General features: G+C 34.0%; 42 protein-coding genes and 2 tRNA genes (2 of these 44 running past the window's edge). 38 read left to right on the forward strand and 6 right to left on the reverse strand.

Going from position 1 to position 57671, the window contains the following annotated elements; translation table 11 throughout:
- From BMY18_RS10420 to BMY18_RS21400, 13 genes are all read left to right on the forward strand, one after another.
- Positions 1 to 89, forward strand: the end of a protein-coding gene (locus BMY18_RS10420) for an undecaprenyl diphosphate synthase family protein (RefSeq protein ID WP_092453724.1). The gene continues 520 nt to the left of window position 1, outside the view; 89 of the gene's 609 nt are visible here — the last part of the coding sequence; its start codon lies beyond the left edge, outside the window; it ends in the stop codon at positions 87 to 89.
- 145 nt (positions 90 to 234) lie between these two features.
- Entirely contained in the window at positions 235 to 705 is a 471-nt protein-coding gene (locus tag BMY18_RS10425; RefSeq protein WP_092453726.1) for a methylglyoxal synthase, read from the forward strand.
- Entirely contained in the window at positions 702 to 1262 is a 561-nt protein-coding gene (locus BMY18_RS10430; protein WP_092453728.1) for a nitroreductase family protein, read from the forward strand. The genes BMY18_RS10425 and BMY18_RS10430 overlap by 4 nt, the downstream gene beginning before the upstream one ends.
- A gap of 202 nt (positions 1263 to 1464) precedes the next feature.
- Positions 1465 to 2409, forward strand: coding sequence for an AAA family ATPase (locus BMY18_RS10435; RefSeq protein ID WP_092453730.1), 945 nt, complete (start codon positions 1465 to 1467; stop codon positions 2407 to 2409).
- A 55-nt stretch (positions 2410 to 2464) separates the two neighbouring features.
- Positions 2465 to 3604, forward strand: a complete 1140-nt coding sequence (locus tag BMY18_RS10440) for a DUF58 domain-containing protein (protein ID WP_139197257.1) — start codon at positions 2465 to 2467, stop codon at positions 3602 to 3604.
- Between the two features lie 32 nt (positions 3605 to 3636).
- Positions 3637 to 6132, forward strand: coding sequence for a transglutaminase domain-containing protein (locus BMY18_RS10445; protein ID WP_139197259.1), 2496 nt, complete (start codon positions 3637 to 3639; stop codon positions 6130 to 6132).
- A gap of 96 nt (positions 6133 to 6228) precedes the next feature.
- Positions 6229 to 7818: an MBL fold metallo-hydrolase RNA specificity domain-containing protein gene (locus tag BMY18_RS10450; RefSeq protein ID WP_092453732.1), complete on the forward strand. Its 1590-nt coding sequence runs from the start codon at positions 6229 to 6231 to the stop codon at positions 7816 to 7818.
- A 21-nt stretch (positions 7819 to 7839) separates the two neighbouring features.
- Positions 7840 to 8739, forward strand: a complete 900-nt coding sequence (locus BMY18_RS10455; protein ID WP_092453734.1) for a diacylglycerol/lipid kinase family protein — start codon at positions 7840 to 7842, stop codon at positions 8737 to 8739.
- A gap of 360 nt (positions 8740 to 9099) precedes the next feature.
- Positions 9100 to 13638: a glutamate synthase large subunit gene (gltB, locus tag BMY18_RS10460; protein WP_092453736.1), complete on the forward strand. Its 4539-nt coding sequence runs from the start codon at positions 9100 to 9102 to the stop codon at positions 13636 to 13638.
- Positions 13639 to 13661: 23 nt separating this feature from the next.
- On the forward strand, positions 13662 to 15146 hold the full coding sequence (locus BMY18_RS10465; protein WP_092453738.1) for a glutamate synthase subunit beta: 1485 nt from the start codon (positions 13662 to 13664) through the stop codon (positions 15144 to 15146).
- Positions 15147 to 15320: 174 nt separating this feature from the next.
- Positions 15321 to 16478 carry a diguanylate cyclase gene (locus BMY18_RS10470; protein WP_092453740.1) on the forward strand — a complete coding sequence of 386 codons (1158 nt, stop codon included), beginning with the start codon at positions 15321 to 15323 and terminating at the stop codon, positions 16476 to 16478.
- A gap of 30 nt (positions 16479 to 16508) precedes the next feature.
- A complete protein-coding gene (locus tag BMY18_RS10475) occupies positions 16509 to 17696 on the forward strand; it encodes an AI-2E family transporter (protein WP_092453742.1) in 1188 nt (395 codons plus the stop codon).
- Between the two features lie 31 nt (positions 17697 to 17727).
- Complete coding sequence (locus tag BMY18_RS21400) at positions 17728 to 19395, forward strand: phospholipase D-like domain-containing protein (RefSeq protein WP_242941014.1); 1668 nt, start codon at positions 17728 to 17730, stop codon at positions 19393 to 19395.
- Between the two features lie 432 nt (positions 19396 to 19827).
- Here the strand turns inward: BMY18_RS21400 and BMY18_RS10485 are convergent.
- Positions 19828 to 19910 (reverse strand) — tRNA-Leu (locus BMY18_RS10485).
- 193 nt (positions 19911 to 20103) lie between these two features.
- Here BMY18_RS10485 and BMY18_RS10490 point away from each other — a divergent pair.
- Positions 20104 to 20188 (forward strand) — tRNA-Leu (locus tag BMY18_RS10490).
- A gap of 70 nt (positions 20189 to 20258) precedes the next feature.
- On the opposite strand, the gene BMY18_RS10495 is transcribed toward BMY18_RS10490, so the two are convergent.
- On the reverse strand, positions 20259 to 21623 hold the full coding sequence (locus BMY18_RS10495; protein WP_092453744.1) for a methyl-accepting chemotaxis protein: 1365 nt from the start codon (positions 21621 to 21623) through the stop codon (positions 20259 to 20261).
- Between the two features lie 224 nt (positions 21624 to 21847).
- On the opposite strand from BMY18_RS10495, the gene BMY18_RS10500 reads away from it, so the two are divergent.
- Complete coding sequence (locus tag BMY18_RS10500; protein WP_092453746.1) at positions 21848 to 23686, forward strand: glycoside hydrolase family 3 protein; 1839 nt, start codon at positions 21848 to 21850, stop codon at positions 23684 to 23686.
- Between the two features lie 139 nt (positions 23687 to 23825).
- Here BMY18_RS10500 and BMY18_RS10505 read toward each other — a convergent pair whose 3' ends face one another.
- Positions 23826 to 25082 (reverse strand): CYP152 family fatty-acid peroxygenase CypC, encoded by a 1257-nt coding sequence (locus BMY18_RS10505; RefSeq protein ID WP_092453748.1) that lies wholly within the window; start codon positions 25080 to 25082, stop codon positions 23826 to 23828.
- 254 nt (positions 25083 to 25336) lie between these two features.
- Between BMY18_RS10505 and BMY18_RS10510 the strand changes: the two genes are divergently transcribed.
- Positions 25337 to 25561: a hypothetical protein gene (locus BMY18_RS10510; RefSeq protein WP_092453750.1), complete on the forward strand. Its 225-nt coding sequence runs from the start codon at positions 25337 to 25339 to the stop codon at positions 25559 to 25561.
- Positions 25562 to 25646: 85 nt separating this feature from the next.
- Here the strand turns inward: BMY18_RS10510 and BMY18_RS10515 are convergent, their stop codons facing one another.
- Positions 25647 to 25835: a hypothetical protein gene (locus tag BMY18_RS10515; RefSeq protein ID WP_092453752.1), complete on the reverse strand. Its 189-nt coding sequence runs from the start codon at positions 25833 to 25835 to the stop codon at positions 25647 to 25649.
- 239 nt (positions 25836 to 26074) lie between these two features.
- On the opposite strand from BMY18_RS10515, the gene BMY18_RS10520 reads away from it, so the two are divergent.
- The 4 genes from BMY18_RS10520 (at position 26075) to asnB (ending at position 32184) form a co-directional block, all read left to right on the forward strand.
- Positions 26075 to 26974 (forward strand): leucine-rich repeat domain-containing protein, encoded by a 900-nt coding sequence (locus BMY18_RS10520; protein WP_092453754.1) that lies wholly within the window; start codon positions 26075 to 26077, stop codon positions 26972 to 26974.
- Positions 26975 to 27024: 50 nt separating this feature from the next.
- On the forward strand, positions 27025 to 28557 hold the full coding sequence (locus tag BMY18_RS10525; RefSeq protein WP_092453756.1) for a vWA domain-containing protein: 1533 nt from the start codon (positions 27025 to 27027) through the stop codon (positions 28555 to 28557).
- 150 nt (positions 28558 to 28707) lie between these two features.
- Complete coding sequence (locus tag BMY18_RS10530) at positions 28708 to 30234, forward strand: ATP-binding protein (RefSeq protein ID WP_092453758.1); 1527 nt, start codon at positions 28708 to 28710, stop codon at positions 30232 to 30234.
- A 96-nt stretch (positions 30235 to 30330) separates the two neighbouring features.
- Positions 30331 to 32184, forward strand: coding sequence for an asparagine synthase (glutamine-hydrolyzing) (gene asnB / locus BMY18_RS10535; protein ID WP_092453760.1), 1854 nt, complete (start codon positions 30331 to 30333; stop codon positions 32182 to 32184).
- 130 nt (positions 32185 to 32314) lie between these two features.
- Here asnB and BMY18_RS10540 read toward each other — a convergent pair whose 3' ends face one another.
- Positions 32315 to 32914 carry a dipicolinate synthase subunit B gene (locus BMY18_RS10540; protein ID WP_092453762.1) on the reverse strand — a complete coding sequence of 200 codons (600 nt, stop codon included), beginning with the start codon at positions 32912 to 32914 and terminating at the stop codon, positions 32315 to 32317.
- A gap of 36 nt (positions 32915 to 32950) precedes the next feature.
- Positions 32951 to 33835 (reverse strand): dipicolinate synthase subunit DpsA, encoded by an 885-nt coding sequence (dpsA, locus tag BMY18_RS10545; protein WP_092453764.1) that lies wholly within the window; start codon positions 33833 to 33835, stop codon positions 32951 to 32953.
- Positions 33836 to 33977: 142 nt separating this feature from the next.
- Between dpsA and BMY18_RS10550 the strand changes: the two genes are divergently transcribed.
- The 18 genes from BMY18_RS10550 to glyA form a co-directional block, all read left to right on the forward strand.
- A complete protein-coding gene (locus BMY18_RS10550) occupies positions 33978 to 34946 on the forward strand; it encodes an AEC family transporter (RefSeq protein ID WP_092453766.1) in 969 nt (322 codons plus the stop codon).
- 106 nt (positions 34947 to 35052) lie between these two features.
- A complete protein-coding gene (scfA, locus tag BMY18_RS10555; RefSeq protein WP_092453769.1) occupies positions 35053 to 35199 on the forward strand; it encodes a six-cysteine ranthipeptide SCIFF in 147 nt (48 codons plus the stop codon).
- A 66-nt stretch (positions 35200 to 35265) separates the two neighbouring features.
- Positions 35266 to 36624, forward strand: a complete 1359-nt coding sequence (gene scfB / locus BMY18_RS10560; RefSeq protein ID WP_092453771.1) for a thioether cross-link-forming SCIFF peptide maturase — start codon at positions 35266 to 35268, stop codon at positions 36622 to 36624.
- A 16-nt stretch (positions 36625 to 36640) separates the two neighbouring features.
- Positions 36641 to 38848 carry a protein translocase subunit SecD gene (gene secD, locus BMY18_RS10565; protein ID WP_092453773.1) on the forward strand — a complete coding sequence of 736 codons (2208 nt, stop codon included), beginning with the start codon at positions 36641 to 36643 and terminating at the stop codon, positions 38846 to 38848.
- Between the two features lie 94 nt (positions 38849 to 38942).
- Positions 38943 to 40661 carry a single-stranded-DNA-specific exonuclease RecJ gene (gene recJ, locus BMY18_RS10570; RefSeq protein ID WP_092453775.1) on the forward strand — a complete coding sequence of 573 codons (1719 nt, stop codon included), beginning with the start codon at positions 38943 to 38945 and terminating at the stop codon, positions 40659 to 40661.
- Between the two features lie 168 nt (positions 40662 to 40829).
- Positions 40830 to 41666, forward strand: coding sequence for a sugar phosphate isomerase/epimerase family protein (locus tag BMY18_RS10575; RefSeq protein WP_092453777.1), 837 nt, complete (start codon positions 40830 to 40832; stop codon positions 41664 to 41666).
- A 29-nt stretch (positions 41667 to 41695) separates the two neighbouring features.
- Complete coding sequence (locus BMY18_RS10580) at positions 41696 to 42220, forward strand: adenine phosphoribosyltransferase (RefSeq protein WP_092453779.1); 525 nt, start codon at positions 41696 to 41698, stop codon at positions 42218 to 42220.
- Between the two features lie 147 nt (positions 42221 to 42367).
- Positions 42368 to 44107: an ABC transporter ATP-binding protein gene (locus tag BMY18_RS10585; RefSeq protein WP_278281004.1), complete on the forward strand. Its 1740-nt coding sequence runs from the start codon at positions 42368 to 42370 to the stop codon at positions 44105 to 44107.
- Positions 44108 to 44168: 61 nt separating this feature from the next.
- Positions 44169 to 45998 (forward strand): ABC transporter ATP-binding protein, encoded by a 1830-nt coding sequence (locus tag BMY18_RS10590; RefSeq protein ID WP_242941016.1) that lies wholly within the window; start codon positions 44169 to 44171, stop codon positions 45996 to 45998.
- A gap of 9 nt (positions 45999 to 46007) precedes the next feature.
- On the forward strand, positions 46008 to 46247 hold the full coding sequence (locus BMY18_RS10595; RefSeq protein WP_092453783.1) for a hypothetical protein: 240 nt from the start codon (positions 46008 to 46010) through the stop codon (positions 46245 to 46247).
- 545 nt (positions 46248 to 46792) lie between these two features.
- Entirely contained in the window at positions 46793 to 49084 is a 2292-nt protein-coding gene (locus BMY18_RS10600; RefSeq protein WP_092453785.1) for a RelA/SpoT family protein, read from the forward strand.
- A gap of 26 nt (positions 49085 to 49110) precedes the next feature.
- Positions 49111 to 49749, forward strand: a complete 639-nt coding sequence (locus BMY18_RS10605; RefSeq protein ID WP_092453898.1) for an MBL fold metallo-hydrolase — start codon at positions 49111 to 49113, stop codon at positions 49747 to 49749.
- Positions 49750 to 49773: 24 nt separating this feature from the next.
- Positions 49774 to 51171, forward strand: coding sequence for a coproporphyrinogen dehydrogenase HemZ (hemZ, locus tag BMY18_RS10610; RefSeq protein ID WP_092453900.1), 1398 nt, complete (start codon positions 49774 to 49776; stop codon positions 51169 to 51171).
- Between the two features lie 33 nt (positions 51172 to 51204).
- Positions 51205 to 51891 carry an HD-GYP domain-containing protein gene (locus tag BMY18_RS10615; RefSeq protein ID WP_092453787.1) on the forward strand — a complete coding sequence of 229 codons (687 nt, stop codon included), beginning with the start codon at positions 51205 to 51207 and terminating at the stop codon, positions 51889 to 51891.
- Positions 51892 to 51896: 5 nt separating this feature from the next.
- Positions 51897 to 53156, forward strand: coding sequence for a histidine--tRNA ligase (gene hisS, locus BMY18_RS10620; protein ID WP_092453789.1), 1260 nt, complete (start codon positions 51897 to 51899; stop codon positions 53154 to 53156).
- A 23-nt stretch (positions 53157 to 53179) separates the two neighbouring features.
- Positions 53180 to 54964: an aspartate--tRNA ligase gene (gene aspS / locus BMY18_RS10625; RefSeq protein WP_092453792.1), complete on the forward strand. Its 1785-nt coding sequence runs from the start codon at positions 53180 to 53182 to the stop codon at positions 54962 to 54964.
- 71 nt (positions 54965 to 55035) lie between these two features.
- Positions 55036 to 57555, forward strand: a complete 2520-nt coding sequence (locus BMY18_RS10630; RefSeq protein ID WP_092453794.1) for a methyl-accepting chemotaxis protein — start codon at positions 55036 to 55038, stop codon at positions 57553 to 57555.
- 86 nt (positions 57556 to 57641) lie between these two features.
- A protein-coding gene (gene glyA / locus BMY18_RS10635) for a serine hydroxymethyltransferase (protein ID WP_092453796.1) crosses the window boundary here: on the forward strand, positions 57642 to 57671 show its 5' end (the start). The gene runs 1209 nt beyond the window's last position; 30 of the gene's 1239 nt are visible here — the first part of the coding sequence; the start codon lies at positions 57642 to 57644; its stop codon lies beyond the right edge, outside the window.

Here is a 57671-nt window from a genome sequence, read left to right on the forward strand (position 1 = left end):
TCAAAAATCTATGGCCAGATTTCAAGGAAGATCAATTTGATGATGCAATAGCTTGGTATCAAGAGCAGGATGTTACATTGGGCGGATGAAATAAGCTAGCAAATCAACATTACAAGGAATTAATAATGTGAAATATATACGCGATCCTTTGATAAGGAATTTCTTGATAAATATGGCATTTCGTTATATTATATACGTATGTGTTTTTAAGACAAAACGATTGGAGAAACAAATATGAAAAGCGACATAATTACATTTACAATTGGAGTACAAAAAAAAATAGCATTGATTGCACATGATGGAAAAAAACCAGAATTAATGCAATGGTGCGAGGATAATAAAGAGATATTGAAACAACATTCTTTATGTGGAACAGGAACAACAGCTAAGATGGTTACTGATAGAACAGGTCTTATTGTGAAAGGTTATAACAGTGGTCCACTTGGTGGAGATCAGCAGATTGGAGCTAAGATTGTTGAAGGAAGAGTTGATTTTGTGATTTTCTTTGCAGATCCATTGACCGCACAGCCACATGATCCAGATGTTAAGGCACTTCTTAGAATCGCTGAGGTTTATGATATTCCGATTGCAAATAATAAAGCAACAGCAGATTTTATGATCACATCAAAGTTAATGAATGAAGAATATGATCATGAAGTCATTAATTTCCAGAAGAATGTAGATGATAGAGCAAGCACATTATGATAAAAGAGCTTGTTCTAAAAAATAGATCGTATAGAAGGTTTTATGAAGATAAAAAAATCTCTATGGATACATTAAAAGAACTTGTAGAGATTGCTCATAATACACCTTCAGCTGCCAATAAGCAGCCACTTAGATATAAATTAGTGAATGATGAGACTGGTAATGATAAGGTGTTTGAATGCCTTGGCTGGGCGGGATATTTTAAAGATTGGGATGGTCCTTTAAAGGGTGAACGTCCAACAGGATATGTTATTATGATTACAAAATCAGGCGCGAATTCTTCATGGGATGAAGGCATCGCGGGACAAACAATGCTTTTAGCAGCAACGCAAATGGGTATGGGTGGCTGCTTTATTGGCAATGTGGATAGAGAAAAGTTAGCTAAGATAATTGAACTTCCACAAGATATGATAATCAAGTTGGTTATTGCGTTTGGATATCCTAAGGAAGAAGTTGTACTTGAAGAAATATTATCAGACGGGGATTATAAGTATTATAGAGATGAAAATCAAGTCCATCATGTTCCAAAGGTGAAGGTTGAGGATATAGTTATATAATTGTAACTATTCAGAAGGCAGTATTCCGCGAGGCGTTTTTGCTTGTTTTTAGCAAAAATCCGAGTTTTACAGCACCAAATTGCATCTTTATGGCAATTTGTGTGCATCGCGAAGCGTGTAATTGTTCAGGTACTGAACAGTTACATATAATTAATATATAAAGAGCACAAGAGATATTTAATTGACAAGGGGGAAGAAGAATATGGAGAATTTAGAAGGGTATTTATTAAAAGCAAATGGTATTTTCGATGAGGTTAAGAAAGTCGTATTAGGTAAAGATGAAATAATTAGTAAGGTCTTAATGGCAATTCTTGCCAAAGGTCATATTCTGATAGATGACATTCCTGGTGTTGGAAAAACAACAATGGCAATGGCATTTGCAGAAGCAATGGGATTGAAGGAGAATAGAATACAGTTTACTCCTGACGTTTTACCAGCTGATGTGACCGGATTTTCCATGTATAACAGAGAAATGAATAAATTTGAATATAAGCCAGGTATCGTTATGTGTAACCTACTTTTAGGTGATGAAATTAATAGAACATCACCAAAGACGCAGTCTGCACTATTGCAGGTTATGGAAGAGGGAAGTGTTACTGTAGATGGAATTACTAGAAGTGTGCCTAAGCCATTTACAGTAATAGCAACACAAAATCCAACAGGTTCCGTAGGAACGCAAAAACTTCCAGAATCGCAACTGGATCGATTTATGATTAAAATAACGATAGGGTACCCTGAATTGTCAGATGAAGTGGCAATTATGAAGGGTAAACAGTTTACTTCTATTAAAACAATCCAAAAAGCAATTACTGAGAGTGAGTTAATTGAAATACAAGAGATAGTAAGAAATATATTTGTTGATGATTCAATTTACGAGTACATAGCAAAGATCGCTGAAAGCACAAGAGATAATCCTGATTTGCAGCTTGGAATGAGCCCACGCGGAAGTATATATCTTGTTTCCATGGCAAAGGCCAATGCATTTTTGAGTGGTCGCAATTATGTCCTATCTTCAGATATTCATAACGTGATATTTGATACAATTGAACATCGAATCTTATTAAATAGTCATGCAAAATTGAACAATATTACGGAAAAAAGAGTGATTATTAATATATTAAATACGATACCAGTGCCAAAAGTGTAGTGATTATGACATACAAGGGGTTTATACGCACAAAAAAGAGCAGAAATGGGGAAATATGCTGAAAAGAAAAATACTTTACTTAGTCGCACTGGTATGTGTGCTTTCGGTTAATATCTTGTATATAGAGTATACGCCATTTATTCTATTAATAATTATGATTTTGTTTCCAATAGTGATAAGAGTATTTCTTAAAATACAAACTAACCATTTGGAAATCCAAATATCGATTCAAGATAAAATTGTTAGCCAAGGAGATACAGTAGTAATCAAGACTAAAATACACAATACCTTCATTTTTCCAACTCCCAATATAGTATTGAAATTTAGAGTTAGGTATTTGAATTATGATGTGGATAATGTTCATACAATTAATTCTAGTGTGCGTGGAAATCGCGTTTTCGAACTTAACACAAACTTAATTATGAATTATTGTGGAACCGTATATCTTTATGTTGAACAAGTAAGACTATTTGATTATTTATCGTTGTTTAAAGTAAAGGGTAGATGTTTTTATAATTCTTCAATAGTAGTAATGCCTAAGTTATATAAACCAACACATGATAATGAGAGGGCTTATAATGCTTATGTATCAGAAGTTGATGAATATTCACAAGATAAGTCGGGTGATGATCCATCTGAGATATTTGATTTGAGAGAGTATGCCGATGGGGATAATCTAAACAGAATCCATTGGAAGTTAAGCAGTAGAGGTGAGAGTTTAATCGTAAAGGAATATAGTTGTCCAATTGCAAAAACAGAATTGATTTTAGTTGAACTATTAGCAACTTCATCAAAGGCAGGCAAAAAAAATATAGATTATATATACCAAACTGTATATGCATTAGGGAATTATTTTTGGCATAATGAAATCTCCTTTAAATTGGCGTATTATGATATATCTTCTTGTAATCTCAAATGTATAACGATTGATAGTTTTGAGAAGCTACAATCAGCGGTTATAAATATAATTGAAATGAAAGTTTATAAAGAACCGTATGCATGGAACAATTTTTGGATAAGTGAAATTTCAGAAGATGCAAGGATACATTATATTATGAGTAAAGCTTACGAAAACTTAGAATATATGGATGCAAAAGTTGGGAAAAATGGTGGTTGTATAGGAGAAAACAATATTATCTTAGCAGATGAAAATAATATCCAGGAGATTGTAGATCTATTTTATTTGAAAGTATAAGACGTATTTTGGTATAATACAGGGGGGTCGTAATGAAAAATAAAGCTGATATTGGCAAAGGGGTCACTTTCATTGATGTTAATGTGAGGCAAGTTAATCCAGAAAAAACTTCACAATATCTATGTAATTTTCTTCCTTTATATTTTGGGACGTTGGGAACTATTTCTATTTTGGTATCAAGCTTTAGTTTTGAAATTAACATTGGTTTACTTATTATCATGTCTTTTTTTATATGTTTAATTCCGTATATTACACTTTACGTTATAAAGAAGAGATTTTTTGCATATTTAATTGTAAGCGGATTATTCTGCTTATTTCTGGCGATCTTTTGCAGGCAGATTATTGTAAGTGGAGCTATTTCAATTAATACAATTATTAAGGGAATTAGCATTCCATACAAATTGTATATCCCAATGTTAGATATTCCAAAATTTAGTGGAATAGGATATGTTGATATGCAATTATTTATATATTTTCTGACATTTATAATATCTATGGTTACTGGTCATGTTGTGTTTGTTAGACATAGTCTAATTCTTGCTATGATTTTACCTGTCTCAATTACTTCATTTTGTATTTCTTTTGATGTGATACCGTCCGCTATGTCATTAGTACTTGTTATGGCATATTTAATGTCGGTACTTTCTATGAATACAAAGCCCAAATTAGAACTTAATCCATCGGTGCCAGCAATTGTTTGTGGAATGTTATTTGGGGTTTCCATTGTGATATTTATATTGATACCAAGTTTTAATTATCATAGATTTGCTCCTTTTGATACCGTGCGTGTCTGGGTTATGAATACATTTGATCCACTTAGTATTGACAATTTGAAAAATACAGATACGACACATGGTGGAATTAATGGCGGGCAGCTTGGAGCATTTGATAATATAGTTTATACAAATAGCAGTATGTTTACATTACGTGCAGCATCGAATGGCGGAAATTTGTATTATAGAAGCTTTTATGGTGCGTCCTATAGTGATAATAGTTGGGGAGATTTACCAATTCGTTATGAGCAAAAGTATACCGCCTTGGTTGGAAATTCCAAACCAAATTTAATCGATGGAAATATTGAAACCACAACATTATTAAATATTTTGGATTCAGATGAACAACTTCAACAATCAGTAGAAGATAATAAGTTTAACTATGATACAGATGTTCAAAAACAAGAATATGAAATTAATTATATAAATGCAGACATGAAATATTGGTATATACCATATGCAAGTTCAAAATTAACAGACTATAAAAGCTCATTGGATGGATATCCAGTCAATAATAATAAAGGAAGTTACTATGGATATAGTTATAACGTAGGAAATCTTAATTACGGTAAAATTAAAGGATTAGTGGATACGTATAAAGGTACGAATACATCTATGAAAGCTTATGTAAAATGGGAAGCACAATATAGACAATATGTATATGATGCATATACTTATCTGCCAGAGGATAGTTTAGAGGATATAAAGGCAGAGGGAAAGAAGCATTTGGTAACAACAGAGACTGAAAAGCAAATTTATATCAACCAAGTCATAGAAAATTTAGCAACCAATTATAAGTATTCACTTAATCCTGGTAAAGTTCCAGATGGAAAAGATTTTGTGGAATATTTTTTAAATGAAAGTAAAGAAGGGTATTGTACATACTTTGCGACAGCGGCAACATTAATGTTTAGGGCAGCAGGAATTCCAGCTAGATATGTTGAAGGCTATACTGTTTTTGATAGTGATATCAAAAGTGGTGTAAAAACTTCTAGCTATTATTTTAAAACAATTAATGGTCAGCCCATTAAAACCGAATATTCTGAATATACTACAACCGTAAAAGATAGTAATGCACATGCATGGGTAGAAGTATACGAAGATGGATACGGATGGGTTCCGATTGAGGTGACGCCAGGAATGTCCGTAGCCGATCAAATCAACCGAAACAGTTTGTTAAATGAATACACCCAAAGTTCAACGAGTGCGCCTACAAACGAATCATCCGTTGCAGATACATCTGCTGAAAGCTTGGATGATTTAAATGATTCCACAACTGTTTCAACGGAAAACGGTATGAATTCAGAAGACAAAGATAGTTGGATTGTGATATTGGTGGCAACAATGATTTTAGTTATAGCCGGGACGATAATAATTTGGTATCTAATGTACAGAAAGGCTAGAAAATTACTTTTTGAGCTACTGACAATGAAAACTGAGAATAGCGCCAATTCACAAATCCTAAATGTTTACAAATATTTTGAAAGATTATGCAGATTTTTAGGGGTTTCAAAATCAGAATCAATGAATTATGAAGACTATGCAAAATATCTAAACGAAAAGTTGAAGTACTTTTCAGAATGCGACATTGATGCTATAATAAATACAGTGTTAATGGTAAGGTTTAGCAATAGTAAGGCGTTAGAAGAGGAAGCATTATGCGTGACAGTAGGAACATTTAAATTGCGAGAAATGGTATATGCCAACTTAAGTAAAATAGATAAAATTAAGTTTAGATATTTCTACAAACTATAGCACATAATATTACTAGTGAGGTGTTACAGATTTTTGTTAATTTACAAAATTTAATCTTATATTTCATAAAATACGAAAACTTCGGAGGAATTAATTATGAAAATTACATTTTTGGGAGCAGATCATGAAGTTACAGGAAGTTGCCATTATTTGAATGTGTGCGGTAAGAATGTTTTGATTGATTGTGGCATGGAACAGGGAGAAGGCAAAATTGAAAACCAGGAAATACCAGTTAATGCGGCAGAGATAGATTATGTACTTTTGACACATGCACATATTGATCATTCTGGATTATTACCACTATTGTATGTCCAAGGATTTAGGGGAAAGATATATACAACTTATCCTACCGTCGATTTATGTAATATTCTATTAAAAGACAGTGCCCACATTCAGATGTTTGAAGCGGAGTGGAGAAATAGAAAAGCAAAACGTTCAAATCAAAAGGAATTTGTACCATTATATGATATGAAAGCAGCAGAGGAGGTATTAGCCCTTTTTGTAGGATGTAATTATGAGGATAAAATACAACTTTCAGAAGGTCTTGAAGTAAGATTTACTGATGTCGGACATTTACTTGGATCTGCAAGCATAGAAGTATGGGCAAAAGAAGAAAATACACAGAAGAAGATTGTATTTTCAGGTGATATAGGAAATGTTAATAAACCATTAATTAAGAATCCAAAATTCATAAAAGAAGCAGATTATGTTATTATGGAATCTACTTATGGCGATAGAAGTCATGGAGGATCCCCTGATTATGTTGCAGAACTTGTAAAGATATTTAAAAGAACCTTTGAAAGAGGTGGAAATGTTGTGATTCCATCATTTGCAGTAGGACGTACACAAGAATTGCTCTACTTTATCAGAAAGATAAAGCAAGATAAGCTACTGAATGATTTTGATGTATATGTGGATAGCCCTCTAGCAATTGAAGCAACAAGTATATACAGTAAGAATTATGCAAATTGCTTTGATGAAGAGGCTATGGAACTTATAAATAAGGGAATTAATCCAATTTCTTTTCTTGGACTCAAGCTTTCAGTAGACAGCAGTGAATCTAAAGCGATTAATTTTGATAATTCTCCAAAGGTTATCATATCTGCATCTGGTATGTGTGATGCAGGTCGTATCAAACATCATTTAAAACATAATTTATGGAGACCAGAATGTACTGTTCTTTTTGTGGGATATCAGGCAAATGGTTCACTCGGTCGAAGATTAGTCGAAGGTGCGAAAGAAGTAAAATTATTTGGAGAACCTATTCAGGTTAAGGCTGAAATAGCAGAATTACATGGATTTAGCGGGCATGCAGATAAAGAGGGGCTGCTTCATTGGATTAATGCATTTGAAAAGAAACCGAAAAAGGTTTTTGTAGTGCATGGTGAAGATACTGTCTGCGAACAATTCACTGCTTGTCTCAAAGAGGAGTATGGTTTTGACGCGATTGCGCCATTTACTGGAGCCTGTTACGACTTAGCGACTGGTGAATGTATTGATGAGGGTAATAAAGAACAAAAAAATGCGAGCAGCTTAGAAAAGAAAAGTCAAGGAATGTTTGAAAGACTTGTTGCGGCCGGAAAAAGATTACTTGTTGTCATTAATCATAATGAGGGTGACGTTAACAAAGATATGGAAAAATTTGCAGACCAGATTAATTCTTTAAGTGATAAATGGGATAGATAATATTGAGTATGGAGGATCAGGATGAAAAAAATGCTATTTGTGATTAATCCAAATTCGGGAAAAGCTCAAATAAAAAATGTTTTACTATCTATAATTCAGACATTTTCGAGTGCAGGATATGAAGTAACAGTTTACCCAACAAAATCCACATTGGATGGCTTTAATCATGTGAAAGAAGCCGAGGGGATTTATGATTTAATTGTATGTAGTGGTGGAGATGGAACTTTTAATGAAACGATAGCAGCAGTTATGGGCTTTTCAAGTGAAAAGCCTCCTATCGGTTACATTCCAAGTGGTACGACGAATGATTTTGCAGTGAGTTTGTCAATACCAAAGGATATGAAAAAAGCAGCAGAACATATCGTGGTTGGAATACCAAGAAAATGTGATGTAGGAGTATTTAATGGACGTTCATTTAATTACATAGCAGCATTTGGTGCATTTACAGATGTTGCATATCAAACATCACAGAGTATGAAGAATATGCTTGGCCATCAAGCATATATACTCGAAGCAGTGAAAAGACTTGCATTTCTGAAATCTTATAAAATGAAGGTTACATATGAAGATGGTATCATCACAGATGAATTTATGTATGGAATGATTAGTAATACAAAGTCTGTAGGTGGGATGAAAGGATTGGTCGGAAAATCAGTTAAGCTAAATGATGGATTGTTTGAAGTTACTTTAATAAAACAACCCAAAAATGCATTGGAGTTTCAGCAGCTTCTATCAGGTTTTATAACTCAGTCAATAATCGATAAGGATATGGTTTATTCTTTTAAAACATCAACACTTCTAATAGAGTCAGAAGTAGCAATAACTTGGACTCTGGATGGAGAGTTTGGTGGTGAAAATGATAGAGTTGAATTTAACGTGGCGAAAGATGGCATTGAATTAATTCTAAAAAAACATGATTAAGGATAGTCTAGATTTATAATATATCTTAAATAAATAAAGTGGATAAGTGAATAAAATCATTTATCTACTTTATTTTTTTGGAAAGCAATCGTTAATTTAGAAACAATTTGTTATAATATTAAGAATAGGGCATACTAAACAGAAAATAATAAAGAAATATTGATAAGTAAAATATTAAAAAAACCCCGAAAAGTGACACAATTTAGAAACAATAACGTAAATTAATATTTAATTTACCAAATATATCAAAATAAATGTATTATCTGACAATTGTAAAAAAAAATATATTTACAAGCTTTTAAAAATAAGGTATATTATTAAAAGCGTTAATCTAAATTTTCGATGAGGAGATAATCTATTATGAAAAATGAAAATACACAATTAGGCCTTTATGATTCTAGGTTTGAACATGACAACTGCGGTATTGGTGCTATTGTAAGTATAAAAGGTATCAAGACACATCAGACAGTTTCTGATGCACTAAAAATTGTTGAGAACTTAGAACATAGGGCAGGAAAAGATGCAGAAGGAAAAACTGGCGATGGTGTTGGTATTATGTTACAGATATCACATAAGTTTTTCAAAAAAGCAGTGAAACCTTTAGATATTAATATAGGTGAAGAAAGAGACTATGGCGTGGGTATGTTCTTTTTTCCACAAGATGAACTACAAAGAAACCAAGCTAAGAAGATGTTTGAAATTATCGTGGCAAAGGAAGGCTTGAAATTCCTTGGTTGGAGAGAAGTTCCTACGGATACTACTATTTTAGGTAATAAAGCCATTGACTGTATGCCAACGATTATGCAGGCATTTATTAAGAGACCCAAAAATGTAGAGCAGGGTTTGTCATTTGATAGAAGATTATATGTAGCAAGAAGAGTGTTTGAGCAAACAAGTGATAATACTTATGTAGTATCTCTTTCAAGCAGAACAATCGTATATAAAGGTATGTTTCTTGTTGGGCAGCTAAGGTCATTCTTTGAAGATTTAAGAAGTGAAGATTATGAATCAGCAATTGCAACGGTCCATTCAAGATTTAGTACAAATACAAATCCAAGTTGGGAACGTGCACATCCAAATAGAATTATTGTTCATAATGGTGAAATCAATACCATTAGAGGCAATGCAGATAGAATGATTGCACGTGAAGAGACAATGACATCAAAATATCTAAAAAGTGAAATGCACAAATTGATTCCTGTAGTGAATCCAACCGGATCTGACTCTGCTAGACTTGATAATACATTGGAATTTTTAGTGATGAATGGAATGCCACTTCCTCTTGCAGTTATGATTACAATTCCAGAACCTTGGTCAGGTAACAAGAGTATGGAACTAGAAAGAAAAGATTTCTATCAATATTATTCAACAATGATGGAGCCATGGGATGGTCCAGCTTCAATCCTATTTTCAGATGGAGATATTATGGGAGCAGTTCTTGATAGAAATGGTCTTCGTCCTTCTCGTTACTATGTAACGAATGATGATTATCTGATTCTTTCATCAGAAGTTGGCGTACTTAAAATTGATCCATCAAGAATCAAAACAAAAGAAAGATTAAGACCAGGAAAAATGCTTCTTGTAGATACAGTTAAGGGAAAACTTATCGATGATGAAGAATTGAAAGGTTATTATTCAACAAGACAACCTTACGGTGAATGGTTAGACAGCAATCTTGTTCATTTACATGATTTATCTATTCCAAACAAAAAGGTGGATGAATATACAAAGGAAGAAAGAGCGCGTATTCAAAAATCATTTGGCTATACGTATGAAGATCTAACAACTTCAATTCTTCCAATGGCGCGTAATGGTGCTGAAAGTATCGGAGCAATGGGTATTGATACTCCAATCGCAGTACTTTCTAATAGACATCAACCATTATTTAATTACTTTAAACAGTTGTTTGCACAGGTTACAAATCCACCAATTGATGCAATTCGTGAAGAAGTTATTACATCCACAACGGTATTTATTGGACAGGCAGGAAACTTATTAGAGGAAAAAGCAGAAAACTGCAAGATGCTTAGAATTAACAATCCTATCCTTACAAGCACAGATTTGCTCAAAATCAAGACTATGAAAGTAGAAGGATTCAAAGTAGCAGTTATCCCAATTACTTATTATAAGAACACATCACTTGCAAAAGCAATTGACCATTTATATATAGAAGCAGACAGAGCACATCATGAAGGTGCTAATATCCTTATTCTATCAGACAAAGGAATTGATGAAAACCGTGTTGCTATTCCTTCACTCCTCGCGGTTTCAGCTATGCAGCAGCATTTGGTAAAGACAAAGAAGAGAACCAACGTATCAGTTATACTTGAAAGTGGTGAACCAAGAGAAGTACATCATTTTGCAGCATTGCTTGGATTTGGAGCAAGTGCTATTAATCCATATCTTGCGCAAGAAAGCATAAAAGAGTTGATTGATCTTAAAATGCTTGATAAAGATTACTATGCAGCAGTAAACGACTATAATTCAGCAGTCATTCACGGAATTGTTAAGATTGCATCTAAGATGGGAATATCTACAATTCAGTCATATCAAGGTTCTAAGATATTTGAAGCAATTGGACTCAATCAAGCTTTGATAGATGATTACTTCACAGAGACGGTAAGTCGTATTGGTGGAATTGGCATAGAAGATATTCAAAATGACGTTGAAACACTTCACTCTAAGGCATTTGACCCATTGGGACTCTCAACAGATTTAACACTTGACAGTTCAGGTAGTCATAAGTTTAGAAGTGGTAAAGAGGAACATATGTATAATCCACAAACAATACATTTGTTACAGTTAGCTGCTCGAACAGGAAATTATGAGACATTTAAGGAATATACTTCATTAATTAATAAAGAAACACAAGCAGAAAACCTTAGAGGTATGATTGAGTTCAAATATCCAAAGCAGGGTATTTCAATAGATGAGGTTGAAAGCGTTGAGTCAATCGTAAAGAGATTTAAGACTGGAGCTATGTCATATGGCTCAATTTCACAAGAAGCGCATGAAACGTTAGCAATTGCCATGAATATGATTGGCGGTAAGTCTAATAGTGGTGAAGGTGGCGAAAGCTTAGAACGTCTTAAAATAGGACCTGATGGTTTAGACAAATGCTCAGCAATTAAGCAAGTTGCTTCAGGACGTTTTGGTGTTACATCAAAGTATCTTGTAAGTGCAAAAGAGATTCAAATCAAGATGGCACAAGGTGCAAAACCAGGCGAAGGTGGACATCTTCCAGGTAAGAAGGTATATCCATGGGTTGCGAAGACTAGACATTCAACTCCAGGTGTAAGCCTTATTTCTCCACCACCTCATCATGATATTTACTCGATTGAGGATTTAGCTCAGCTTATCTACGATTTGAAGAATGCAAATAAGAAAGCAAGAATTTCAGTTAAGCTTGTTTCAGAAGCTGGCGTAGGAACTGTAGCTGCTGGTGTTGCAAAAGCAGGTGCTCAGGTTATTCTTGTATCAGGTTATGACGGCGGTACTGGAGCGGCTCCAATAAGCTCTATCCAAAATGCTGGACTTCCTTGGGAACTTGGACTCGCAGAAACACATCAGACACTGATTATGAATGGTCTTCGTAATAAAGTTATTATTGAAACAGATGGTAAGCTGATGAGTGGTCGTGATGTTGCAATCGCAGCGATGCTTGGCGCAGAAGAATATGGATTTGCTACAGCTCCACTAGTATCACTTGGTTGTGTAATGATGAGAGTTTGTAATTTGGATACATGTCCAGTTGGTATTGCTACACAAAATCCAGAACTTAGAAAGAAATTTGCTGGTAAACCAGAATATGTTGTTAACTTTATGAAATTTATTGCAGAAGAGTTAAGAGAATATATGGCGAAACTTGGATTCCATACTTTGGATGATATGGTTGGCAGAACAGATTTACTTACTGAAAAGAAAAATATTACGAATGGACATGCTTCAAGCCTTGATATTTCAAGAATTATTAATAATCCATTTGTAAAAGAGAGCGGTAAGATTGAATACAACCATAAAAATGTATATAATTTTGAACTTGAAAAAACGGTTGATGAGAAAATACTTCTTAAAAAATTCAAAGCTGCACTTGAGAACAAACAAAAGAGAAGTATTGAAGTAGATGTAACAAATACTGACCGTACTTTAGGAACTAACTTTGGTGCCGAAATCACTAGAATGTATGGTGATGATTTGGATGAAGATACATTTACAGTAAAATGTAACGGTAGTGGTGGACAGAGTTTTGGCGCATTTATTCCAAAGGGTCTTACACTTGAACTTGTAGGCGATAGCAATGATTACTTTGGTAAAGGGTTGTCAGGCGGTAAGCTAATTGTATATCCACCAAGAGGGATTTTGTTTAAAGAAGATGAAAATATTATAATTGGTAATGTCGCATTGTATGGCGCTACTAGTGGTAAAGCATTTATCAATGGTGTTGCTGGAGAGCGTTTCTGTGTACGTAACTCTGGAGCTACAGCTGTTGTAGAAGGTGTCGGCGATCACGGATGTGAATATATGACTGGTGGACGCGTTGTAATTTTAGGTAACACTGGTAAGAACTTTGCAGCAGGTATGAGCGGTGGTATTGCATATGTACTTGATGAAGATTCTAATCTTTACAAGAAGCTAAACAAAGAACTCGTTTCATTTGAAGCAGTTACAGATAAGTATGATGTATTAGAACTCAAACAAATTATTACAGAGCATGTTGCTTATACAAATTCAAAGAAGAGTAAGATAATACTCGATAACTTTGCAGAATATTTACCGAAGTTCAAGAAAATAGTACCTCATGATTACAAACGAATGATGATGACAATTGTTCAGATGGAAGAAAAAGGACTAAGTAGCGAACAAGCACAAATCGAGGCATTCTACGCTGTAACGAAATAAAAAAGACCGAAGGGAGATACCAAATGGGAAAACCAACTGGATTTTTAGAATATCAACGCGAGACTAGCGTAGAAATCAAACCAAAAGAAAGAATTAAAAATTATAAAGAATTCCATACTCCTCTTTCAGAAGAGAAACAGATGCTTCAAAGTGCACGTTGTATGGATTGTGGGGTACCTTTTTGCCAAGCAGGTATGACGATTAAGGGAATGACATCTGGTTGCCCAGTTAACAATCTGATTCCTGAGTGGAATGATTTAGTATACACAGGGAATTGGCAAGAGGCGTATAACCGTCTGAATAAAACAATTAACTTTCCTGAATTTACAAGTCGTGTATGTCCAGCTCTTTGTGAAGCCGCATGTACTTGTGGATTAAATGGTGAGCCAGTATGTGCAAAAGAGAATGAGAAGTCAATTATTGAACGGGCATATAAAAATGGATGGGCAGCAGCAAAACCTCCTAAAGTTAGAACAGGCAAAAAAGTAGCTGTTATTGGTTCAGGTCCATCAGGACTAGCTGTTGCAGATCAATTGAATAAACGAGGACATTATGTAACTGTTTTTGAAAGATCAGACAGAGTGGGTGGACTCCTTAGATATGGAATTCCGAATATGAAGTTAGAAAAACATATCATCGATAGAAAAATAGATGTAATGAAACAAGAAGGCATTGAATTTGTTACAGATGCGAACATTGGTGGAGATATAAAAGCGAAAAAGGTAATGGACGAATATGATAGTGTTGTTCTTGCTTGTGGCGCTTCGAACCCTAGAGATGTTAGTGCTTTAGGAAGAGATGCTAAGGGTATTTACTTTGCAGTAGACTTTTTAAAAGCTACTACTAAGAGTTTACTTGATTCAGATCTTCAAGATGGTACTTTCATATCAGCAAAAGGGAAGAATGTTTTGGTTATCGGTGGAGGTGATACAGGAAATGACTGTGTTGGTACTTCAATAAGACATGGCTGCAAGTCAGTTGTTCAATTAGAAATGATGCCAAAAGCCCCTGATGCTCGTTTGGATAGTAACCCATGGCCACAATGGCCAAAAATTTCAAAAACAGATTATGGTCAAGAAGAAGCAATCTGTGTATTTGGCGAAGATCCTAGAGTATATGTAACTACCGTTAAAGAATTTATTAAAGATAAGAATGGCAATGTCTGCAAAGCAAAACTTGTGAAACTCGAATTTAAAAAAGACGAGAAGTCAGGCAGAATGATAATGGCAGAAGTTGCTGGAAGTGAATATGATGTAGAAGCAGATCTTGTACTCATTGCAGCGGGATTTTTAGGAACTGAAAAATATGTTGCTGATGCATTTGGCGTAGAACTGAACGAAAGAACGAACGTGAAAACTCAACCAGATCAATACAGCACAAATGTAAAAAAAGTATTTACAGCAGGAGATATGCATAGAGGTCAATCATTGGTTGTTTGGGCAATCAGAGAAGGCCGAGATGCTGCTAAGGAAGTTGATAAATATTTGATGGGATACACAAATCTTTAATAAAATGAATGATTGAATGAAAAGAAATTCTATTCCTTTCGTAGGGGGTAGAATTTCTTTATTCAATTGGTTAATTGCTCTTATTATTATAAATCTTTACTGCTTGTATTTTAATGAATAATAATGTAGAATTAATAATAATATTGCGTTAAGATTTTGCACTGTGGGGGTGCAATGTGGGGAAAAACGATGGGAGTTAGTTCGCATAAAGAAGAGGCGTTTAATAATGGTATTGATGAAATCAATGTTACAAGAGCATTGATTTCATCAGTTTTATTTAGCGTTGCAATTCCATTTATTGTTTTGATGAGCCACTTGTTTAAAGTGTTTGATTTGTTTGCGTGGGTTACATTACTTACTAGTGTATTGGCGGAATTATTTCAAATGGCATGTGTACTTATGCTGTATTTGTTATTGAAAAACAAGCAAATGGATAGGTACAAAACTGCATATGTTATGTATTATGGTACAACAATTGCAGCTATAATGTGTGCTGCTTCTATGGATATGAACTATCACGGTAGCGAAGTTTTATATATAGCAGCATGTGCATATTTTATATTTGTACCTATATTTGATGAAAAAATAAGAACTTTCTTTATTGTTGGTCAGACTATATTAATGGTTTCTTTGATATTAGTGTTGAATTTAAAGTTAAGATATCTATTTGATATTACAATTGTGCAACTGGGAACAGTATTTGTTTCAAAATATCAGTATAATCTCACGAAGAGAATAGAAGAAACTTCTAAAAATTTAAAAAGGAAAACACTATACTCAGAACAAGATGCATTGACTGGTTTAACCAACAGACGTGGATTGAAAAAGAAGGCAGAACTAATATGGTCATATTGCCAACGCAAGAAGGTTCCAGTTGGTATAATCGCTTTGGATATCGACTTTTTTAAAAAATATAACGACAAATTTGGGCATCTTGAAGGGGATAAGTGCCTTAAAGTTATTGCAGATACACTGAAAGAATCTGCTAAAAGAAGTTCTGATATTGTAACAAGAACAGGTGGCGAAGAATTCTTGGTTTTTGTTCAAGATATCACGCCAAAAGAGATTTTGTCGCTTGCACTTAGAATCAGAACAAATATTGAGAAGCAGTCTATTATACATGCGTATTGTGGGATTTCAAAATATGTTACAGTGAGTATGGGGATTTCCACAACGATACCAAAGTTTAATTATGAATTTAATGATTTATATGATGAAGCAGATAGAGCACTGTATCAAGCTAAGAAAAATGGACGTAATTGTGTTGTCTTTGATGGCAATTTATATGGAAGAATAAAGGATGGAATGCCACAGATAATTGGAATGGAATGATTTTATATAAATATAAGGGAGGATCTAGGAATGAAAATGTCAAAAAATGATAGTAAGAATATTATCGTACTTGCATCTATAGTTATAGGAATATATTGGATATCTCAGAATTTACAGTATGCTGGAACGTTTGTAGGTTGGCTTATGAATGTCATTTCCCCATTGTTGATTGCAGGAATAATTGCATTTATAATTAATATTCCTATGACTAGATTTGAAAAAATTATTTCTAAACTATCTGGTAATAATAAGAAGATCGGAATATACAATCGAGGGATTTCATTAATATTATCTTTTTTTTCTATAATAGCACTTATTTCATTAATGCTAAGTATTGTAATACCAGAGGTATTAAATACATTCGCTCTTTTAGCGAGTGCTATACCGATAGGCTTTCAAAACGGAATTGATTGGGCAACACAATACAGTGATTTGTATCCGCAAGCAAAGACCTGGCTTGAACAACTTAACCCTGATTGGGTGAATATTGCACAACAAGTTTTCGATTATTCAAAAAGTGGTTTGTTTGGAGTCTTTGGAACAACATTTTCATTTATAACAACATTGGCTAACATTACATTTACATTTATAATATCAATTATGATATCAATTTATATGTTGCTGAGTAAAGAAAAATTATTCAGTCAAACAAAAAGATTTATGGTTGCTTATTTCCCAGAAAAAATTAATAATAATATTTTACATATCGTGAATGTTGCGGACGAAGCATTTTCGAATTTTATCATTGGTAAGTGTATTGATGCAATTGTTGTGGGGCTAATGTGTACTGGAGGTATGCTATTACTTCATATTCCTTATGCAGTGATGATTGGAGCAATAGTTGGCGTTACTGCACTCGTTCCTATTGTTGGTGGATATATCGGCTTGATTATTGGAGCATTTTTAATCTTGATGGTAAGTCCGGTTCAAGCATTAAAATTTATAATATATCTGTTGATTATGCAGACGTTTGAGGGAAATGTTATTTATCCCAAAATCATTGGAAATACAGTTGGATTGCCGCCTATGTGGATTTTGATTTCTGTTACGTTGGGTGGGACATTACTAGGAATTCCTGGAATGCTTATTGGTGTGCCATTTGTTTCGACGATATACACTATTCTCGGTGAACATATCGATTATAGATTGAATAATAAGATAACTGTTGAACCAAATATTACGGAAATTATATTAAATAAGAAAAATATGAAAAGTTAGCGAGCATTTAGCAGAGCAGATTGGAATTAATATGAAAAAACGCAAAGGATTATTGAAAATGATATTTGGCAGAACGACAATTGTAGTTCTGTTATTATTAATACAGATTGTTATATTATTTGTTACTTTTAATTGGTTAGCAGATTATACGGTATTTATATATGGAGCGTTTACATTGCTTAGCGGAGCGGTTCTCATTTATATTATAAATGATGACCAAAATGCTAGCTTTAAAATGGCTTGGATTATTCCGGTTTTAGTTATCCCAGTTTTCGGTACATTGTTATACTTGTTTATGAAATTTCAGTTTGGTACAAAATTCATAAAAAGAAGTATGGATGATACGGGTAAGATAATTAAGCCACTTCTTATACAAAATCCGGACGTCCTGAATTCGCTACAGGAAATCAATCCAAATGAAGCAGGGTTAGTTAGATATTTGAATAATTCTGCGGGTTATTCAATATATGCGAATTCTAGTGTCAAGTATTTTCCTTTAGGGGAAGATAAATTCAAAGAAATGCTAATTCAGTTAGAAGCTGCGAAAAAATTTATTTTCTTGGAATATTTTATAGTTGCAAAAGGATATATGTGGAATTCCATTTTGGAGATTTTAAAGCGGAAAGTAAACGAGGGCGTAGAAGTTAGGTTTATGTATGATGGAACTTGCAGTCTTTTCTTGTTACCTTATAATTATCCCAAGGAACTGATAAAATTTGGGATACAATGTAAGATGTTTTCTCCGATAAAACCAATATTATCTACCCATCAAACGAACAGAGATCATAGAAAAATACTTGTGATTGATGGACATGTCGCTTTTACAGGCGGAATTAATCTTGCAGATGAGTATATTAATTTAGAAGTGCGATTTGGACATTGGAAGGATACTGCAATAATGGTATCAGGTGATGCCGTAAAGAGCTTTACATTAATGTTTTTACAAATGTGGAATATAAAGGAACAAGTTCCAGAAATCTATGAAAATTATATCTGTGAGAACGTTCAAGTGATGAAAGATAATGAGGATTTAGTAGATAATGTTATCTTAACAGATAATGTTATCTTAGCAGATAATGTTATGCCAACAGATAATAATAATAATATGTCAGCAGATAATGTTAAGTCAGCAGATAATGGTATGTCAGCAGGTGGATATGTTATGCCTTTTGGTGATAGCCCATTTGATGGAGAGAATATTGGAAAAAATGTTTATATTGATATCATTAATAGAGCGAAGAACTATGTTCATATTATGACCCCATATCTAATCCTGGATGACGAAATGATTGCCGCACTTATTTATGCAGCGCAAAGAGATGTTGAGACCATTATTATTACGCCACATATTCCTGATAAAGTATATACTTATCTGTTGGCTAGAACTTATTATAGAGAATTGCTTGAAAAAGGCGTTAAGATATATGAATATACGCCAGGGTTCATTCACGCAAAAGTATTTACAAGTGATGATGAAAAAGCGGTAGTGGGAACGATAAATTTAGATTTTCGAAGTTTGTATCTTCATTTTGAATGTGCAGCTTATATTTACAGAAATCCCGAAATATTTAAAATCGAAGAAGATTTTCAAAATACGCGTTTACAAAGTCATGAAATGACACTAGAGGATTGTAGAAAATTCCCAGTTGTTAAGAAATTCTTGGGGCAGGTACTAAGGTTGTTTGCACCACTTATGTAGAGGGGAGGGGGTGTTGGCGAATATGAATTTCTAATTATCTATTTTGCCTTGCCTTTCCTTCAAGCAGCATGTTCTTTACAAGCCTCAGAGATGATAAAAAGACTCGCTTGCGCTCATTTTTTATCTGAGTCTTGACATAACATGGGCGCTGCTTTCAGCCGGTCTGTGGAAAATGGATAATTAGAAATTCATATTCGCTAGTTACACGTTGATAGCGGGGCGTTAAAAACAAAAGACAAAGAAATAAAAAGAAAAAAGACAAAAAGGCAAAAGACAAAAAAGCGAAGAGTAAAGGGCAAAGTGTAAGATTACAAATTTACAGAATTGCATGAATTAAAAAAAGGATGTTGTAGCACTTGATTTTAAGTGGGCTACAACATCCTTTTTGTTTTAAGATTAGAAATTTGCTGATTATAATATATACTTTATGAGTGCGGAAAACGGGACTTGAACCCGCACGTGGAAACCCACACAAGAATCTGAATCTTGCTCGTCTGCCATTCCGACATTTCCGCAGTAACAATAGTTATTCTACCTTGTTCAAGGGGGTATGTCAATTGAAAAATTTGATATAAAGGAGAAATAACCCAAAAGGAATATGAATGGAATACAAAAGAAATAGTTTGTGAGAAAAACACAACTTTAGGATTGACATATTTGGTATATTTGTGTTAGTATATCAAAGTGCTGTTGATACAGTACAAGTGCGCAGTCGTGGCGGAATTGGCATACGCGCTAGACTAAGGATCTAGTGAGCATTGCGCTCGTGCGGGTTCAAGTCCCGCCGACTGCACTTTTGGGCAAAAAGAGGTTTAGAACCGTTGATTTTACAACAGTTCTAAACCTCTTTTTATTATTACCTACTATTTTGCATTTTTTAATCCATCTAATAGTATTGCCATATTAGCATTTAATTGTTTTATATCATTTTCTATATTACTTCGGTCTTTGTTATTAACATCTCTTATTATTTTTTTAGAATAGAAATGTACATTCTTATGTGGCTCATACAATTTTATCATTGGGGAGTTGGAATTAGAACTTTTTAAATGTTCTAATAACTTTCCAAGCGTACATTCTGTATACTCATTAATACTTTTTTCTTCGATTTTTATAAATCCACATACTACATTATATACTTTCCATTTCCATAATAAATGTTCTGAAATCATACCTATAAACATATCATTACCATGAAAATCCTTAAACAAAGGTCTTCCGATATTTCGGCTATCTTCAGCTAATTCACTAAAATCATAGATTCCATGGCCCGTCTGCATACATGAATCATATAAGCTAGAGGTCTGATTATTGATTTCCGCTAATCTTGCGGAGATTTCTTGTGTTGTAGCAGTCTGTTCTTCAATATTGGCAGAAATACCGTCAAATGAATCACCGATGCTTTTTAATGCTACTTCCATCTTACTCATTGAGCTAGTTGCCTCGTCAATTGAGTTTTTTCCTTCAGAAAATATTTTCACAGCGCCTATAATGACATCTTCGGATATACCTATTTCATCTCTTAATTTTTTGACCATTTTTCTGATGTAATTTGCTGATTCCTTTGTGTTTTCTGCAAGCTTCTTGATTTCATCAGCAACAACTGCGAATCCTTTTCCTTTTTCACCAGCTCTTGCTGCTTCAATGCTGGCGTTAAGTGACAATAAATTAGTCTGTTCAGCAACATCGTTAATTATATTTACGATATTTTCAATTTCTTTTGTTTCTTCAACAACGGTATGCATTTTATTCTGCACAACAGTAATCTGATCAAACGATTTATATATGTAGTCAAATGACTTGTTAATTGTCTGTAATGATTCAGTAGACATAGAAATTGTATTGTTAGTGGTTACCAATGAATCCTGTACATAAATGGCAACTTCTTCAATTGCATGGCTCATTTGCTCACTGCTGGATGAAACATCTTGAACAGAGTTTCTTTGAGTGTCAATATTATCGACCATTTCTTTTATGTAATCCATCTGGGTAACATATTCAATCATTTCTGAATTTTTTAAAAACAAAGCTTTTACCTGATTGGTTTTTACTTTGATCAATCGATTAATAGCCTCTTCAAGTTCATTGCTTGCTTCTAGATAACCGTTGTCCCCCTTTTCTTGGTTATAAACATCACTAATGGTACATAACGTATTTAATCTCTCAATTAAGTTCTTCTGATAATTTTCGTTCTTGATTATTTCGAGCTTTTTCGTTTGGTTAAACATGAATTTCTCCTTTTTAAAATATAATTGTATAATAAATATTATACTAATTTATTATACAGTTAGTCATGACAAATATTTTCCATATTTAACAAAAATTAACATTTTTTTAATATCAATGTACTTAAAAGTATTGAATTATGATAAAATGAGATTAGTTTTTTGAATTGTTAGCGATTTAACAAAGTTAGGAGATTTATCAATACACGAAAAATGGGGGCTTTAAAATGAAACGAAGAGTAATTGCATTATTATTTGCGGTAATCCTAGTGGTTACCGGTTGCAACAGTACGGCTGTATCAAAAGATGGCGAGAGTAAGTCATCTACAGGAAACACAGGTAGCAATGAAACGGTAGAGGCCATAATGGCTAGACTTACCATTGAACAAAAAGCTGCACAGATGGTGCAGGGAGCAGTTTATAATATAACTGAAAGTTCCATGAATACAAATGATTATGGCAGTATGCTTTCCACTTTTGGAAGCTCATTTCTAAATGCACCAAGTTGGAAGACTTTAATTCTGAAATATCAGAAAAGTGCAGTGACATCAACAGCCGGAATTCCTTATATTTATGGAAATGATGCGGTTCATGGAGTAAATACCGCTAAGGGTACCGTGATTTTTCCTCATAATATCGGAATAGGTGCGGCGAATGATGTAGAGCTTTCCTATCAGATGGGGATTGCAGTTGCAAATGAAGCAAAACTTACAGGAATGCTTTGGAGCTTTTCACCTTGCTTAGCAGCGGCTCAAGATCCGAGATGGGGACGTACTTATGAAAGCTATTCTTCCCAGAATGACATCGTTGCAAAATTGGGAAGTAGCTTTGCAAAAGGAATGATAGATGGAGGAGTGCTACCTTGTGCGAAGCATTTTCTAGGAGATGGTAATGTATTGTTTGGAACAGGTGAAACGCTGGATGGAGAAAAAAGGTTAATTGACCGGGGGGATGCGCAACTTTTAGATGAAGAAATCAAGAGTTTGCTGACAGTATACAAATCAATGGTAGACACCGGCGTAAAGACCGTGATGATTAGCCACAGCAGTTTAAATGGTACGAAGATGCATGAAAATGCCAAATATATAAATGCATTAAAGAATGATTTGGGGTTTGACGGTTTTGTTGTCAGTGATTGGGATTCTATTCACAACATTCCTGGAGCCAATCTAAAGGCTCAGACAGTTACTGCAATTAATGCGGGAATTGATATGCTTATGGAGGATGTTGATTTTGAACAATGCCGTAAGTATATTGTAGAGAGTGTTAAGGAAGGTACTATTTCTATAGATCGTGTAAATGATGCCGTTACACGTATCCTTAATGTTAAGAAGGAAATGGGAATCCTAGATGATCCAATGATGGAGAATGTTAAAGCGGATGTTGAAACCACAGGATCACAGAAATATCGTGATTTAGCAAGAACGCTTGTAGAAGAAAGCCTTGTTTTGCTGAAAAATGATAATAAGGTATTACCTATTAAAAAAGGCACTAAAATATTTGTAACCGGTCCTGCAGCCAATGATGTTGGCGTTCAATGTGGGGGCTGGACATTGACTTGGAGTGGCAGTTCCGATGCTGATAACAGTGGGAAAAAATGGGTTTCGGAAGGTAAAACAATTCTGGATGGTTTGAATGCACTTGCTACTACATATGAATTAACCATTATCACGGACGTGAACAAAGCAAAGGATGCTGACATGACACTTCTGTGCCTTGGAGAAAAGACTTATGCCGAATGGAATGGAGATAGCGCTGATATCAGTATTACCGGAAAGCTTGGGCTGGCAGGTAATGCCGAAGCAATTAAGTTGGCGAAAGATTTACAACATCCTACAGTAGCCTGTATCGTAGCAGGTAGAAATGTAATAATGGAGGAATACATGAATCAGTGGGATGGTATCGTTATGTGCTACCTTCCCGGAAGTGAGGGAGATGGTGTGTCGAATGTACTGACTGGTAAAAGCAGCTTTAAGGGTACATTACCAATGCCATATTACTCAAAAGTAGAAGACATTAGAACCGATAAGGTACTGTTTCCAGTTGGATATGGCCTTAAGTATTAATTAAAGATAGCATAATGCAGATTAGTTAGGTAACATAAAAATAGATAAAATAACTTAGGTAACTAAGTTGTTTTATCTATTTTAAGGTACCTCTATTGTTGAACGCATTAATTAAACTCAATGTAAGACGAGTGTCAGATTAATTAATCTGCATTACCCTTTTTATAATAAATCTACTTTTAGGAAGGGTTGGAATACGACATAAAGGATAATTGAAGTTTTGCTTAGGAACTTTATAGGATAAATTTTTTGCAAGAAAGTCGAAGCTTTCCTTCATAATTTCAATGGTTAGTAATTCACCGGGACATCGATGACCATTCGCATAATCGCCACCGCCTTGTGGAATAAAAGAAAAACGGTTGTCGTTCCAATTAATGAACCGCTCCGGAATGAATTCATTAGGATTTGACCATGATTTTTCACTATGATTTGTTCCATAAACATCTAATAAAACAAGAGTACCTTTATCGAGAAAATAATTTTTCCAAATAAAGCTTTTTCTTACTTTGGCCCCTACAAATGGTGTAAATGGGTAGAATCTCCGAACTTCCTGTACAAATAGTTGCCTATAATCATTAGTGTTTGATCTTAAATTCAAACGACAGGCAGGGTTTTTGTGTATTGCTAAGGCGCCAAATGTAATATACGTAGCGATTGCTACGATAGGTCTTATAATATTAAGTAATTCAACAGCAGCAATCTGCGTACTTAAGATCCTATTATTTCCATCACGATGCCATGCTATGGTATATGCGGCTGTGCATTTTTGTGGTGATATTTTTTGAGAACGTATTTTAGTGATAATGTCTGCAATCCATTTTTCTGAGTTTTTACGTGCACATTTACCTTCCCAATACCGTAAGCCTACTCCACCAAATCCATCAATCATTTTACCTAAGTCACGAGCTCTCTGAGTTACTTCAGTGCTTTTTAAAGGTACGCCAGCCCATCTACAGGCTACCTGACACATGATTATTTGTGCTTCATCAAACAAAACAATATCTTTATTATTCCATTTCTTCGTATTTATTTCCCATTGTTCGCGAGTGTACTGAATTAGTGTTTTTAAGTTTTCGTAATTTATAATTGACATAAATATTTCTTTACGCTCTTTATGAGCGCGTCCATCTAGCCCCTGTACTCCATTTTTTCCAAACAATGTCTTTTGAATTCTTTTGGGCGCGACATTTTTTCTTGTAAAGTGGGCATCATCATAAAATGCTTTGGCAGCTTCTTCTCCGCTCATACAAATCACTTTTTGCCCTAATAAGCGGGTTTTAAATATATCTGTTTGATACCTTTTACATCTGTTTTGTATAAATGGGTAACCTTCAAATAATAATAACAAACTATTATCTATAGTCTTATCACATGGAATTTTTTTGATTTCATTCATAATATTTCTCTCCATTTCTACGCATTTTCATGCATAACTACACATTTTCGTACTTTTCGCTATGATGTTACACTTGATAGTGTTGTTATTATGTGTAGGTACATAAATATAATACTTGTATAATGTTAAAATATCTTTCCGAACATTTATGAGCGAAACCTTGCAAAGTTGAGAATATTGGTATAAAAAAATGTCTGTTGCAGATAATATAATTACATTAATTTTTAGTATATAAAAAAGAGAGGAACAGACCTATGAAGAGTATAAGAATTAATATCGAAGGGTTACAAGAAATAGAAACGCAAGATAAAGTAAGAGATCAATTAGAAAGTGTAATAGGAGTGCAGAATGTTGGAATGAGTGCAGGTCAGACCTATGTAGATGTGGATTATGACGAGCAAACATCCGATATAGAACTTAATAATCATTTGCAAAATAATGGGTACAAGATAACGGATAGAATAATAGAAATAAGATAAAGGGTATTTCAGTTACTAAATTTAAACAAAAATAAAGCAATGCCACCATATACTATTTTATTTGTATTGGTAACATTGCTTTATTTTATTTTACATTTGTATTGTTTTCATTAGGCTCATCTGAAGAAACCACATTTGTTGCATTTGAAGACTTTGATTTATTGGTTTTAGGAATATTTTCATCAATTGTTTTGAAGTGGTATTCCTTCGCTAAATTAATTGATTTATCAGTGTGAATGTCATCAATAGACATTCCAAATAGATTTTCATCCATATTATCAACCTCCTTTTCTTGAGTGATTTTAGTATTTATTAAAAAAGTAAATGTTATACATTCTGTTAAAAAAACGTGAAGGAAATTTGTTCCATTTCAAGGAGTGGTACTATTTCTATTTTACAAAATACATAGAATACCTTATAGTGTTGTTGTGGGATGACGTAGAAAACCATGATTACTTTAAATTAAACGAATAAGTTACATTATAAGAATATTGGGGCTAGGTAAAAGACATTATGAAAAATGATATTACTGGTAAATTACATTTGAAATATAAATTAGAGGCAAAATCCTCAAGTGTTACAATAACCGAGTATCTTGGGAATTTTTTATCCTATAAAATCCCAGAGGTTTTAGAGGGGAAAACAGTTACAAAGATTGAAAAATATGCATTTCACGAACATCGTGAATTAGAGGAAGTTATGATACCGAAAGGCGTTGTAGAAATAGGAGAACATTCTTTTTATAATTGTAGAAATCTTCATAAAGTTATAATGCCTGATAGCATACGTTTCTTTGGTGATGGTGCATTTAAAAATTGTGAGAAGCTACATACGATTGAAATCAATAACATTCATAATCAAATGTTTTCACTGAAAGGTATTCTTGCGGAATTGAATCAAGAAGTAATCGTAACAATGCATTATGATGACGCAGATGCAGTACTAGTATTTCCATACTATATGCATAGCTTCGAGGAAAATACACCTGCAAGAATTGTGACTCAGGTGACGGTTGGTTCTGGAGTCCATTATAGAGAGTGTGTTTATCGAGAGGATGCATTATATAATGAGTATGACAAGATATTTAGTGCGGAGAAGAGTATTGATGTTACAGAATCTGCATACAAAATTGCGCTATATAGACTAGCATATCCATACAGCCTATCTGAAAAAATGCGTCAGGAATATTATGCATATATCTACGAAAATAGAATGAAACTTGCAGACAATTTGTTGAGAAAAGAATATAATGATATGTTGCAGAAATTACTAGAACTTGATGTGCTAAATCGCGATGATATGGAAACAGTTATCGAAATGGCTAGAAATTATGGACTAATGCAAGGACTCAGTATATTATTACAATATCATAATGAAAAATATGGAATCAAGAAGAAAACATTTGAATTCTAAAGAAACGGTGAATTCTAAAGAAAACATTTGAATTCTAAAGGGGTAGGCTTATGGACCAAAAAGAAATATCACATAAAAGAGAAGCTGATGCTTGGACAGTGCTTGGCGAAAAAATATTAACGGCGGCGAAAACAGAGTTATTTATGTCTATGCGTTATTTGTATTTGGCATTAAATAGCTTGGAATTTGTACGTAATCAGAAAACCTTTTTTGTTGGATGCGATGGGGAAAATATATATTATAATCCACTGCTGCTTTCTGAAAAGTACAAGTATAATCCAACGCTTATCAATCGAGCATATCTTCATATGGTGCTTCATTGTATATTTAGGCATATTTATGCGGCTAATAAAATTTCCACAGAGCAACTATGGGATATATCGTGTGATATAGCAATTGAGTATTTGATTGATAATATGGAATATTCAAGCGTTAGGCAGCTAATTCCAGATGTCAGAGAAAATGTTTATATGAGATTAGCGAAGGAATATCCGGTAGTGAGTGCGGAAAATGTATATAGATATCTAGAGAAACAAGATGATAAGACATTGTTGAAACTGTCAGTTGCTTTCCTGGTAGATGACCACAGCTTTTGGTATAGCAAGAAAAAGCAAAAGACAGAAGACAAAAATCAAGATAACAAGGACAACAAAGATAATAACGACAACAAAGATAATAACGACAACAAAGATAATAACGACAACAAAGATAATAAAGACAATCAAGATAACAAGGACGACAAAGATAATAATAACAACAAAGATAATAGTAACAAAGATAACAACGGCAATAAGAACAACGAAGACAACAAAGACAACAAAGACGACAAGGACAACAAAGATAGCAGTAATAATAATAGTAAGCAAAACGATGATAAATGGAAAGATATTAGTGAGAAAATGCAGACGGAACTTTCTACTTTTCAAAGTAGTATCGGGGATGAACATCATTACTTGTCAAAATATTTGACGCTTAGCAATTCAGAAAAAATGTCTTACAAAGAATTCTTGAAAAAATTTGCAGTTAGTAAAGAAACAATGCAGGTGGATATGGATGCCTTTGATTATGGATTCTATAATTTTGGAATGCAAATGTACAAAAATATGCCTCTGATTGAAGAATTAGAGTATAAGGAAGAACAAAGAATTGAAGATTTTGTGATTGTTCTTGATACTTCGGGGTCATGTTCGGGACAATTGATTAAAAAGTTCCTAGAGGAAACTTACGCAATTTTGTTAGAGCAGGAAAGCTTTTTTAATAAAATCAATCTTCATATCATTCAATGTGATAATGAGATTCAGTCGGATATATGTATTCATAGCCGTAAGGAATTAGATGAGTATAAAGCTAATTTCGAAGTAAAAGGATTTGGTGGAACTGATTTTAGACCGGCATTTGAATATGTTAATTTACTGATTGAAAAAAAGCAATTTAATAGACTAAATGGAATGCTCTATTTCACAGATGGCAATGGAATATATCCAACAAAAAAACCACCATATCAAGTTGCATTTATATTTGTTGAAACAAAAGGTGAGCTAAAGCAAGTGCCACCATGGGCAATAAAACTTGAGATTACGTAATGCGAAACAATGATTAGATGAGATATTAGATGAGATATTAGATGAGATATTAGATGAGATATTAAATGAGATATTAAATGAGATATCATATGAAATATTAAATGGAAAAAGGCTGAAAGAAACAGTTCAGCCAACGAAATGGAGAAAAAAATGGACATAAAACGAGCAAAAGATGAGATTGTAAATACCGTGAAAGCATATCACATGACTGATGAGACAGGTCATTTTTTAATACCGACAGTAAGACAACGTCCTGTACTTTTGATAGGGCCACCAGGAATTGGTAAAACTGCTATTATGGAACAGGTGGCAAGAGAATGTGAAATCGGTTTGGTTTCCTATACCATGACTCATCATACAAGACAGAGCGCATTGGGATTGCCATTTATTGAAAAGAAACAATATGGTGGTAAAACATTTTCAATAACAGAATATACAATGAGTGAGATAATTGCAGCAGTTCACGAAAGAATTGAAAAGACTGGATGTCAATATGGAATTTTGTTTATTGATGAAATCAACTGTGTATCGGAAACACTTGCACCCGTAATGTTACAGTTTCTTCAGTGCAAAACATTTGGTAATGCGAAGGTTCCTGATGGTTGGGTGATTGTGGCGGCTGGTAACCCTCCTGAATATAATCGTTCTGTAAGAGAATTTGATGTGGTTACACTAGACCGGGTTAAGTTGATAAATGTTGAAGCAGACTATAGTGTATGGAAAAAATATGCATATCAGCAAAATATTCATGGTGCAATTCTATCCTATCTTGAGGCAAAACAGGAGAATTTCTATCATATTGAAACAACAGTAGATGGCAAGAGATTCGTTACTGCTAGGGGCTGGGAAGATCTGTCTGAACTTATATATGTATATGAAAAATTGAACTTTAAAGTGGATTCATTAGTAGTGGGACAATACTTACAAGATAGAAAGATAGCGGTAGATTTTGCAAATTATTTGGAATTGTATTATAAATATGAGGAAAACTATAAAATGGAGGATATCCTGAATGGTAAAGTGGATGAAAAACTTATAAATAGAATTCAAAATGCAGCCTTTGATGAGAAAATCAGCGTGGTTGGGCTCATGCTCAGTAGGCTTAATCTAGAATTTATGAAAGTGAATAAGTACGATTCACTGGTTACTGAAATCTTTGAAACATTAAAAACATTTCATAACAAAGTTCAACTAGGCGGTGAATTTGTTCCATTTACGATATTAAGACAGTTAATTGAGGAAAAAAGTAAGCTATATGAGTTAAGCAAAGAAAACGCTATGTTTGAAAAAGATCAGGAAATCAGCACATACAAAGCATTGGAAGCACTTAATTCGTTTGCTTTAAAACTTGCCGAAAGTGGGGAAACGAATGGCGAGAAGGCGTTTGAAATAGTAAGAAAAGAATTCATGAAGATGAAAGAAATTCGCGAAAACAGGATAAAAACTGCTTCTTATTTACTTGAAAATGCGTTCGACTTTATGGAGACAACATTTGGTGAAAGTTCAGAAATGGTGCTATTTGTAACGGAGTTGTCAGCTGGGTTTTATAGTTTGCGATTTATACAAGACAATGGATGCGACAGGTTCTACAAGTATAATATAGATCTTAGTAATAAGAGTAGCAGAAATACTCTGATTAATGAAATAAACATGATTGATAATGACATAGAAAGCTGATTTTAGTTAGCAAAAAAGATTGTATAAAAATAAGTAATTAATTCACAAAAAAAGGCAACTCTCCATATACTATATGAAAATGGAGGTGTTGCTTTTTTGTGTGGTATAGCTGGATTTTGTGATTTTACAAGTAAAGTAAGTAATCGATATGAGCAGGCAAAGATAATTGCTGGGAAAATGGGAAATACACTTGCACATAGAGGGCCAAATGATTCTGGAACATATATTGGTGAACATGTGGCATTTGCGCATACAAGACTTGCAGTTATTGATCTAATTGGCGGAGCGCAACCAATGGTAATAACGCAGGGAGAAAGAATATATACAGTTGTATATAACGGAGAATTATATAATACATCGGATATAAAACAAGATTTGTTAGTGAAGGGTTATCATTTTACTACACAGTCGGATACAGAAGTGTTGCTTACTGCTTATATAGAGTACGGCGAAAAATGTGTGGACCATTTTAATGGAATATTTGCATTTGCAATATGGGATAGTTATCTGAGAAAGTGTTTCTTATGCAGAGATAGATTTGGCGTAAAACCATTATTTTATTCGGTTAAAGATAATGTAATTGTTTTTGCATCCGAAATAAAGGCATTGTTTCAATATCCGGGCATTCGCCCAATCGTGAATCAGTATGGTTTATGTGAACTGTTTGGTCTAGGACCTGCTCGTTCGCCTGGGTGTGGGGTGTATGAGGGCATTAATGAGGTTATGCCAGGGTTTGCGGCTACAATTGATTACAGTGGTATGCGCTTATATCCATATTGGACGCTAAAAGGAGAAGACCATGAGGAATCATATGAAGAAAGTGTAGAAAAGACAAGGGAACTGTTGATTGATTCAATCAGTAGACAGCTCGTTAGCGATGTTCCTATATGCACATTGCTTTCCGGTGGTGTGGACTCAAGTGTTGTATCTGCAATTGCTGCAAATGTTTTAAGAGAGCAAGGTAAGACATTAGATACGTATTCTTTTGACTATTATGATAATAGCAAATATTTTAAGGCATCTAAGTTTCAACCTTCCGAGGATCGACCATATGTAGACATAATGCAGAAAACAATCGGTTCAAATCATACTTATCTTGAATGTGGTAGCCAGGAACTTTATGATTATCTATTCCATGCTGTTAGAGCAAAAGACTTGCCAGGAATGGCTGATGTTGATTCCTCAATGCTATATTTTTGCAGAAAAGTCAAAGATAAACATACAGTATGTTTATCCGGCGAGTGCGCGGATGAAATATTTGGTGGATATCCTTGGTTTAGAGATGAGGATGCTATGAAAACAAATGCATTTCCGTGGTCAAAAGATCTCTCGGTAAGAAAAAATATTATGTCAAAAGATCTGTTAAGTAAAATTCCATTGGATGAATATGTAAAGAGCCAATATGAAAAGACCATTGCTAGAACACCGTGTCTATTAGGAGAAGATGGTAATGAGAAGAGACGAAGAGAGATTAGTTATCTTAATATTACTTGGTTTATGACGACCTTATTAGACCGAAAAGACAGAACAACAATGGCTAGCGGTTTGGAAGTAAGGGTACCATTTGCAGACCATAGGCTGGTGCAATATGTGTATAATGTACCGTGGAAATACAAATATCACAATGATGTAGTGAAAAGTCTATTAAGAGATTCTATGAAGGGATTAATTCCGGATGAAGTATTATATAGGAAAAAGAGTCCATATCCAAAAACCTATGATCCAGCATACGAAAACCTGCTGAAAGTGGAATTAAATAAAATTATAGATGAGGGAAATTCACCACTTTTAGAATTAATAGACTTAAAGTCAGTAAGACAATTAATAAGTTTAAGTTCGGATTATGGAAAACCTTGGTTTGGTCAGTTAATGGCAACACCGCAGATGTATGCTTATCTGATAGAAATTGATTATTGGATAAAGCATTACGGCGTGCAAATAAAATTGTAGGTTTATAATAAATTCATAATTTCAAAAAAGCTACCTTGGCAAATGTTTGTCAAAGTAGCTTTTGATTTTTGTTATTATAAGCTATTAGTTGAGTCATCGAAAACGACAACTGCATAGTACTAAGTTCGAATCAATTAGTATTCAATAGGACACCTTGAATTACAGGTTGTAGTTGCTTGCCTTGTAATGCATTTAATAAAGTCGGAATGATAAGCTCAGGATTAGAGATCATAGAGTTTGGTTTTCCAACGCAATTATCTTGGCCAAAAGGTACAAAATATATATGCTTTGTATTAGCAAGAAGCCCAATGTTTTTTAAATTCATACTTAAAGAATCATTACTCGATAAGTGTATAACGAGAGGTCGATTGTTGCGAAGATGAGATTTTGCTGCCATTAAAACTGGGGTATCTGTGATTCCATTCGCTAATTTTGCTAACGTATTTCCGGTACATGGCGATATTAATAGAATATCAAACATTTTTTTTGGACCAATAGGCTCAGCATTTACGATTGTGGTTATCGGTTTTTTGCCAGTGATTTTTTCGGCTCGTTCAAGATGGGTCTTGGCATCGCCAAAGCGCGAATCAATGGTAGAAGAGTTATTTGAAAAAATCGTGGTTACATTGGCTTCCTCTGCAACAAGGTTTTCAAGTGCTTTAAAGATTTTTTCATAAGTACAAAAAGAGCCTGTCATTGCGACTCCAACATTAATACCTGATAAGAGCATATTCTACTCACTTCTTTCTTACTTAAATTAGATAGGTTAGTTCTTTAAAAAAATATCAGTGCGCTCGTAAATGATTCGTTCGACTCTTTCATAAATGAAACGAGCTGATGCAAGCGGCGCTATTTTGCCAGGGATACCGAGGCATAGTTTTGCATTTATACCAGCGGATTGAACGTATTCATAGTCAAGTCCGCCAGGAAAAGCGGCAATATCAATAATTGTTGTGTCCTTGTTTACCAATCTTAATGTATTTTCTTTTAGTATTAGAGTCGGAATTGTATTAAAAATAAAATCACTTTCTTGCACTCTTTTATCAAGCTGATCTTCATAACAATAAGAATATCCATAAGAAGAAGCAACTGCAGCTTGAATTTCACGTCGTATTAAAATGCATATATTTCCATTCAGATTAGACAAGCGATTGGCAAGAACACTTCCGCATCGTCCGTAACCCAGAACTAGACATTTGCTATTGTGAATGTTAACAGGACTTGACTTAATTGCTTCCATGATTGCACCTTCAGCAGTAGCAATCGCATTATTAATTGCAAATGATTCATTCTCTAAAAGGTCATAATGAGTGATTTTTTTATTACAACAATATTCTTTCAGTGCAATTGGAAATTTACCACCTATCACAATGTGATGTGCCTGTAGACCATTTATAAAATTCTTGATTGTAAGATCTTCTTTACTTTCAAGATTAATAATATGTTCTTGATCATTAGAAAATGGGATAGGACATATTAAAACAGTACTTTCTTCCATTATCTTATTAAGGCTATTTGTAATGATGGCTGTGTCATTCATAGAGGAATTTCCGTAACATAAAGTCGGAAGTCCTTTGCTTAACAATATATCTGCTAAATATTTTAGGCGCATATCGCCGCCGATGATAGCAATGCTTTTTTTCTTTGTCATATGCAAACTCCTTATTTAGTAATATAGATTTATTTTATGCATGAGGGACAAAAAAGTTCGATGGCACTTGAAAAAGCTGAAATATATGCTACAATCACAATTGTTTACTTGCGTACAGAAAAATCGGAAGGGTTAGGATACAATGGACAGTTTTGTTTATAGTGTGAATGCTACAGTGCCAATATTTCTTGTTATGATTCTAGGCGGTGTAATTAAGAAGTTAAATATAATAGATGATAATTTCGTTAATAAGGCAAATAAATATGTGTTTATAGTGGCGCTGCCCGCTATGCTTTTTAAAGATATAGCACAATCTAATGTAAAAAAAGATTTTGATATTAGCTTTGTATTGTTTTGTATGATCGTAACAACTATATGTTTTGTTGCAATCTGGTTATTGTCGGAATTGTTTATGAAAGATGACACAATGAAAGGAAGCTTTATTCAAGGTTCATTTCGAAGCAGCGCGGCCATTCTTGGATTGGCATTTGTACAAAATATGTATTCTAATACAGGAATGGCGCCGCTAATGATAGTAGCAGCTGTTCCACTTTATAATATATATTCAGTAATTGTCTTGACTTTTAAAGCGAAAAAACGCAATGAAGATGGAAGTCTGATTGAAGTGAGCAACGCAGAAAACATTAAGAAAGCTTGCATCAATATCATTAAAAATCCCATAATAATAGCTATTTTTTTTGGATTATGGTTTTCTGTATTAAATATTAAGTTCCCAGTAATTATAGATAAGACAATCACAAGCGTCGCTTCCACTGCGACCCCAATTGCTTTAATTGTAATTGGAGCAGGATTTGAAGGGCGAAAAGCAATTAAAAAAATAAAACCAACGATTATTGGTTCGGTCATTAAATTGATTTTGCAAGCAGGAATATTCTTGCCGATTGCAATATGGATGGGATTTAGAAATCAAGAATTGGTATCAATATTAATCATGCTTGCATCGCCATCAACAGTAAGCTGCTATATAATGGCGAAGAGTATGAATAATGATGAGGTCCTCGCCTCTAGCATTATTGTTTTAACAACATTGTTCTCATCGGTAACACTAACAGTATGGATATTTGTTCTTCGTATGGGTGGATTTATTTAAATAAAATAGATCTAGATTCATAACGAATATAAAGCAAAAAAATGCTTTAAATAATATCCACTTTATGATATAATAATCAAAGTTTATAAACTTAGGAGGTATCATTGTGAAACATATTAAGACTATTAGTGATCGCGTTTTGAAAGATACAATGAAAAAGGGCGGATGTGGCGAATGTCAGACTTCATGTCAGTCAGCATGCAAAACATCTTGCACAGTAGGAAATCAGAGCTGCGAGAACAAAAATAATTAAGAAATTTGGAGAGTGTTTAAAGCATTAAAGGACACTCTCTTATTCATTGAAAGGTAACTTAATATAATGGTACATCAGTACAAAAACAACGGATTTAACATAATACTTGATGTCAACAGTGGAGCTGTTCACGTGGTTGACGATATAGTATATGATATTGTGCCTCTATTTGAAACTTTGAGTTTAGAGGAGATAAAAGAAAAGTTTGAAGAAAAACATTCTGAAAAAGATATTTATGAAGCCTATGAAGAGATCAAAGAATTAAAAGAAGCAGGCAGACTTTTTACAGAAGATATTTATGAAGAGTATATTGATAGTTTTAAGGACAGACCTACAGTCGTTAAGGCACTTTGTTTACATATTGCGCATGATTGTAACTTAGCTTGTCGTTACTGCTTTGCAGAAGAAGGCGAGTATCATGGCAGAAGAGCTTTGATGAGTTTTGAAGTTGGGAAGAAAGCATTAGATTTCTTAGTTCACAATTCGGGTTCAAGAACGAATTTGGAAGTAGATTTTTTTGGTGGAGAGCCTACTATGAACTGGGAAGTTGTAAAACAACTTACAGAGTATGGTAGAAGTCTTGAAAAAGACAATAACAAGAAATTTAGATTTACATTGACTACGAACGGAATTCTTTTAAATGATGAAATCCTTGAATTCGCAAATAAGGAAATGTCTAACATTGTACTTAGTATAGATGGCAGAAAAGAAATTAATGACCGTATGCGTCCTACTAGAAACGGTAATGGAAGTAGTTATGATATTATTATGCCAAAGTTCAAAAAGGTAGCTGAAAGCCGTAATCAGAATAATTACTATGTTAGAGGAACTTTTACACATAATAATTTAGACTTTTCTAAGGACGTACTTCATTTTGCAGACAATGGTTTTGAACAGATTTCAGTGGAACCTGTTGTTGCACAACCAGAAGAAGCATACGCGATTAGAGAAGAAGATTTAAATCAGATTTTTGGTGAATATGATAAATTATCAGCAGAAATTGTAAAACGAAAAAAAGCTGGGAATGGCTTCAATTTCTTTCATTTTATGATCGATTTAAATGGCGGACCTTGCGTTGCGAAGAGACTTTCGGGTTGTGGTTCAGGATGTGAATATTTAGCAGTTACTCCTTGGGGTGATTATTATCCATGTCATCAGTTTGTTGGTAAGGATGAATTCATTATGGGTAATGTCGATGAAGGAATTACAAGACTTGATATTCGGGACAAGTTCAAGGCGAGCAATGTATATTCAAAAGAAAAATGTAAAGTGTGTTTTGCAAAATTTTTCTGTAGTGGTGGGTGTGCAGCAAATTCTTATAATTATCAAGGTGATATCAATGATGCCTACGATATTGGTTGTGAAATGCAAAGAAAAAGGGTTGAATGTGCAATTATGATTAAGGCAGCAATGGCACAAGACTAATTGGAGGAGTAGAAAAATGAACTACAAATTAAAGAAGAAGGTTATTTATTCACTTGTTATACTTGCAATGTTATTTGGATTTAGTTATATTGCATATTTTGGAATTGCGAATAATAATGGAAGTAATGGTAGTGCTTCTGACATTAAACTTGGCTTGGATTTAGCTGGTGGTGTTAGTATTACATATGAAACAGTAGATCCTAATCCTAGTGCTCAGAATCTAACAGATACAATCTATAAGCTTCAGCAAAGAGTTGGAACTTATAGTAATGAATCAGAAGTATACAAAGAAGGCGGAAATAGAATAGCTGTTGAAATTCCTGATGTGACAGATGCGAATACTATTTTGGAACAGTTAGGAACTCCAGGGTCTCTTGAATTTTTAGATGATGCAGGATATAAGGCTTTTAATGCAAAAACAGCATATACACCATTACTTACTGGTTCAGATGTAAAAACTGCTTCAGCATATACAGATTCTGCTGCAACTACTGGCTCTAAGTATGGAGTAAATCTTGAATTTAATGATGAGGGTGCAAAAAAGTTCGAATCGGCGACTGCTGCAAATATAGGTAAAGCAATATATATTGTTTATGATGGTGCTACTGTAAGTCAACCTATAGTTGAAACAACAATTAGTGGTGGTAGTGCTGTAATCAACAAAATGGAATCATTTGAAACTGCTGACAAACTAGCTTCCTATATCCGAATTGGTTCAATTCCATGTGAACTTAAGGAAATAAGCTCAAACGTTGTAGGAGCAAAACTTGGCGCAGATGCAATTCGTACAAGTATTATGGCTACTATTATTGGTCTTTTAATATTATTTGCATTTATGATTGTTGTATATAGAATTCCTGGTATTGTTGCATGTATATCTTTGATTATATATACAGCGGCCGTTATTTTGATGGTAAGCTATTTCGAAATAACACTAACACTTCCGGGTATTGCGGGTATTATTCTTGGCATTGGTATGGCAGTAGATGCTAATATTATTATATACTCAAGAATTAAAGAGGAAATTGGCGATGGAAAGACAATTGAAAATGCGATTCACCTAGGTTTCCATAAAGCTTTAACAGCAATTATAGATGGTAATATAACAACTTTAATTGCAGCATTTGTGCTTGCTATAAAAGGTTCTGGTAGCGTTCAAGGGTTCGCTAAGACGCTTGCGATTGGTGTACTTGTATCTATGTTTACATCGATTTTTCTATCTAGAACAATTATCAAGCTCTTATTTAGCTTAGGCGTTAAAAATCCAAAGTTATACGGTGCTACTCAGTTTAAGAAAATATATGATTTCATGAAGAGAAGATATCTATATCTTGGCGTTTCAATCATTATTATAATTGCGGGATTTGGTTATATGATATTTAATTCGACTACAGGTAATGGAGCTTTTAATTATAGTCTTGAATTTGTTGGTGGTACTGTTACTACAGTTGAATTTAATGAAAATATGAGTCAAGCCGAAATCGAAGATAAAGTAATTCCAGTTATTCAGGGAGTTATCGAAGTGAATAATGGTGTACAACAACAAAGAGTTACTGACAGTAATCAAGTTATTTTTAAAACAATTACACTTGATCTTGCACAAAGAGAGGCTTTAGATACTGCTTTAGAAACTAACTTTAATGTTCCTCAAACTGCGATCACAGCTGAAACAATCAGTGCAACCGTTAGTGAAGGAATGAAAAATGATGCAATTATTGCGGTAGTTGTTTCCATTTTATTAATGTTATTATATATTTGGATTAGATTTAAAGATATCAAATTTGCTGCAAGTGCAGTTATTGCATTGGCGATTGATTTGTTAGTATTGTTGGCATTTTATTCATTCTCCAGAACTGCCGTAGGTAATACATTTATTGCATGTATGCTTACAATTTTAGGATACTCAATAAATGCTACTATCATTATATTTGATAGAATTCGAGAAAACCTTAAGACTGCAAATAGCAAAACGGACTTAAAGGTACTTGTTAATACAAGTATTACACATACATTATCAAGATCAATTAATACGAACCTTACAGTATTTATTGTATTATTAGTATTATATATTGTTGGTGTAGGTTCAATTAAGGAATTTGCACTTCCACTTCTCGTAGGTGTGGCATTTGGTACTTTTTCATCAGTATGTATTACTGGTGGATTGTGGTATACATTTAAAATGTATGCTGATAAGAAAAAGAATAAAGTAATCGCAAGTAAATAAATTCAGCATATAATTTAATATCCCAGTCGAATACTAAAATTTGACTGGGATATTTTTATGTAGGTTTATTAGATAGAATAGGTGGAAAAGAAAGATGAGTATTTGGAAAGTATATGCAAAGAAAGCAGATTTCTATGAAATCGGGAAAAAGTATAATATAGATCCAGTGGTTGCACGCGTGATAAGAAACCGCGATGTAATAGGAGAAACAGATATTGAAATGTATCTTAGTAATGGTCAAGATTGCTATAAAATCTTACATAATCCACGAACGCTGTTAGACATGGATAAGGCGGTATCTATAATTAAAGAAAAAATCTCTTCAAATTCTAAAATACGAATAATTGGAGATTATGATATTGATGGAATTTGTTCGATATACATATTATATAAAGCATTAGAAAAAATTGGGGCAGACGTGGATTATGTGATACCGCATAGAATCGTTGATGGTTATGGAATTAATGAAAATCTTATTTTACAGGCGAAAGAAGATGGAATAGATACGATTATCACATGTGATAATGGGATTGCAGCAATTGACCAGATTGCTTATGGAAAGAAGCTTGGGATGACTATGATAATTACTGATCATCATGATATCCCTTACATCGAAGATAATAATGAAAAAATATATTTATCCTCCAAAGCAGACGCAATCATTAATCCTAAGCAAATTGAATGTACGTATCCATTTAAAGTATTATGTGGTGCAGGAGTGGCATTTAAACTGGTTCAGGTACTATATGAAGAGTATGAAATCCCCGATTTGGAGCTTTCTGAGCTGATTGAATTTGCGGCGATTGCAACGATAGGCGATATCGTAGATTTGAAAGATGAAAACAGGGTAATCGTAAAACTAGGCTTGAATAAAATTAAGAACACTAAGAATCTTGGGTTGAAAGCATTAATTGATTTATGTGGAATTGATATGGAAAATATCAGTACCTACCATATTGGCTTTATAATTGGACCATGTCTAAACGCCAGTGGGCGTCTAGATACTGCAAATAGAGCTTTACAAATGCTTTTAGAAAAAGATGAAAAAAAGGCCTATGAATTGGCTGGAGATCTTAAAGCACTCAATGACGAGCGAAAAGATATGACCCAGAAAGAGCTTTTAAAAGGGTTGGATATTGTGGAAAAGGATTCTCTAAATAATGATAACGTTCTCGTCGTATATTTACCAGATTGTCATGAGAGTCTAGCAGGAATTATTGCAGGAAGAATCCGCGAAAAATATTACAAGCCAACCATTGTGCTTACGAATGCGGAGGAGGGTGTCAAAGGTTCAGGACGCTCAATTGATGGCTATAATATGTTTGAAGAAATCAACAAGTGTAAAGATTTACTCATAAAGTTTGGAGGACATCCAATGGCTGCAGGAATGTCATTGTCTGAAGAAAATGTGGAAAACTTTAGAAAGAAATTGAATGATTGTGCCAATCTTAGTGAATCTGATTTGACAAAAGTTACTTGGATTGATGTTGCTATGCCAGTGGATTACGTAACAATGGATTTGGTTAAACAACTTTCAGTGCTTGAGCCATTTGGTAAATCAAATGAAAAACCTATATTTGCAGATAATAATCTAATAGTAAAAAATGCTTATTTGATTGGAAAAAATAAAAATGTACTTAAAATAACGCTTGAAAATGAAAGAGGTAATATAATTGAAGCAATTTCATTTCGTGCTTCGCAAGAGAACCTCCCAGTAAGAGGGGATAAGAAATCTATATTATATTATCCCAATATTAATCTCTATAATGGAAGAACAAGTTTGCAATTTAATATAATAGAGATGAGTGAATAGCAATTATAATAAAAAAGCTGTAATAAAGCTGTAATTAAATAAAAGTTGTTAATAGATAAGTTGACACAAGTATTTAAGAATAGTAAAATAAAAGTTGTTTTTGATTTTTAATATTAGATTTAATATATTAGAGTTATATATTTATTACTAATGGGAGGTATTTTTTTAATGAGAATTGGTATTAGAGCACATGATATGGAGTATGCACCACTTGAACAATTAATTCCTAATATACATAACCAGGGATTCCATTGTATGCATATAGCATTAAGTAAATCAATTAAGGAATTTAAACCAGAGATAGAAACAATGACACCAGGACTTGCTATGTATATGAAAGAATTGTGCATTGAGAATAAAGTGGATGTTGCAGTGCTTGGTTGTTATCTTAACTTAGCAAATCCAGATCCAGAACAACTCGCTAAGATTGTTGAAAAGTATAAGGCACATATTCGATTTGCAAGTGTACTCGGCTGTGCGGTTGTAGGCACTGAGACGGGTGCTGTTAATACGGAATATAAATTTGATCCAGCCAACCATTCAGAAGAAGCACTTGAAATATTTATCAAGAATTTAAGACCAGTTATTGAATATGCTGAAAAATTCGGTGTCATATTTGCCATTGAGCCAGTATATAAGCATATTGTATATACGATAGAAAGAGCAAAAAAAGTATTAGATGCTATTAATTCACCTAATCTACAGATTATTTTTGACCCTGTAAATGTTCTTTCAGTTGAAAATATCAAAGACCAAGATGAAATAATGCAACAGGCGTTTGATTTACTAGGCAATGATATTGCAATTATACATGCGAAAGATTTTGTGGTTGAAAACAATAATATTATTTCAGTTGCTGCAGGAACAGGCGGACTAAACTATCCGTTGTTGTTAAAATTAGTGAAACAACATAAACCATATGTTCATGTGACATTAGAAGATACAAATCCATCAAATGCGATTGCAGCAAGAGAATTTATGGAAAAGACATATGCTGAAGTATAAAAAATTGATAAATTGAAAGGATAATTTAAATGAAAAAGATTGAAGAATATATTAGAAGTATACCCAATTTTCCTGAAGAAGGAATTATTTTTAGAGATATAACAAGTGTCTTGGAGGATGCTGATGGATTACATCTTGCAATTGATAGTATGCAAGCAATGTTAAAAGACGTTGAGTTTGATTTACTGTTAGGCCCTGAATCACGTGGATTCATTTTTGGGGTACCTATTGCATATAATATGCATAAACCATTTATTCCAGTAAGAAAGAAAGGTAAGCTTCCATGTGAAACTATTTCAACAGAATATGCATTAGAATATGGTACAGCGACAATTGAAATGCATAAAGATGCCATAAAGGAAGGTCAAAGAGTTGTAATAATTGATGACTTAATGGCAACGGGCGGAACAATAGAAGCAATAATTAAGTTAGTTGAAAGGCTTGGCGGAATTGTTGTTAAAGCAGTATTTCTTATTGAATTAGAAGGACTTAATGGTCGTGACAAGCTTGAAGGCTATGAGGTAGATTCAGTTATCAAATATCCTGGAAAATAAAAGCTAGTTTATTTGTAACTGCTCAGTACCTGAACAATTACTTGCCTCGCAAAATAGTGACTTCTTAATGGGTGATTTATTTACTGAAAAAGGTTGTAATTAAAAATGAAAATTATAATAAATTATTTAAAACCCCACTTTAATCGTATGATAGTGGGGTTTGTAATAAAATTTGGCGGAACCCTTATGGATTTACTTTTACCTTGGATTCTCGCTTATATTATTGATGAGGTAGTTCCTCAAAACAATATTAATAAAGTACTTTTATGGGGTGTGGCTATGTTTTTCTGCGCTCTTTTTGCTGTGCTTGGAAACATAATTGCAAACAGAATGGCAGCTGGGGTTGCAAAAGATGCGACGCGAGTATTAAGAAATGATCTTTTTGAAAAGATAACATCATTATCCTTTAATCAGATGGATTCTTTTACAGAGGCTTCTTTAATTTCAAGAATGACTTCAGATACTTATAATATTCATAATGTCATAGGTAGAATGCAACGATTAGGAGTGAGAGCACCAATACTTTTAATTGGAGGAATCGCTTTAACAATGACGCTTGATCCTATACTTTCACTTATATTGGTAGCATCACTTCCACTTTTGGGTGTGGTTGTTTTTTTTGTCTCAAAAAAAGGAATTCCACTCTATATTGAACAACAGTCTATGGCAGATCTTTTAGTTAGAAAAGTCAGGGAAAGTATAACTGGAATCAGAGTAATTAAGGCATTGTCAAAGACGAATTATGAGGAAAAACAATTTGAAAAAATAAATGCAAATGTGGTTTCAAAGGAAAAGAAAGCCGCTATTGTAATGGCAATCACGAATCCTGTAATGAATTTTTTGCTTAATATGGGTTGGGTATTGATAATCATTGTAGGCGCATCAAGAGTAAATGTAGGGCTTACGAAACCCGGTACAATCATAGCATTTCTTACATATTTCACAATTATTTTGAATGCTATGCTTTCTATTACAAATCTATTTGTGCTATTTTCAAAAGCAACTGCATCAGCAAATAGAATAGAACAAGTATTGAATACTTGTGAGGATTTGAAGCAGGTTACAAATGTATATGTAGATTCAGATACTGGTTCATATAAGGATTCAGATGCTAATAGAAATGAATATGCAGATGCCAATTCATATAAAGATTCTCAAGTTCCTTATAGGATAGAATTTGATCATGTATCCTTTTCGTATAATAAAAATTACTACAGTATAGAGGATGTCAGCTTTACTTTGAAAAAAGGTCAAACACTTGGGATAATTGGTGCAACTGGTTCAGGAAAGACGACAATAATCAACCTCTTAATGCGTTTTTATGACGTTGATAGCGGGGTAATCAAAATAGATGGAAAAGACATCAGAAAATATTCCCATGATGAATTTTATCAAAAGTTTGGCGCTGTATTTCAAAATGATACATTGTTTGAGGATACCATATATGAAAATATTAATCTTGGACGAGAATTATCGGATAAGCAGGTGGAAAAAGCAGCTGAATATGCACAAATTCTTGATCATATTAAGTTGATGAAAAATGGATTTGGTGCGGACGTTTCAATCAAAGGTGCTAATTTAAGCGGTGGACAGAAACAAAGAATTTTGATAGCAAGAGCACTCGCAAAGAGTCCCCAAATACTGATTTTAGATGATTCATCGAGTGCACTTGATTACAAGACAGATGCAACATTACGAAATGACATCAAGAAAAATTTCGTAGATACTACAACGATTATAGTTGCGCAGCGTGTAAGTTCGGTTATGAATTCTGATATTATAATTGTAGTTGATGAAGGTAAATTGGTAGGCAAAGGAACGCATGAAGAACTTCTGCTTACATGTCAGGAATATAGAGAGATAAGTAATCTACAGCTTGGTAAATGATAGTTTTTGATATTTTCGTATTAGAATGATTGTTTGAATATTTTCGAAAGGAGTGACGTATATGGCTAGAACAGGAGCGGAAATGTTTTCTGGCGGCGGACCAAAGATTCATAAAGGAACAAGTGCAGAGGAAATACTAAGTAATAGTAAAAGTATTAATAAAAAAGGAACGATACGTCGACTTGGAAAATATTTATTTCGATATAAATTTCTAATGATATTGGCACTAACAATGTCTTTTGCAAGTAATGTATTTTCACTTCTTGGTCCGAGACTTTCAGGCCTCGCAATTGATAATATTGAAGGTGGTGTAGGAAAGGTTGCATTTGATAAAGTATTCTATTACTGTGGACTGATGGCAGCATTTTATATTATTTCTTCAATTTTATCTTATGTTCTTTCTGTTTTAATGGTAAATATCAGCCAGAAGATTATACACAAGATGAGGGAAGATGTGTTTGGTAGCTTAATGCGGTTGCCAATATCATATTTCGATACACATCAGACAGGTGAAATTTTAAGCAAAATGTCATATGATATTGATACAGTCAATACCTCACTTTCTACAGATTTGGTCCAATTATGTACCAGTTTAATTACGGTTGTAGGTTCCTTCGTAATGATGGCATCAATTTCAACAAACCTTTTGTTTATATTTGTGATTACAATACCAATGTCAATTTTCATTACCAAATTTATTGTTAAAAAGACAAGACCGTTGTTTCGTGAACGTTCAGCATCTCTTGGACGTATGAATGGCTTTGTTGAGGAGATGATAGCAGGACAGAAGACTTTAAAAGCCTATAACCAAGAAAATAATACAATCATAAAATTCAAAAAAAAGAATGAAGATGCTGTGATGGGATATTATAATGCAGATTATTTCGGAAGCATGACGGGTCCATTTGTTAACTTTATTAATAATTTATCGCTTGCATTAATTACTGTGTTCGGAGCAATTTTATATATGCAATCAGCAATTTCACTCGGAAATATTTCATCATTTGTACTGTATTCAAGAAAGTTTTCAGGACCGATTAATGAAGCAGCAAATATAATGGGTGATTTTCAGTCGGCATTAGCTGCAGCTGAGAGAGTATTTAGAGTGATTGATGAGCCCAAAGAAGCTGCAGATATATTTGAAGCAAAGACATTAACTGATGTTTTGGGTGAAGTTGATGTTAAAAATGTTGACTTTGGTTATGTCAAAGGAAGACCGATACTAAAGAATCTTAGCTTTCATGCCGAGCCAGGCAAGTTAGTTGCAATTGTCGGAACAACAGGAGCCGGAAAAACGACAATTATCAATCTCTTAATGAGATTTTACGACATCGACAGCGGTAATATAACTGTAGATGGCAATAATATATTAGATGTCACAAGAGATAGTCTTAGAAAGTCATATGCAATGGTGCTTCAAGATACGTGGTTGTTTCGAGGAACCGTATTTGATAATATTGCCTATGGTAAAGAACATGCAACAATGGAGGAAGTGGTAGAAGCAGCAAAAGCATCCAAGATTCATAATTATATAATTGGTCTGCCACAAGGATATGATACGATTCTATCAGAAGAAGGTACGAATATATCAAAAGGTCAAAAACAACTCATAACAATAGCCAGAGCAATGTTATTAGATTCAAACATGCTTATCTTAGACGAAGCCACATCTAACGTTGATATAAGAACCGAATCAAAAATCCAGGATGCGATGCGTAGACTGATGAAGGAAAAGACTTGCTTTGTAATAGCACACAGACTTTCAACAATCCAAAATGCCGATGAAATCTTAGTCGTAAAAGCGGGCAATATCGTCGAGCAAGGGACGCATACAGCTTTGATGGGGAAAATGGGGACGTATTATAACATGTACGTATCGCAGTGGAACTGAGGGTGTAGAATGAATATTCATGGTTACATTTTGGGTGGGGCAAGGGCAAATGCGTGGAGAGATGTATGCATGAATACTCATACAATTTGTCGACCTTTCCTTCAAACAGTATGCTTTGGACTAGACTCAGATGAAAAAACCATGACTGCTGATTTCGGCCGGTCAGCTGTAAAGCTTATAAGGGTAAATGAATATTCAGGGTTACTCTTTGTGGGGCGCAAAGGGCAAAGCAAGTGTGGGAGGGTGTAGAATGAATATTCATATTTGCATTTTAAAGGGCATTAAAGGGCCAACAGGGCGAGAGAATGTATTGGGGGAGCATACAACTACATTCCGAATGCTTTGCGCATCTAAGGGCAAGCGAGGGAGTGTAGAATGAATATTAATTTATGTTTTAAAGCCGCTCAACGAAGTAAACGGTGAATAGTAATTTATAATTATGCATTTCGCCGTAGACCGGCTGAAAGCAGTGTTCATATTTTTTCCAAGACTCAGATGAAAGATCGAACGAAGTGAGATTTTTCATCATCCCTGAGGCTTGCAAAAAAATATACTGCTTGAAGGAAAGGCAGGCGAAATGCATAATTATAAATTACTATTCACTCACCACCTCCCGATAGCTTTAAACCATAACTTAATATTCATCGCTACATTTTCAAGCGAATTTAACACGAAAAGATGATATATGTACTTATTATAATGCGGTTTTCACAGGATTCTTGTTTGGGACTTGCAATATCGCATTATTGCCATTATAATTGTATGAAAGTTCTATACGAGAAAGCGGGTGTGAAATGTCAGAAGAAACAGATGAGAAGAAGACTTTAGAAGATGGCACAGAAATTTCAATTAAGTCACCAGTGGATTTCGTGAGTCAAGATGTGCTATATAATGAACTTGTAGAGTGTATAAAAAAATATCATCCCTCAACTGATTTTTCACAGATCAGGAAAGCATATGAAATTGCTAATAATGCACATAAGGGACAATTAAGAAAATCGGGTGAACCATATATAATTCATCCTCTTTCTGTTGCAATTATCCTAGCGGAATTAGAGCTTGATAAAGAGACTATTGTTGCAGGTCTTTTACATGATGTAGTAGAAGATACTTCTATTACGACGGAACAAATAACAAAAGAATTTGGTAATGAAGTTGCACTTCTCGTAGATGGTGTTACGAAGTTGACACAGTTAAGCTATGATAATGATAAGATTGAAGTCCAGGCAGAGAACTTACGAAAGATGTTTCTTGCAATGGCAAAGGATATCAGAGTAATTCTTATAAAACTAGCGGATAGACTTCATAATATGAGAACGATGCAGTATCAAACGCCAGCAAAACAAATTGAAAAATCTAGAGAAACAATGGATATATATGCACCAATCGCTCATAGACTTGGTATTTCTAAAATCAAAGTTGAGCTCGATGATTTATCAATGCAGTATTTGCATCCAGATGTATACAAGGATTTGGCTGATAAAATTGCATTAAGTAAAAATCAAAGAGAAGCATTTGTAAAAGAAATAATAGAAGAAGTAGGAACACATATTGAGAGTGCTGGCATTGAGTGTCACATTGATGGACGTGTAAAGCATTTCTTTAGTATATATAGAAAAATGATAAATCAAGATAAGACATTAGATCAGATATATGATTTGTTTGCAGTTAGAATTAAAGTTGAGACAGTAAAAGATTGTTATGCAGCATTAGGTATCATACATGAAATGTATAAGCCAATTCCTGGGCGTTTCAAGGATTATATTGCTATGCCTAAACCCAATATGTATCAATCACTGCATACAACTTTAATTTCATCAAGTGGTCAGCCCTTTGAAATTCAGATTAGAACCTATGAAATGCACAGAACTGCTGAATATGGTATTGCAGCCCATTGGAAATATAAAGAGGGCAATACTGGTGAAGGCAGTGAAAAGAGTGAAGAAGCGAAACTTAGCTGGCTTAGACAAATACTTGAGTGGCAGAAAGATATGTCTGATAATAAGGAGTTTTTGACATCCATAAAAAATGATTTGAATTTATTTTCAGATAATGTATATTGCTTTACACCTTCAGGTGATGTTAAAAACCTACCAAACGGTTCCACACCAATCGATTTCGCTTACAGTATTCATAGTGCTGTAGGTAATAAAATGGTTGGGTCTAGAGTGAATGGTAAGCTTGTTACAATTGATTATTTGATAAAAAGCGGTGATAGAATTGAGATTATTACTTCTCAGAATTCTAAGGGACCAAGTAGAGATTGGTTAAAAATTGTTAAGAGCACTCAGGCTAGAAATAAGATAAATCAGTGGTTCAAGCAAGAATTAAAAGAAGATAATATAATAAAAGGCAAAGAGTTAATTGATAAATATGCCAAGGGGAAAGGTCTTCAACTTTCCGATTATACAAAAGCTGAATATGTAGAGAAGACACTTACAAAATATGGGTTTAGAGACTGGGAATCCCTTCTTGCGTCAGTTGGACATGGCGGTTTAAAAGAAGGCCAGGTAGTTAATAAATTAGTTGAAGAATTTGATAAAAAGAAAAAGGCTTCCATTACGGATAAAGATATACTTGATTCACATTCAGAGCAAATAGAAAAAACAAGTACGCCAACGAAGCATTCTAAGAGTGGAATTGTAGTTAGAGGCATTCATGATGTTGCAGTAAGATATTCAAAATGCTGTAGTGCTGTTCCTGGTGATGAAATAGTAGGCTTTGTTACAAGAGGCCGAGGAATTTCAATCCATAGAACTGATTGCATCAACGTACTGAATCTTCCAGAAAGTGAAAGAGAAAGACTAATTGACGCTGAATGGCAGAAAACAGAAGCGACAGGTGAGAAGTACACAGCCGAAATCAAGATGTTTGCAAATAACAGAAAAGCTTTGATTGTAGATATTTCAAGGATATTTACAGAGAGTAATATAGATGTGAAATCAATGAATTGTAGAGTAAATAAGCATGATAAAGCTACAATCAGTGTTGGATTTGATATTCATTGCAAAGATGAATTGCAAAAAATAGTTGATAAGCTAAGAAATATTGAAGGTGTAGTTGATATTATAAGAACTACAGGTTGATGATAGCGGAAAGGTATGGTCACATTATGGACGAAAATAAAATTAGAATAATTACGAAGGTGCTTGGATCAGTAAGTACTAATTGCTATTTCATAGTAAATGTATCGACAAAGGATACAATTATTATTGACCCGGCGGATAGTCCAGCGACAATCAAATCCGTAATTTCAGAAAACGGGTTAAAGCCGCAAGCTATTTTACTTACACATGGTCATTTTGACCATATTTTGGCCGCGAATCAGATTAAAGAAAAATTCAATATACCTGTAATTGCCTGTGATAAAGAAAAGAATATCATTGAGAATAGTAGTTTTAATTTATCCTCATCTTTTGGAGCAAACGTTCAACTGAAGGCCGACGAATATGTGCAAGATGGAACATTATTAAATATTGCTGGATTTTCGATAAAAGTAATTCATACACCGGGTCATACCGAAGGCAGTGTTTGTTATTACTTTTTAAACGAAGATATTCTAATCAGTGGTGATACATTATTTAATGAATCTGTAGGTCGAAGTGATTTTCCAACAGGAAGTGCATCACAGCTTATACGTTCAGTAAAAGAAAAATTGCTCATATTACCCGGAAAAACAATCGTGTATCCGGGCCATGGAGACTCGACTACGATTGAATATGAAAAAAAGTACAACCCATTTTGCCAATGAGGTTTAGTGAAGGACAAAAATTATATGATTTATATTAAAATAGAGGACTTAGATTTTTATGACGATGCAAATATTCTAGTAAAATCTTTTTATCCAAGAACAGAAGTGACATCAAAGCCAATTGATGATGCTGAACTTACGATTGAAGTTGAATCACCAGTAATTGATGGTAGAAGTAAGGGAGAAATTCATGATGAATTCAAAGAAAAACTATATTTGCAATTAGTGAAATTAACAGGAAAAACATTGCCTTGGGGAAATGTAACAGGAGTACGACCAAGTAAAGTTGTGGTAAAAATGTTCAATAATGGCGTTCCTGAATCAGATATAAGAAAATTCTATAGAGAAGAACATTTTGTAAGTGAGGAAAAAATTGATTTAGCGGTGGTAGTGGCAAAGAAAGAACTTGAGATACTAAAAAGTATAGACTATATTAAAGGTTATAGTTTATACATTGGAATTCCATTTTGCCCAACTACATGTTTGTATTGCTCATTTACCTCATTTTCATTAGCAATATGGCAAAAAGAAGTAGACAATTATTTAGATGCGTTAATCAAGGAAATGCAGTTTGTTTCTGACAGCATGAAGGATAGAAGGTTAGACACGATATATTTTGGAGGTGGAACGCCAACTACTCTTTCCGCGCAACAATTAGACAGATTACTTACTGCCTTAGAAAATAATTTTAATGTTGAGCACGTTTACGAATTAACGGTAGAGGCAGGTCGCCCTGACAGTATTACATTGGAAAAATTATTGGTTTTGAAGTCTCATAAAGTAGGTAGAATTTCGATTAATCCTCAAACGATGAATCAGAAAACGCTTGATATTATTGGTAGACGTCATACGGTTCAACAGATTATAGATTCATTTAAAATGGCAAGAGACAATGGATTTGATAATATTAACATGGATTTGATTTTGGGACTTCCAGGTGAAGACGAAGCAATGATTCATTATACATTAGAACAAATTAAGAAATTAAGCCCAGATAGCCTTACAATTCATTCACTTGCAATAAAACGTGCTGCGGCGATTAATATTTTAAAAGAGAAATATAAGAATGTATCAATTGTTAATACGGATGAAATCGTTGCGATGACAGCAGCATATGCAAAAGAAATGGGACTTGAACCGTATTATATGTATCGTCAGAAAAATATGGCTGGTAATTTCGAAAATGTGGGCTATTCTAAACCAGGAAAAGAATGCATTTATAATGTTCTAATTATGGAGGAGAAGCAGACAATAATAGCAGTTGGTGCAGGCGGTGCCTCAAAGGTTATTTTTTATAGTGAAGATGGCAACTATGATAGAGTTGAAAGAATAGAAAATGTAAAAGATGTAAGAAATTATATAGATAGAATTGATGAGATGATTGATAGAAAACGTAAATTTTTCGCAGAAAACAGTTTCTAATTAATTGGTTAGAGTTAGAGGGGAAATTGAGTAATGGATAAACAAAAGAAAGTAAATAATCAGTATATCGGCGGGACAGCAGTGAATCGTGTTAAGTTGAATAATAATGTAAATGATTATAAACAGAAAAAAAATAATTATATGTGGAACGATTTTAAGGATGGAATTTCACATGGAATATTAGTAAGTAATCTTGCATATTCGCTTGCAAAAGCTATGAAGTTAGAAGAAGCAGAGTGTTACGATTTGGCATTAGCTGGATTACTTCATGATATTGGAAAACTTGAACTTTCGCAGTATTTGTATGGAAGAAATAACGATGGACTTTCAATTGAAGAAATGAAATATATGAGAATGCATTCTAAATTAAGTTATGATTTGCTTTTAGATTATCATTATTCAGATAATTTAATGGAAACAGTACTTAGACATCATGAGTGCTATGATGGAAGTGGATATCCAGATAATTTACAAGGTGAAGAAATTCCACTTGGAGCAAGGATTATAAGAGTGGTTGATGAATTTGCGGCGTTGATTGCGGACAGACCTTACAGAAAGGCATTCGACATAGATACTGCTGTGGATATCATGATAGAAGAAGTTAAAAATATGGATATGGTTGTCTTTATTACTTTTCAGAGAATGATACACGAACCGGAAACATTACAATTGATTGAAAAAAGTAAAATCGAAATAAATGATATAGATTTGGAGGATTAGCAGTTATGGCACTCAGTAAGAAGCCTGTAACAGGTATGAAAGACATTTTACCAGCGGAGATGCAGATAAGAGATTACGTAATTGGTGTAATAAAAGATACCTATGGTGATTTTGGATTTACACCGATAGAGACACCTTGTATGGAAAATATAGAAAATTTAAGTAGCAAGCAGGGCGGAGAAAATGAAAAACTCATATTCAAGGTATTAAAACGTGGAGAAAAGCTGAACCTTGAAACTGCAAAGACAGAAGCTGACCTTGTAGATACGGGGCTTAGATATGATTTGACGGTTCCACTAGTTCGATTCTATTCAAATAATGCAAGCCAGCTTCCTACTCCATTTAAAGCACTACAAATTGGAAATGTGTGGAGAGCTGACAGACCGCAAAGAGGTCGTTATCGTCAGTTTATGCAGTGTGATATTGATATTTTGGGAGAGCCAAGTAATCTTGCAGAAATTGAGCTTATTCTCGCAACAACAACAACGCTTGGAAAACTTGGATTCAAGGATTTCCAGATTCGTATCAATGAACGAAGAATCCTTAAGGCAATGGCGGCGTATAGTGGATTTTCAGAAGAAAATTATGATACCGTATTTATTATTCTAGATAAGATGGACAAGATAGGTCTTGACGGAGTTGCTACTGAATTAGAAAGCAGTGGATTTGATAAGACAAGCATAGATAAATACGTGGCATTATTCAAAGGTGTTGATAATGCGCAGAATGGTGTGGCTTATCTTGCACATGAACTGGTTGGTTTTCTTGAAAAAGAAGTAGAAGAAAGTCTTGCTGAAATTATTGAAAGTGTCGAAACTACAAAGGCAGCAAAATTCGAAATAATATTTGACCCAACATTAGTGAGGGGCATGTCTTATTATACAGGAACTATTTTTGAAATTTCTATCCCTGAGTTTGGTGGAAGTTGTGGCGGCGGTGGACGTTATGATAAGATGGTAGGAAATTTCACGGGAAGTGATGTTCCTGCGTGCGGATTTTCAATTGGATTTGAACGGATTGTATTACTACTTCTTGAAAGTGGCTTTCAGATACCTACTGAATCAAAGAAAATCGCATATCTTTTGGAAAAAGGCATCGCGGGAAAAGCTTTGTGTAATGTAATTGAAGAAGCGCAAAATGCAAGAAAGAATGGCGAAAAAGTTCTTGTAGTTAGAATGAATAAAAATAAAAAATTTCAAAAAGAACAACTTATACAACAAGGCTATGAAGAATTCAAGGAATTCTATAATGACCCGTTAAACTAAGAGATATTTATAAGGAGGAAAAAATGGCTGAATCAATGAAAGGCTTAAAAAGAAGTAATAGATGTACTGAAATAGGTGTTGAAAATGTAGGACAAGTTGTAACTGTAATGGGGTGGGTTCAAAAAAGAAGAAATTTAGGAAGCTTGATTTTTGTGGATTTGCGAGATCGCTCCGGTTTATTGCAGATAATATTTGATGAAAATGATATCGGAAAAGAAGGCTTTGAAAAGGCTTATGGCATAAGAAATGAATTTGTAATTGCAGTGGTTGGACAAGTTGAAAAACGTTCAGGAGCTGTTAATGAAAATCTTGCGACTGGTGAAATAGAGATTCGTGCAACGCAACTTAGAATCCTTTCAGAATCAGAGACTCCACCTTTTCCTATTGAGGAAAATTCAAATGTAAAGGAAGAACTTCGATTAAAATACAGATATTTAGACCTTAGAAGACCGGATCTTCAAAATAATTTGATTATGAGAAGCAAGGTTGCTACACTTACAAGATTATTTCTTGCAAATGAAGGGTTCCTTGAAATCGAAACTCCTATGCTTACAAAAAGTACGCCAGAAGGAGCTAGGGATTACCTTGTTCCTAGCCGTGTTCACCCAGGTAACTTTTATGCACTTCCACAGTCACCTCAGTTATTTAAACAATTACTAATGTGTTCTGGATATGACAGATATATGCAGATTGTAAAATGCTTTAGAGATGAGGATTTAAGAGCGGACAGACAACCTGAATTCACACAGATTGATATGGAATTGTCATTTGTTGATATTGATGATGTTATAGAAGTAAATGAAAGATTGTTGGCACATGTATTCAAAGAAGTGATTGACGTTGATGTTCAACTTCCAATTCAAAGAATGACATGGCAGGTAGCAATGGATCGTTTTGGTTCTGATAAACCAGATCTTAGATTTGGTATGGAGCTTAAGGATGTTTCAAATATCGTAAAAGATTGCGGCTTTGTTGTATTTACAGGAGCTCTTGAAAATGGCGGTTCGGTTAGAGGAATTAATGCAAATGGTCAAGGTGCAATGCCTCGTAAAAAGATAGATGCTTTAGTGGAATTCGCTAAGGGATATGGCGCAAAAGGTCTTGCATATATTGCAATTAATGAAGATGGCACATTTAAATCATCATTTGGAAAATTCATGACAGAGGATGAAATGCAGGCACTTATTGATGCTATGGAAGGTAAACCCGGTGATTTACTTTTGTTTTCATCTGATAAGAATAAGATCGTATGGAATGTTTTAGGCGCGCTTAGAGTTGAAATCGCAAATAGCCTTGGATTACTCGATAAGAATATTTTTGAATTTCTTTGGGTTACAGAATTCCCACTTCTTGAGTTTTCAGAAGAAGAAAATAGATTTACAGCGATGCATCATCCATTTACAATGCCAATGGAAGAAGATCTTGATAAACTTGAAAGTGATCCAGGATCAGTTCGTGCGAAAGCCTATGATATCGTATTGAATGGTACTGAAATCGGTGGAGGTAGCGTTAGAATATCGCAAAACCATATCCAAGAAAAAATGCTTGAATTACTTGGCTTCACAAAAGAGGATGCTTATGAAAGATTTGGATTCCTTTTAGATGCATTTAAATATGGTGTTCCCCCACATGCAGGCCTGGCTTATGGGCTTGATAGAATGGTCATGCTTATGGCAAAAAAAGACAGTATTAGAGATGTTATCGCCTTTCCTAAGATAAAAGATGCAACTTGTCTTATGACAGATGCACCAAATGTTGTTGACGCAAAACAACTTAAAGAATTAGCCTTGGAAATCATTGAAAAATAAGGAAATCTATAGTAAAATGTATACAGTATTTATTTGGTGAAGAAATATAATAAAAAGGCGGTTTTTTTACGATGGATGAAAATAAAGCGACAGAGGATATTCTTAAAGATACTGGAAATATTCCTCAAAATACAGATGATATTCGCGAAAATACAAAAGATGAAAAAAATATTATATCAACGCTAGATGAAGTTATAGTGACTGATAGCAATACTGACCTTTCCGAAAAAGAGTCAGCTACGGTATCTGCAACTAAAACGGATGATGAAGTTGTGGTAGCGGATGATATGATGGTAGCGGATGAAGTGATGGTAGCGGATGAAGTGATTCAAGAAGATGTGATCATTGAAGGAAATCAAAATGTTTCTCAAATGTTATTGCAAGAGGACGCATTAGGAAAACATAAAGGTATTAAATTTAATAAGGTAGATAAAGAAGCAAAGAAGATGAAGTTCAATCTGAGAAAAGAAAAAATGGAGCAGGGATTGAATGAAAAAAGAGATGAATTTGAAGAGCTTAAGTCGGATATGATTTCCACTAAGAAAGATTCAAGACTTATGCTAAAGTTTCAAAGCATTCGTGTAAAATTAATCTGTGCTTTTTTAATCCCAGTAGTTTTGATAATTATGTTAGGTGTTTTGTCATATTCGACAGCTTCTAAAGCTATTGTTTCAAGCTTCGAAACATCAGCACAGTCAACAATCCAAAAAACTTCAGATTATTATAGCCTAATGTTTTCGAATGTTAGGACATCAGCAAATGATTTGGCAAATAACAAAACTTTGAAAGATTATTATTCAAAGTCATATACTGGCGATTTAACAGCAGAAGGAACTACATATAATACGCTTAGAGATCAAATATCATCTATAGCTAGTAGTAGTGATGCAATTTCTAATGTTTTTGTAATAGGTTCGTATGGTACGCCCCTTGCGACTGCTACTTTGACAGCAACAGAAAGTACATATTCAGGTCTTTCTGTTTCAGACGAAGCAAAAGTGATAGATAGCAATAAAACAGCATGGTTTTCAAAACATATATTTTTAGATAGCAAGAGTTCAAGTACATATGCATTAAGTTATGCTCGTCAACTTACGGGAAATAATTTAAAAAGCATTGGTTATATATTTATTGATTTAAATAAAGATTTTGTTAATGACCCACTTAATAATGTTAATTTAGGAGATAAGAGTATAGTTGCCCTGGTTGCTCCAGATAATGGAGAAATCGTAGCTGGACAGAATATCAATATAGATAGTAATACCGTTTACTTTGCAGATAAAGATTACTATAAGAAAGCTGCAGAGGGACAGGACAAATCTGGATATCAATATGTGAAGTATAATGGTGTAACCGAATTATTCATATATGCAAAAAATGATGCTGGATTTATGGTATGCTCAGTTATTCCCAAAAGTGTAATTATAGCTCAAGCAGGAAGCATTAAATTAATTACTATTATTGCTGTTATTATTGCATTTGGTATTGCATTAGCGGTTGGTGGAATAATAGCAACGAGTATGAGTACAGCAATCCATAATATTATGGGAAAACTTGAAAAAGCAGCAGAAGGCGATTTGACTGTCGTTGTTAATTCAAGAAGAAAAGATGAATTTAAAGTTTTAGCTGAAAGTATTAATAATATGATAGGTAAAATGAAACAACTAATAGAAGAAACAAAAAGTGTTTCCTTGACGGTTGATGATTCTGCTAAAACTGTAACAGATAGCGCTATGACATTACTTGATGCAACGCGAGGAATTACAGATTCAATTAGTGGCATTGAAAAAGGTATTGTTCAACAGGCGAATGATTCAGAAAGCTGTATGCGTCAGATGGACGTGCTTTCTGAGAAGATTAATATTGTATCTGATAATTCAAACAAAATATCAGAAATAGCAGAAGGTACAAAAGAGATTGTTCAAACAGGTCTGAATACAATAGATGAGCTTAATTCAAATGTAAAGGATACAGTAGATATTACAAATGCGGTAATAATTGGTATACAAGCACTTCAAGAGTCGTCAAAATCAATTGGGAATATTATTGGTGTAATTAATGAGATTGCAGAACAAACTAATTTACTTTCACTGAATGCTTCAATTGAAGCTGCAAGAGCAGGGGATGCAGGTAGAGGATTTGCGGTTGTTGCAGGTGAGATTCGTAAGCTTGCAGACCAGTCGGTTGAATCAGCGAATAAGATTAGAATAATTATTGAAGAAATTGATTCAAAGACAAAAGCAACAGTTACTACTGCAAAACAGGCAGAGAGTGTTGTAGCTGTTCAAGAAAAGTCGCTTAAAAATACGTTAGCAGTATTTGTTGATATTCAATCACAAGTAGTAGAACTTGTTACGAATGTTAATAATATTGCAAGTGGTGTTAATGATATTGCTGATACAAAATCAGAGACACTTTTCGCGATAGAAAATATTTCAGCGGTATCAGAGGAAACAGCAGCAACAGCACAGGAAGTTACAGAAACTGCAACAAAGCAGATGGAAGCGGTTGAAGATCTTAATAGAGCGGCTGAATCTTTAAATAAAAATGCGAGTGCATTGTCACAAGCAATTGATTTGTTTATCGTATAATAATTGCTTTTTGCAGTTGTTGTATCATTAATATAGGCATTATATTTGCCATCAAGAAATTATTTATATAATAACGGAGGTATAAAATGTATTCATTTGATGAAGTCTTGAACTTC

Source organism: [Clostridium] fimetarium (assembly GCF_900111235.1).
Lineage (GTDB): Bacteria > Bacillota > Clostridia > Lachnospirales > Lachnospiraceae > Clostridium_N > Clostridium_N fimetarium.

What these genes read in the sequence shown, in the direction of transcription:
- BMY18_RS10550 (WP_092453766.1), top strand. Translation starts at nt 33,978, where the DNA reads ATGGACAGTTTTGTTTATAGTGTGAATGCTACAGTGCCAATATTTCTT.
- gltB (WP_092453736.1), top strand. Translation starts at nt 9,100, where the DNA reads ATGAAAAATGAAAATACACAATTAGGCCTTTATGATTCTAGGTTTGAA.
- BMY18_RS10615 (WP_092453787.1), top strand. Translation starts at nt 51,205, where the DNA reads ATGGATAAACAAAAGAAAGTAAATAATCAGTATATCGGCGGGACAGCA.
- BMY18_RS10425 (WP_092453726.1), top strand. Translation starts at nt 235, where the DNA reads ATGAAAAGCGACATAATTACATTTACAATTGGAGTACAAAAAAAAATA.
- BMY18_RS10540 (WP_092453762.1), bottom strand. Translation starts at nt 32,914, where the DNA reads ATGCTCTTATCAGGTATTAATGTTGGAGTCGCAATGACAGGCTCTTTT.
- BMY18_RS10455 (WP_092453734.1), top strand. Translation starts at nt 7,840, where the DNA reads ATGAAAAAAATGCTATTTGTGATTAATCCAAATTCGGGAAAAGCTCAA.
- BMY18_RS10450 (WP_092453732.1), top strand. Translation starts at nt 6,229, where the DNA reads ATGAAAATTACATTTTTGGGAGCAGATCATGAAGTTACAGGAAGTTGC.
- BMY18_RS10525 (WP_092453756.1), top strand. Translation starts at nt 27,025, where the DNA reads ATGGACCAAAAAGAAATATCACATAAAAGAGAAGCTGATGCTTGGACA.
- BMY18_RS10580 (WP_092453779.1), top strand. Translation starts at nt 41,696, where the DNA reads ATGAAAAAGATTGAAGAATATATTAGAAGTATACCCAATTTTCCTGAA.
- aspS (WP_092453792.1), top strand. Translation starts at nt 53,180, where the DNA reads ATGGCTGAATCAATGAAAGGCTTAAAAAGAAGTAATAGATGTACTGAA.
- BMY18_RS10435 (WP_092453730.1), top strand. Translation starts at nt 1,465, where the DNA reads ATGGAGAATTTAGAAGGGTATTTATTAAAAGCAAATGGTATTTTCGAT.
- BMY18_RS10520 (WP_092453754.1), top strand. Translation starts at nt 26,075, where the DNA reads ATGAAAAATGATATTACTGGTAAATTACATTTGAAATATAAATTAGAG.
- BMY18_RS10430 (WP_092453728.1), top strand. Translation starts at nt 702, where the DNA reads ATGATAAAAGAGCTTGTTCTAAAAAATAGATCGTATAGAAGGTTTTAT.
- BMY18_RS10600 (WP_092453785.1), top strand. Translation starts at nt 46,793, where the DNA reads ATGTCAGAAGAAACAGATGAGAAGAAGACTTTAGAAGATGGCACAGAA.
- BMY18_RS10500 (WP_092453746.1), top strand. Translation starts at nt 21,848, where the DNA reads ATGAAACGAAGAGTAATTGCATTATTATTTGCGGTAATCCTAGTGGTT.
- BMY18_RS10585 (WP_278281004.1), top strand. Translation starts at nt 42,368, where the DNA reads ATGATAGTGGGGTTTGTAATAAAATTTGGCGGAACCCTTATGGATTTA.
- BMY18_RS10530 (WP_092453758.1), top strand. Translation starts at nt 28,708, where the DNA reads ATGGACATAAAACGAGCAAAAGATGAGATTGTAAATACCGTGAAAGCA.
- hisS (WP_092453789.1), top strand. Translation starts at nt 51,897, where the DNA reads ATGGCACTCAGTAAGAAGCCTGTAACAGGTATGAAAGACATTTTACCA.
- BMY18_RS10510 (WP_092453750.1), top strand. Translation starts at nt 25,337, where the DNA reads ATGAAGAGTATAAGAATTAATATCGAAGGGTTACAAGAAATAGAAACG.
- BMY18_RS10515 (WP_092453752.1), bottom strand. Translation starts at nt 25,835, where the DNA reads ATGGATGAAAATCTATTTGGAATGTCTATTGATGACATTCACACTGAT.
- BMY18_RS10495 (WP_092453744.1), bottom strand. Translation starts at nt 21,623, where the DNA reads ATGTTTAACCAAACGAAAAAGCTCGAAATAATCAAGAACGAAAATTAT.
- BMY18_RS10465 (WP_092453738.1), top strand. Translation starts at nt 13,662, where the DNA reads ATGGGAAAACCAACTGGATTTTTAGAATATCAACGCGAGACTAGCGTA.
- BMY18_RS10445 (WP_139197259.1), top strand. Translation starts at nt 3,637, where the DNA reads ATGAAAAATAAAGCTGATATTGGCAAAGGGGTCACTTTCATTGATGTT.
- BMY18_RS10470 (WP_092453740.1), top strand. Translation starts at nt 15,321, where the DNA reads ATGTGGGGAAAAACGATGGGAGTTAGTTCGCATAAAGAAGAGGCGTTT.
- BMY18_RS10590 (WP_242941016.1), top strand. Translation starts at nt 44,169, where the DNA reads ATGGCTAGAACAGGAGCGGAAATGTTTTCTGGCGGCGGACCAAAGATT.
- secD (WP_092453773.1), top strand. Translation starts at nt 36,641, where the DNA reads ATGAACTACAAATTAAAGAAGAAGGTTATTTATTCACTTGTTATACTT.
- recJ (WP_092453775.1), top strand. Translation starts at nt 38,943, where the DNA reads ATGAGTATTTGGAAAGTATATGCAAAGAAAGCAGATTTCTATGAAATC.
- BMY18_RS10475 (WP_092453742.1), top strand. Translation starts at nt 16,509, where the DNA reads ATGAAAATGTCAAAAAATGATAGTAAGAATATTATCGTACTTGCATCT.
- BMY18_RS10630 (WP_092453794.1), top strand. Translation starts at nt 55,036, where the DNA reads ATGGATGAAAATAAAGCGACAGAGGATATTCTTAAAGATACTGGAAAT.
- BMY18_RS21400 (WP_242941014.1), top strand. Translation starts at nt 17,728, where the DNA reads ATGAAAAAACGCAAAGGATTATTGAAAATGATATTTGGCAGAACGACA.
- BMY18_RS10595 (WP_092453783.1), top strand. Translation starts at nt 46,008, where the DNA reads ATGAATATTCATGGTTACATTTTGGGTGGGGCAAGGGCAAATGCGTGG.
- hemZ (WP_092453900.1), top strand. Translation starts at nt 49,774, where the DNA reads ATGATTTATATTAAAATAGAGGACTTAGATTTTTATGACGATGCAAAT.
- scfB (WP_092453771.1), top strand. Translation starts at nt 35,266, where the DNA reads ATGGTACATCAGTACAAAAACAACGGATTTAACATAATACTTGATGTC.
- BMY18_RS10575 (WP_092453777.1), top strand. Translation starts at nt 40,830, where the DNA reads ATGAGAATTGGTATTAGAGCACATGATATGGAGTATGCACCACTTGAA.
- BMY18_RS10505 (WP_092453748.1), bottom strand. Translation starts at nt 25,082, where the DNA reads ATGAATGAAATCAAAAAAATTCCATGTGATAAGACTATAGATAATAGT.
- BMY18_RS10605 (WP_092453898.1), top strand. Translation starts at nt 49,111, where the DNA reads ATGGACGAAAATAAAATTAGAATAATTACGAAGGTGCTTGGATCAGTA.
- BMY18_RS10440 (WP_139197257.1), top strand. Translation starts at nt 2,465, where the DNA reads ATGCTGAAAAGAAAAATACTTTACTTAGTCGCACTGGTATGTGTGCTT.
- dpsA (WP_092453764.1), bottom strand. Translation starts at nt 33,835, where the DNA reads ATGACAAAGAAAAAAAGCATTGCTATCATCGGCGGCGATATGCGCCTA.